The sequence below is a fragment of the Streptomyces sp. YKOK-I1 genome (assembly GCF_054660435.1).
Genome location: NZ_BAAGDR010000001.1, coordinates 1,546,054 through 1,603,724 on the forward strand (window position 1 = coordinate 1,546,054; position 57,671 = coordinate 1,603,724).

The 57,671-nt window shown below is 73.6% G+C and carries 42 protein-coding genes (2 of these 42 only partly in view); 19 read left to right on the forward strand and 23 right to left on the reverse strand.

Going from position 1 to position 57,671, the window contains the following annotated elements:
- A protein-coding gene (locus ACYQ8Q_RS06340; protein ID WP_460062671.1) for a protein kinase domain-containing protein crosses the window boundary here: on the reverse strand, positions 1-1,829 show its 5' portion. 682 nt of this gene lie to the left of the window's left edge; the window shows 1,829 of its 2,511 coding nt (coding positions 1-1,829); the start codon lies at positions 1,827-1,829; its stop codon lies off the left edge, out of view.
- 477 nt (positions 1,830-2,306) lie between these two features.
- On the opposite strand from ACYQ8Q_RS06340, the gene ACYQ8Q_RS06345 reads away from it, so the two are divergent.
- The gene (locus ACYQ8Q_RS06345) at positions 2,307-3,818 is read left to right on the forward strand and encodes an APC family permease (protein WP_460062673.1); all 1,512 of its coding nucleotides are present in this window, start codon (positions 2,307-2,309) and stop codon (positions 3,816-3,818) included.
- Between the two features lie 747 nt (positions 3,819-4,565).
- Here ACYQ8Q_RS06345 and ACYQ8Q_RS06350 read toward each other — a convergent pair.
- Complete coding sequence (locus ACYQ8Q_RS06350; protein ID WP_460062674.1) at positions 4,566-5,732, reverse strand: acyl-CoA dehydrogenase family protein; 1,167 nt, start codon at positions 5,730-5,732, stop codon at positions 4,566-4,568.
- On the reverse strand, positions 5,729-6,913 hold the full coding sequence (locus ACYQ8Q_RS06355; protein WP_460062676.1) for a CaiB/BaiF CoA transferase family protein: 1,185 nt from the start codon (positions 6,911-6,913) through the stop codon (positions 5,729-5,731). The genes ACYQ8Q_RS06350 and ACYQ8Q_RS06355 overlap by 4 nt, the downstream gene beginning before the upstream one ends.
- Before the next feature lie 138 nt (positions 6,914-7,051).
- Between ACYQ8Q_RS06355 and ACYQ8Q_RS06360 the strand changes: the two genes are divergently transcribed.
- The 4 genes from ACYQ8Q_RS06360 (at position 7,052) to ACYQ8Q_RS06375 (ending at position 10,127) form a co-directional block, all read left to right on the forward strand.
- Positions 7,052-7,987: a LysR family transcriptional regulator gene (locus ACYQ8Q_RS06360; RefSeq protein WP_460062677.1), complete on the forward strand. Its 936-nt coding sequence runs from the start codon at positions 7,052-7,054 to the stop codon at positions 7,985-7,987.
- Between the two features lie 88 nt (positions 7,988-8,075).
- The gene (locus ACYQ8Q_RS06365) at positions 8,076-8,615 is read left to right on the forward strand and encodes a phosphonopyruvate decarboxylase (RefSeq protein ID WP_460062678.1); all 540 of its coding nucleotides are present in this window, start codon (positions 8,076-8,078) and stop codon (positions 8,613-8,615) included.
- Entirely contained in the window at positions 8,615-9,208 is a 594-nt protein-coding gene (locus ACYQ8Q_RS06370) for a thiamine pyrophosphate-dependent enzyme (protein ID WP_460062679.1), read from the forward strand. Before ACYQ8Q_RS06365 ends, ACYQ8Q_RS06370 begins: the two co-directional genes overlap by 1 nt.
- 34 nt (positions 9,209-9,242) lie before the next feature.
- The gene (locus ACYQ8Q_RS06375; RefSeq protein ID WP_460062680.1) at positions 9,243-10,127 is read left to right on the forward strand and encodes an HTD2 family dehydratase; all 885 of its coding nucleotides are present in this window, start codon (positions 9,243-9,245) and stop codon (positions 10,125-10,127) included.
- Positions 10,128-10,132: 5 nt separating this feature from the next.
- Here the strand turns inward: ACYQ8Q_RS06375 and ACYQ8Q_RS06380 are convergent, their stop codons facing one another.
- From ACYQ8Q_RS06380 to ACYQ8Q_RS06400, 5 genes are all read right to left on the reverse strand, one after another.
- Entirely contained in the window at positions 10,133-10,336 is a 204-nt protein-coding gene (locus tag ACYQ8Q_RS06380; protein WP_460062681.1) for a hypothetical protein, read from the reverse strand.
- 67 nt (positions 10,337-10,403) lie between these two features.
- Complete coding sequence (locus ACYQ8Q_RS06385; RefSeq protein WP_460062683.1) at positions 10,404-11,315, reverse strand: YceI family protein; 912 nt, start codon at positions 11,313-11,315, stop codon at positions 10,404-10,406.
- Between the two features lie 24 nt (positions 11,316-11,339).
- Positions 11,340-12,410, reverse strand: coding sequence for a maleylacetate reductase (locus ACYQ8Q_RS06390; RefSeq protein WP_460062684.1), 1,071 nt, complete (start codon positions 12,408-12,410; stop codon positions 11,340-11,342).
- Positions 12,407-13,300: a dioxygenase family protein gene (locus tag ACYQ8Q_RS06395; RefSeq protein ID WP_460062685.1), complete on the reverse strand. Its 894-nt coding sequence runs from the start codon at positions 13,298-13,300 to the stop codon at positions 12,407-12,409. Before ACYQ8Q_RS06395 ends, ACYQ8Q_RS06390 begins: the two co-directional genes overlap by 4 nt.
- 18 nt (positions 13,301-13,318) lie before the next feature.
- Positions 13,319-15,082, reverse strand: a complete 1,764-nt coding sequence (locus ACYQ8Q_RS06400) for an FAD-dependent oxidoreductase (RefSeq protein WP_460062686.1) — start codon at positions 15,080-15,082, stop codon at positions 13,319-13,321.
- Positions 15,083-15,215: 133 nt separating this feature from the next.
- Here ACYQ8Q_RS06400 and ACYQ8Q_RS06405 point away from each other — a divergent pair, with 133 nt between their 5' ends.
- On the forward strand, positions 15,216-16,898 hold the full coding sequence (locus ACYQ8Q_RS06405) for a sigma-54-dependent Fis family transcriptional regulator (RefSeq protein WP_460062687.1): 1,683 nt from the start codon (positions 15,216-15,218) through the stop codon (positions 16,896-16,898).
- Positions 16,899-16,934: 36 nt separating this feature from the next.
- Here the strand turns inward: ACYQ8Q_RS06405 and ACYQ8Q_RS06410 are convergent, their stop codons facing one another.
- The 5 genes from ACYQ8Q_RS06410 to ACYQ8Q_RS06430 all read right to left on the reverse strand — a co-directional run bounded on the left by ACYQ8Q_RS06410 (position 16,935) and on the right by ACYQ8Q_RS06430 (position 24,611).
- Positions 16,935-18,302 (reverse strand): alpha/beta fold hydrolase, encoded by a 1,368-nt coding sequence (locus ACYQ8Q_RS06410; RefSeq protein ID WP_460062688.1) that lies wholly within the window; start codon positions 18,300-18,302, stop codon positions 16,935-16,937.
- Positions 18,299-19,078, reverse strand: coding sequence for a hypothetical protein (locus ACYQ8Q_RS06415; RefSeq protein WP_460062689.1), 780 nt, complete (start codon positions 19,076-19,078; stop codon positions 18,299-18,301). The genes ACYQ8Q_RS06410 and ACYQ8Q_RS06415 overlap by 4 nt, the downstream gene beginning before the upstream one ends.
- 54 nt (positions 19,079-19,132) lie before the next feature.
- Positions 19,133-20,281 carry a PP2C family protein-serine/threonine phosphatase gene (locus tag ACYQ8Q_RS06420; RefSeq protein ID WP_460062690.1) on the reverse strand — a complete coding sequence of 383 codons (1,149 nt, stop codon included), beginning with the start codon at positions 20,279-20,281 and terminating at the stop codon, positions 19,133-19,135.
- Between the two features lie 107 nt (positions 20,282-20,388).
- Positions 20,389-21,147, reverse strand: coding sequence for an IclR family transcriptional regulator (locus tag ACYQ8Q_RS06425; protein ID WP_460062691.1), 759 nt, complete (start codon positions 21,145-21,147; stop codon positions 20,389-20,391).
- A 53-nt stretch (positions 21,148-21,200) separates the two neighbouring features.
- A complete protein-coding gene (locus ACYQ8Q_RS06430; protein WP_460062693.1) occupies positions 21,201-24,611 on the reverse strand; it encodes a BTAD domain-containing putative transcriptional regulator in 3,411 nt (1,136 codons plus the stop codon).
- A 138-nt stretch (positions 24,612-24,749) separates the two neighbouring features.
- Here ACYQ8Q_RS06430 and ACYQ8Q_RS06435 point away from each other — a divergent pair, with 138 nt between their 5' ends.
- Positions 24,750-25,442: a hemerythrin domain-containing protein gene (locus ACYQ8Q_RS06435; protein ID WP_460062695.1), complete on the forward strand. Its 693-nt coding sequence runs from the start codon at positions 24,750-24,752 to the stop codon at positions 25,440-25,442.
- 4 nt (positions 25,443-25,446) lie between these two features.
- Positions 25,447-26,364: a pyridoxamine 5'-phosphate oxidase family protein gene (locus ACYQ8Q_RS06440; protein WP_460062696.1), complete on the forward strand. Its 918-nt coding sequence runs from the start codon at positions 25,447-25,449 to the stop codon at positions 26,362-26,364.
- Here the strand turns inward: ACYQ8Q_RS06440 and ACYQ8Q_RS06445 are convergent.
- Both ACYQ8Q_RS06445 and ACYQ8Q_RS06450 read right to left on the reverse strand, forming a co-directional pair.
- The gene (locus ACYQ8Q_RS06445; protein ID WP_460062698.1) at positions 26,351-26,953 is read right to left on the reverse strand and encodes a TetR/AcrR family transcriptional regulator; all 603 of its coding nucleotides are present in this window, start codon (positions 26,951-26,953) and stop codon (positions 26,351-26,353) included. The genes ACYQ8Q_RS06440 and ACYQ8Q_RS06445 overlap by 14 nt on opposite strands.
- Positions 26,954-26,975: 22 nt before the next feature.
- Positions 26,976-29,030: a galactose-binding domain-containing protein gene (locus ACYQ8Q_RS06450; protein ID WP_460062699.1), complete on the reverse strand. Its 2,055-nt coding sequence runs from the start codon at positions 29,028-29,030 to the stop codon at positions 26,976-26,978.
- A gap of 263 nt (positions 29,031-29,293) precedes the next feature.
- Between ACYQ8Q_RS06450 and ACYQ8Q_RS06455 the strand changes: the two genes are divergently transcribed.
- Together ACYQ8Q_RS06455 and ACYQ8Q_RS06460 are read left to right on the forward strand one after the other, a co-directional pair.
- The gene (locus ACYQ8Q_RS06455; protein WP_460062700.1) at positions 29,294-29,671 is read left to right on the forward strand and encodes a peptidase inhibitor family I36 protein; all 378 of its coding nucleotides are present in this window, start codon (positions 29,294-29,296) and stop codon (positions 29,669-29,671) included.
- 73 nt (positions 29,672-29,744) lie between these two features.
- Positions 29,745-30,698, forward strand: coding sequence for a DUF1731 domain-containing protein (locus ACYQ8Q_RS06460; protein ID WP_460062701.1), 954 nt, complete (start codon positions 29,745-29,747; stop codon positions 30,696-30,698).
- Positions 30,699-30,972: 274 nt separating this feature from the next.
- On the opposite strand, the gene ACYQ8Q_RS06465 is transcribed toward ACYQ8Q_RS06460, so the two are convergent.
- The 5 genes from ACYQ8Q_RS06465 to ACYQ8Q_RS06485 all read right to left on the reverse strand — a co-directional run bounded on the left by ACYQ8Q_RS06465 (position 30,973) and on the right by ACYQ8Q_RS06485 (position 38,299).
- Positions 30,973-31,689, reverse strand: a complete 717-nt coding sequence (locus ACYQ8Q_RS06465; RefSeq protein ID WP_460062702.1) for an alpha/beta fold hydrolase — start codon at positions 31,687-31,689, stop codon at positions 30,973-30,975.
- An 18-nt stretch (positions 31,690-31,707) separates the two neighbouring features.
- Entirely contained in the window at positions 31,708-32,676 is a 969-nt protein-coding gene (locus tag ACYQ8Q_RS06470) for an alpha/beta hydrolase (protein ID WP_460062703.1), read from the reverse strand.
- A 97-nt stretch (positions 32,677-32,773) separates the two neighbouring features.
- Positions 32,774-33,655 (reverse strand): helix-turn-helix domain-containing protein, encoded by an 882-nt coding sequence (locus tag ACYQ8Q_RS06475; RefSeq protein ID WP_460062704.1) that lies wholly within the window; start codon positions 33,653-33,655, stop codon positions 32,774-32,776.
- 59 nt (positions 33,656-33,714) lie between these two features.
- A complete protein-coding gene (locus tag ACYQ8Q_RS06480; RefSeq protein ID WP_460062705.1) occupies positions 33,715-35,484 on the reverse strand; it encodes an AfsR/SARP family transcriptional regulator in 1,770 nt (589 codons plus the stop codon).
- The gene (locus ACYQ8Q_RS06485; protein ID WP_460062707.1) at positions 35,474-38,299 is read right to left on the reverse strand and encodes an AfsR/SARP family transcriptional regulator; all 2,826 of its coding nucleotides are present in this window, start codon (positions 38,297-38,299) and stop codon (positions 35,474-35,476) included. Before ACYQ8Q_RS06485 ends, ACYQ8Q_RS06480 begins: the two co-directional genes overlap by 11 nt.
- 243 nt (positions 38,300-38,542) lie before the next feature.
- Between ACYQ8Q_RS06485 and ACYQ8Q_RS06490 the strand changes: the two genes are divergently transcribed.
- Complete coding sequence (locus tag ACYQ8Q_RS06490) at positions 38,543-40,699, forward strand: GH92 family glycosyl hydrolase (protein WP_460062708.1); 2,157 nt, start codon at positions 38,543-38,545, stop codon at positions 40,697-40,699.
- 8 nt (positions 40,700-40,707) lie between these two features.
- On the opposite strand, the gene ACYQ8Q_RS06495 is transcribed toward ACYQ8Q_RS06490, so the two are convergent.
- Positions 40,708-41,673: an alpha/beta hydrolase gene (locus ACYQ8Q_RS06495; RefSeq protein ID WP_460062709.1), complete on the reverse strand. Its 966-nt coding sequence runs from the start codon at positions 41,671-41,673 to the stop codon at positions 40,708-40,710.
- Positions 41,674-41,850: 177 nt separating this feature from the next.
- On the opposite strand from ACYQ8Q_RS06495, the gene ACYQ8Q_RS06500 reads away from it, so the two are divergent.
- The 4 genes from ACYQ8Q_RS06500 to ACYQ8Q_RS06515 all read left to right on the forward strand — a co-directional run bounded on the left by ACYQ8Q_RS06500 (position 41,851) and on the right by ACYQ8Q_RS06515 (position 48,128).
- A complete protein-coding gene (locus tag ACYQ8Q_RS06500) occupies positions 41,851-42,270 on the forward strand; it encodes a MarR family winged helix-turn-helix transcriptional regulator (protein ID WP_460073196.1) in 420 nt (139 codons plus the stop codon).
- An 88-nt stretch (positions 42,271-42,358) separates the two neighbouring features.
- Positions 42,359-43,915, forward strand: coding sequence for an outer membrane protein assembly factor BamD (locus ACYQ8Q_RS06505; protein ID WP_460062710.1), 1,557 nt, complete (start codon positions 42,359-42,361; stop codon positions 43,913-43,915).
- Between the two features lie 105 nt (positions 43,916-44,020).
- Positions 44,021-44,593, forward strand: coding sequence for an AMIN-like domain-containing (lipo)protein (locus ACYQ8Q_RS06510; RefSeq protein WP_460062711.1), 573 nt, complete (start codon positions 44,021-44,023; stop codon positions 44,591-44,593).
- A gap of 55 nt (positions 44,594-44,648) precedes the next feature.
- Positions 44,649-48,128 (forward strand): substrate-binding domain-containing protein, encoded by a 3,480-nt coding sequence (locus ACYQ8Q_RS06515; protein ID WP_460062712.1) that lies wholly within the window; start codon positions 44,649-44,651, stop codon positions 48,126-48,128.
- Positions 48,129-48,158: 30 nt separating this feature from the next.
- Here ACYQ8Q_RS06515 and ACYQ8Q_RS06520 read toward each other — a convergent pair whose 3' ends face one another.
- Together ACYQ8Q_RS06520 and ACYQ8Q_RS06525 are read right to left on the reverse strand one after the other, a co-directional pair.
- On the reverse strand, positions 48,159-49,202 hold the full coding sequence (locus tag ACYQ8Q_RS06520) for a threonine aldolase family protein (protein WP_460062713.1): 1,044 nt from the start codon (positions 49,200-49,202) through the stop codon (positions 48,159-48,161).
- 8 nt (positions 49,203-49,210) lie between these two features.
- Complete coding sequence (locus ACYQ8Q_RS06525; RefSeq protein WP_460062714.1) at positions 49,211-49,870, reverse strand: TetR/AcrR family transcriptional regulator; 660 nt, start codon at positions 49,868-49,870, stop codon at positions 49,211-49,213.
- A 191-nt stretch (positions 49,871-50,061) separates the two neighbouring features.
- On the opposite strand from ACYQ8Q_RS06525, the gene dacB reads away from it, so the two are divergent.
- The 4 genes from dacB to ACYQ8Q_RS06545 form a co-directional block, all read left to right on the forward strand.
- Positions 50,062-51,423: a D-alanyl-D-alanine carboxypeptidase/D-alanyl-D-alanine endopeptidase gene (dacB, locus tag ACYQ8Q_RS06530; protein WP_460062715.1), complete on the forward strand. Its 1,362-nt coding sequence runs from the start codon at positions 50,062-50,064 to the stop codon at positions 51,421-51,423.
- 225 nt (positions 51,424-51,648) lie between these two features.
- Positions 51,649-53,358 carry a SulP family inorganic anion transporter gene (locus ACYQ8Q_RS06535; RefSeq protein WP_460062716.1) on the forward strand — a complete coding sequence of 570 codons (1,710 nt, stop codon included), beginning with the start codon at positions 51,649-51,651 and terminating at the stop codon, positions 53,356-53,358.
- Positions 53,359-53,562: 204 nt separating this feature from the next.
- Positions 53,563-54,867, forward strand: a complete 1,305-nt coding sequence (locus tag ACYQ8Q_RS06540; RefSeq protein ID WP_460062717.1) for a PP2C family protein-serine/threonine phosphatase — start codon at positions 53,563-53,565, stop codon at positions 54,865-54,867.
- Positions 54,868-54,991: 124 nt separating this feature from the next.
- Positions 54,992-57,671, forward strand: the 5' portion of a protein-coding gene (locus ACYQ8Q_RS06545; protein ID WP_460073198.1) for a glycoside hydrolase. It continues 497 nt past the right edge of the window; the window shows 2,680 of its 3,177 coding nt (coding positions 1-2,680); the start codon lies at positions 54,992-54,994; the stop codon falls past the right edge of the window.

Genomic DNA, 57,671 nt, shown 5'->3' on the forward strand with positions numbered 1-57,671 from the left:
CGGCGGTGCAGACTGGCGCCGAGGACCGAGACGGCGTAGTCGTCGTAGCTGCCCAGCAGCTGGTCGAACTGGTAGTCCTCGCCGAAGTCGAGGGTGAACTTCTCGGTGCCGCTGGCCGGGTCGACGCCGATCAGGGTCGACCCCGTCCCGCCGAGCGCGACCGCGGCGTCGTACGTCAGCATGACGGGCGTGGGCGAGAGGCTGATGCCCTGGTAGACCCACTTGGGCCGGGCGCCGTTCGTCACGTCGAGGCAGATCATCGTGCCGGGACGGGTCTTGAGCAGGGCCAGGCCGTTCTGGAAGACGGCCGGCGCCTGGAGCAGCGGGCCGCCCCGGAAGACCCAGGCCGGTTCGGGGGCCGGGCCGGCCGGACCCACCACCGGTCCGTCCGGCTCTCTTCGCGCGGCCACGACGGCGGCGCCCCCGATGAGGGCCGTGCCGACCGTCGCCGCCGCGGCGAGGAGGGTGCGCCGGGAGACCCGGGAGCGGGTGCGGGCGCGGTGCGGGGTGGGGGTGGCGGAACGTTCCGGCGCGGGGGTGTCCGCCCCTCCCCGTGATCCTGCCCGCACCGGGTCGAACGCCGTCGTCCGGCCCGGCCGCTCCTGCGGTCGCCGTCCGGGGCCGCGGGGTTCCGCCTCCCGCGGCTCGGTGGCGAGGGCTCCGGCGCCGTCCGCGCGGTCGGCCCCGTCGCGCGGCTCCCCCAGGCCGGCGGGACCGGGTGTGCCGCTCCCGCCGTGGCCGGCACCGGCGGCAGCGCCGCCCTGCTCACCGGCGACGGCGGTGTCGTACGCCGACCAGCCCACCGTCGCATAGGCCGATCCGCGCCGGCCGGACGCGTAGGACTCCGGCTCGGGCACGTCGGCGGAGGCGGCCGGTTCCGCGGCCCCCGCTCCGTCGGGCTCGCCCGCACCACGGGCCAGGTCCGTCGCGATCGCCCGGCGCTCCGCGAGTGCCGCGGCCGCCCGGCGTGCGGCGATCATGTCGGCCACCGACCGCGGCAACCACCCCTCGGTCAGCACCTGCTCGGCGCCGCCGGGCGCGCAGGCGGCGGAGAGCCGGTCGGGGTCGATCCGCAGGGCCGGGTCCTTGGCGTGACAGAGGCTGATGATCTTGTCGAGCGGCTCGGGCACCTGGGTCAGATCGGCCGAGCTGTGCACCACCTGGTAGAGCAGCGCGGCTCCGGCGGCCCCACCGAAGGGCGGGTGGCCGGACGCGGCGAACGCGAGCACCGAGCCGAGACAGAAGACGTCCCCCTCCGGTCCCATCTGCTCCCCGGTGGCCTGCTCGGGGCACATGTAGTCGAGCGAGCCGAACAGGGAGCCGTCGCCGGTGAGTTCATAGCCGTCCCGGGCGCGGACGATGCCGAAGTCGATGACGCGCGGGCCGTCGGCGGCCAGCAGCACGTTGGACGGTTTGAGGTCGCGGTGCACCAGCCCCTCGGCGTGCACCGCGATGAGCGCCTCGGCGATCCCGGCGCCCAGCGCGAGGACCGTCTCCACCGGCAGCGGCCCGTGTTCGGCGACCGCCTCGGCGACGGTGGGGCCGGCCACGTAGGCGGTGGCGAGCCAGGGCGTCTCGGCGTCCGGCGCGGCGTCCAGCACCGGTGCCGTGTAGACACCGCCGACCGCCGCCGCGGCGGCCACCTCACGGCGGAAGCGGATGCGGAAGTTCCTGTCCTCGGCCATCTCGGGCCGGATGACCTTGACCGCGACGGTACGGCCGTCCGCGGATCGCGCCAGATAGACCCGGCCCATGCCGCCCGAGCCCAGCCGCGCCAAAAGGCGGTAGGGCCCTAGCTGCTCGGGGTCTTCTGGGCGCAGTGATCTCATGCCCTCGGCCGCCTGTTCTGATGATGGCGGGCGGGTGTCCCGCCCACGCTGCGGGGGAAGGCCCTGTGGGGGGTCTGGCACCAGACTAGAGGCAGGAGAGGCGGACGGGAGCGACTCGTTCCGCTGTCCGCCGCCTGCCCGGAGGCAGGAGCGAGCCCGGTCCGCCGCTTCCCGAAAGCAATATGACGCAACGTCAGAGGTCGGGTGACACGTGCTTGCGCTGCGGGAACAGTGCGCGATGAGCAACAAGTGCAGCATGAAGCCACTTGCTCCGGCATAGACGTCGGATGTGTTGAAGGTCACCTTGGCGCAGACTCACCCACCGGGCCGCCGCACGGAAGGGCGCCGCCGTCATCCGCGGGGCCAGAAATCCCGCCGCACCCCCTTGCCAAACGGATAGCAGCCGCCCACGATGGGGCAACTCGTTTGACCCAAAACGAACTCCCATCCCTCCCCGTCCCCCGACAGGTGATCCGAGTGGACAGTCAGACGGCGGTCGCCCCGCACTCCGCGCACGATTCCTCCACCGCAGGCAGGCTCAAGCCCGACTCGCTCGGCGTCCTGGGCATCCTGTTCTTCGTCCTCTCCGCCCAGGCACCGCTGACCGGCATCGCCGGCGCGGTCCCCATCGCCATCGCCATCGGCAACGGGGCCGGCGCCCCCGCCGCGTATGTCGCGGCCGGTGTCGTGGTCCTGCTCTTCTCCATCGGCTTCGTCGCCATGGGCCGCCATGTCGTGGACGCCGGCGCCTTCTACACCTACATCGGCAGGGGCCTCGGCCGCACGACCGGCTCCGGCAGCGCCGGGGTGGCCCTCTTCGCCTACTGCGCGGTCCAGGCCGCCATGTACGGGCTCTACGGCGCCACCGTGAGCGCCCTGGTCGACCACTACGCCGACGTCCACGTCGACTGGTGGGTGTGGACGCTGGTCACCATGGTGATCGTCCAGTTCCTCGGCGCCTGCGGCATCGAGATGGGCGCCAAGGTGCTCACCGTGTTCGTCCTCGCCGAGTTCAGCATCCTCATCGCCTTCGCGCTGGTCACCCTGTTCAAGGGCGGCGGCCCCGAGGGGCTCGGCATCGGCGACAGCTTCTCCGCGCACGCCGCGCTCCAGGGCGCTCCCGGCGTGGCGCTGATGTTCGCCGTGGCGTCGATGTTCGGTTTCGAGGCCACCGCCATCTACGGCGAGGAGGCGCGGGAGCCGAAGAAGACCGTCCCGCGCGCCACCTATCTCTCGGTCGCCGTGGTCACCGGCTTCTTCGCCTTCACCTCGTGGATGCTGGTCTCCGCGCACGGCGCGTCCAAGGTCACCGACGAGGCGGGCAAGGCGCTGTCTTCCGGCGACGCCACCTCCTTCGTCTTCGCCCCCATCACCGCCCAGTTCGGGTCCTGGGTCGGCGACGTGCTGCCCGTCCTGCTGGCGACCTCGCTGTTCGCGGGCATCCTCGCCTTCCACAACTCCGCCAACCGCTATCTGTTCTCGCTGGGCCGCGAGGGTCTGCTGCCGCACGGGCTGACCGCGCTCAACCGGCGCCACTCCCCTTGGGCGGCCGGCATCGTCCAGACGGTGATCGCGGCGGCGCTGGTGATGCCGTTCGCGGTCCTCGGCAAGGACCCGGTGCTGACGCTCTTCTCCTGGTTCAGCGGGGTCGCCGTGCTGGCCGCGATGCTGCTGTACTTCCTGACCTCGGTCGCCGTGATCGTCTTCTTCCGCCGCTCGGGTGCCGACACCCGGCTCTGGAACACGGTGATCGCCCCGGTGCTGGGCGCGCTCGGCGTCGCCGGGACGATCTGGCTGATCGTCCAGAACTTCAGCACGCTCATCGGCGGCGACCCGGCCACGGCCCTCTGGCTCCAGCTCACCGTCCCGGCCGTGCTCGTCCTGGGCGTGCTCCTGGCCCGGCTGACCCGGCGTCCGCCCGCCGCGGCAACCGCGCCCGTGACCGGTCCGGGCACCCCCGATTCCGGCGACCAGGAGGAGAACGGCTGATGACGGCCCCGCCCACGACGAGTTGCCACGTCGCCCCAAGGACCTGACCCCGTTCCCCCGGCACCACGTCGACGGGCGGGTAGGAGCCGGGCGGCGGGTCCACGTTCACCGCCGTCCCGCCCCGCGACGGCCAAGTACCGGCCGAGGTCGCGAACGCCCAACAGACCAAGCTGGACCTGACCGTAGCCGCGACCCGCCCCGCGACGGCCAAGTACCTACCAAGGTCGCGGACGCCCAGCAGACCAAGGTGGGCTTGGCCGTGGCCACGGCCCGCCCCGCGACGGCCCACTGCCGACCAAGGTCGCGAACGCCCACCAGACCAAGCTGGACCTGGCCGTGGCCACGGCCCGCCCCGCGACGGCCCACTGCCGACCAAGGTCGCGAACGCCCACCAGACCAAGCTGGACCTGGCCGTGGCCACGGCCCGCCCCGCGACGGCCCACTGCCGACCAAGGTCGCGAACGCCCCGCAGAACAAGCTGGACCTGACCGTAGCCACAACCCGCCCCGCGACGGCCCACTGCCGACCAAGGTCGCGGACGCCCCGCAGGCCGAGGTGGACCTGGCCGTGGCCGTGGCCCGCCGCGCCTCGCGCCTGTCGGCCGCGGCCGGATCCTGCCGCGCATCGTCGGCGCTCGCCGCGGAGAAGGCCGAGGCGTCCTGCCACCACCAGCGGGTGGACGGCACCGTTGCGGGACTCACGGTCGCCCCAGGACACCGCCCACCAGAACGCACCCGGGACGACCGGTCAGCCGTCGAGTCCCCCGCGGCTCACCAGCTGGCTCGTGATGACATTGCGCTGGATCTCGTTGGTGCCCTCACCGACGATCATCAACGGCGCGTCACGGAAGTAGCGTTCGACGTCGAACTCGGTCGAGTAGCCGTAACCCCCGTGGATACGGACGGCGTTGAGAGCGATCTGCATCGCCGTCTCGGAGGCGAACAGCTTGGCCATGCCCGCCTCCATGTCGACCCGTCGGCCGGCCTCGGCCTCCCGGGCCGCGTACAGGGTGAGCTGACGGGCGGCGGTGAGGGAAGTGGCCATGTCGGCCAGGTAGTTGCCGATCGACTGGTGCCGCCAGATCGGCTTGCCGAACGACTCGCGTTCCCGGGCGTAGGCGAGCGCGTCCTCCAGAGCCGCCCGGCCGACGCCCAGGGCGCGGGCGGCGACCTGGAGACGGCCGGTCTCCAGGCCCTTCATCATCTGGGCGAATCCCTGGCCCTCGACGCCGCCGAGCAGGGCGTCGGCCGGGGTCCGGTAGTCCTCGAAGGACAGCTCGCAGCTCTCCACGCCCTTGTAGCCGAGCTTGGGCAGGTCGCGGGAGACGGTCAGGCCGGGGCCGTGCTCGGCGAGCAGGACGGAGATGCCCCGGTGCGCGGGGGTGGCATCGGGGTCGGTCTTGCACAGCAGGGCGATCAGGCCCGAGCGCCGGGAGTTGGTGATCCAGGTCTTCGCCCCGTTGACCACGTACCCGTCCGCGTCCCGGCGGGCCACGGTGGTCATCGCCTGGAGGTCGGAGCCTCCGCCCGGTTCGGTCAGCGCCATCGTCGCGCGCAGCTCGCCGGTGGCCATCCTCGGCAGATACCGCCGCCGCTGCTCCTCGGTGCCGAACCGCAGCAGCAGCTTGGCGACCACCGTGTGACCGCCCATCGCCCCGGCCAGGCTCATCCAGCCGCGCGCCAGCTCCTCGGTGACCAGTACATAGCAGGGGACGGAGACGGGTGTGCCGCCGTACTCCTCGGGCACCGCGAGACCGAAGACGCCGAGGTGTTTCATCCGCTCGATCAGGGCCTCGGGGTAGGTGTTCGTGTGCTCCAGCTCCCGGACGACCGGTTTCACGTCCTTGTCCACGAAGTCGCGCACGGTGCGGACGACGAACCGCTCGTCCTCGGACAGGATGTCCAGGGTGCTCATACGGTGCCGCTCCTTGCCGGGGGGAGGCCGAGTTCGGCCAGGATGGCGTCGGTGTGCTCGCCCGCGGCCGGGACCGCGTCCATCCGGGGGGCCACCCCGGTCAGGTCCACGGGCGGGACGAGGGAGGGGATCTCGGCTCCGCCGGGGAGCCTCACCGGCCGCCAGCGGTCCCGGTCGGCGAGCACGGGGTGGGCGAGGAAGGCGTGGACGTCGTTGACGTCGGCGTTGGCGATGCCCGCCGCGTCCAGCAGGTCCCGCACCTCCCGGCTGTCCGACACGGCGAACCGCTCGGCGACGATGGTGTTCAGTTCGTCGCGGTGGGCGACCCGGTCCGGACCGGTGGCGAAGCGGGGGTCGTCGGTGAGAGAGGGGTCCCCGAGGAACCGCTCGCACAGGGCGGCCCATTCGCGTTCGTTCTGGATGGAGAACAGGACGTCCTTGCCGTCGGCGGCCGTGTAGGCGCCGTAGGGGGCGATGGTGGCGTGCTGCGTGCCGACGCGCGGGGGCTGGGTGCCGCCGAAGCGGGTGTAGTGGGCGGGCTGGCCCATCCACTCGGCGAGCGCCTCGAACAGCGAGACCTCGACGGCCCGGGCGACACCGGTGGTGGCCCGGGTGAACAGGGCGGTGAGGATGCCCGAGTAGGCGTACATGCCGGCGGCGATGTCGGCGACGGAGATGCCGACCCGGGCGGGTTCCGCGGGGCCCCCGGTGAGCGAGACCAGACCGGTCTGGCACTGCACCAGCAGGTCGTACGCCTTGCGGTCGGCCCAGGGGCCGTCGGAGCCGTAGCCCGTGATGGAGCAGGGGATGAGTGAGGGGAAGCGGGCGCGCAGCGCGTCCGCCCCGAGGCCCATCCGGGCGGCCGCCCCCGGGGCCAGGTTCTGGACGAACACGTCGGCCCGGCCCAGGAGCCGCTCCAGCGCCTCCCGGCCGTCCGCCGTCTTGAGGTCGAGGGTCAGGGACTCCTTGGACCGGTTGAGCCACACGAAATAGCTGGACTCCCCGTGCACGGTCGTGTCGTAGCGACGGGCGAAGTCACCGCCCCCGGGGCGCTCCACCTTGATCACACGGGCGCCCAGGTCGGCCAGCTGACGGGTGGCGTAAGGGGCGGCGACGGCCTGTTCGACGCTGACGACGGTGATACCGGCGAGCGGCAGCGGGGCTTCGGACGGCTCGGTCATGCGCTGACCTCCGGGCTTCTTCGATGCTTCCGACATCATGAGCGGTCATGGCACGTGCGGTGAAATAGTAGTTCCTGATGACACCATGCCGGGTGGGGATGACCGGGTGGGATGACCGGCGGGGACGACGGGAGAACGATGGACCTCAAACAGCTCAAGGCGCTCGTCACGGTCGCCGAGGTGGGCAGCGTCACCCGCGCCGCCGAGCTGCTGCATCTGGTGCAGCCGGCCGTGACCCGGCAGATCCGCACCCTGGAGGAGGAACTCGGCGTCCCGCTCTTCGAGCGGACCCGGCAGGGCATGCGGCCCACCGAGGCCGGGACGGTGATGGTGGAGCGCGCCCGGCGGGCACTGCACGAGCTGGAGCGGGCCCGCGCCGAGGTGCAGCCCGCACCGGGCGCGGTGACCGGGATCGTCACCGCCGGTCTGCTGGAGAGCACGGCGGACCTGCTCGCCGAACCCCTGGTGTCGGCGCTGGCCCAGGAGCATCCGGGCGTCGAACTGCGGCTGATGACCGGCTACTCCGGGCATCTCCAGCGCTGGCTGGACGACGGCGACCTGGATCTGACGCTGCTCTACAACCTGGACAGCACGCCCTCGCTCAACGCCCGTCCGCTGGTGCGGGAGCGGCTGTGGGTGGTCGCTCCCCCGGCGGCCGGGCTGCGGGCCGACCGTCCGGTGCCGTTCGCCGAGGTGGCGGCCCGTCCGCTGGTCATGCCCGCGTCCGGTCATGCGCTGCGGGCGCTGATCGACGGCGCGGCGGGGCGGGCCCGGACCGCCATGGACGTGGCCGTGCAGACCAACTCGATGCGGGTGCAGAAGCAGCTGGTCCTCGCGGGACACGGCTGGACGGTGCTGCCGGGTGTCGGTATCGCCGAGGACGTGGCGCGCGGCACGCTGAGCGCCGCGCCGCTGTGCGAGCCCGAGGTCTGGCGCTCGATCGTGCTCGCCACTCCCCGGGCGGGCCGGACCCCGCCCGCGGTCCGGGTCGTCGCCCGGGAGCTGGTCCGGCAGATCGAGGCGGCGGTCGGGCGCGGCAGCTGGCCGTCCGCCCGGCCGGCCCATGCGGGCTGAACATACGGGCTGAACATACGGGCTGAGCATGACGGGATCAGGATTTTCTATTGTTCACGCCTTGTCATCACCGCCCATGATGAGGGGCATGAGCCAGATCCACTCCCCCGCACCGCCCTCCTGGCAGGAGGACGTCTTCACCGCGCTGAAGAAGTACGACGTCCGGCAGATCGCCCACGTCCCCGACGCCGGACACTCCCACACCCTCCGCGAGGCCCGGCGCGATCCGGCGATCCACGATGTGGTGCTGACCACCGAGGAGGAGGGCGTCGCGGTGACCGCCGGCGCCTGGCTGGGCGGGCAGCGGGCCGTGCTGCTGATGCAGAGCAGCGGTGTCGGCAACTGCGTCAACATGCTGTCCCTGCCGGCGATGTGCCGGTTCCCCTTCCTGACACTGGTGACGATGCGGGGCGAGTACGCCGAGTTCAACCCCTGGCAGGGCCCCATGGGCCGCACCACCCGGCAGGCGCTGGAGCTGATGGGCGTCAGCGTGCTGCGGGCCGACCGCCCCGAGGAGGTCGCGGAGACCGTCGAGGCGGCGCTGGAATCGGTGTTCGGGGCGGGCGAGCGGGTCGCCGTCCTGCTCGGACAGAAGCTGATCGGCCGCAAGAAGTGGGAGCGCGACTGATGACCACCGCCCTGCCGCGGCTCGACCGCCGCCGTTTCGTGGCCGACCTGGTCGGCCGGCTGCCCGAGGACACCCTCGTCGTCACCGGCCTCGGATCCCCCGGCTACGACGTGTTCGCCGCCGGGGACCGGCCCGGGACCTTCTATCTGTGGGGCGCGATGGGCGCCGCCGCCCCGGTCGCCCTCGGACTCGCCCTCGCCCGGCCCGACCGCCCGGTCGTGGCGGTCACCGGGGACGGCGAACACCTCATGGGCATCGGCACCCTCGCCACCATCGGCGCTCTGCTCCCGCCGAACCTCACGCTCGTCGTCCTCGACAACGCCCACTTCGGCGAGACCGGGATGCAGCCCAGCCACACCGGTCTGGGCACCGACCTGGTCGCCGTGGCGCGCGGCTTCGGCATCCGGGACGCCGTACGGATCAGCGACCCCGCACAGGCCGAGGACCTCGCCGGCCGGATCGCGGCGCGCTCCGGGACGACGTACGCCCAGGTCCTCATCACCGCCGACGCACCGCCGCGCGCCCTGCCGCCCCGTGACGGTGTCGCCAACAAGAACTCCTTCCGCGCCGCACTCGGCCTGCCCACCTTCTGAGAGGGCCGGCCCTCCGACAGGAAAGGCACACCGCATGTCCCTCGCCTCCCATGTGGAGTCCTGGCGTCCCGGGCCGGTCACGGACGAGGACGCCCTGCCGCCCGGTCCGGCCGCCGCGCTGTCGGCCCTGCTGGACCTGCCCGGACCCGCCGCGGCCCTGGGCGAGCCGCTGCCGCCGCTGTGGCAGTGGCTGTACTTCCTGCACTGGCCGCCGCAGCGGGCCCTCGGCCCGGACGGGCATCTGCGCGACGCCCGCTTCCTGCCGCCGATCCCGGGCCGGCGACGGATGTTCGCGGGGGGCCGCTGCGAGATCCACGAGCCGCTGCGGCTCGGTGAACCGGCCGAACGCGTCAGCAGCCTGGCCGCGGTGACGCCCAAGCGGGGCCGCAGCGGCGAACTGCTGTTCGTCACCGAACGCCAGGAGTTCCGCCAGCGCGGACGGCTCCGCCTGGTCGAGGAACAGGACATCGTCTACCGGTCGGGGGACGGCCCGCCGCCGAGCCTCCTGGCCGGCGTCGACGGCACGGCCGTACCGGAGCCGGAGGGACCGTGGCGGGCACGGCTGCGCCCGGAGGAGACCCTGCTGTTCCGGTTCAGCGCGCTGACCGCCAACGCCCATCGCATCCATTACGACACCCCGTACTGCCGTGATGTCGAGGGTTACCCCGCTCCGGTCGTGCACGGGCCGCTGCTGGCGCTGCTCATGCTGGAACTGGTGCGCCGCGAGGCCCCCGAGCGGCCGGTGCGGTCGCTGTCGTACCGGCTGCACCGGCCGGCGTTCGCGGGCGAGCACCTGCTCGCCGACGGCACCCCGGGCGACGAAGGTGCCCGGCTGCGCCTCGCGACCCACCGTGAGGCCCGTCATGCCACGGCCGAGGTGACCTTCGACCGGGGAAGCCCGTCCTCGCCGCCCTCGTGATCCGGTCAAGGGGCGGCGGGCGGCGAGGTGGGCGTCACGATGAGCGAGTCGCTGTCGCGGAGGCCCGGGCCCGTGGCCTGGGCGGTGCGGACCGCGGCCGGGGCCGCCGAGAAGTCCGCGCGGCACTCTCCCGAGGCCGCCGAGGGCCCCTCGGCGCTGCGCACGGCCAGCCGCTCGGCGGAGGCGTGCCGTGCCGCGAGCTGGTGCACCGGGGGGGGTGGCCCTGGACGGTGTCCTGCGGGCCGTGTGGACCTCCCACGTCCACACGTACGAACGTCACTCCGGCGGGGTGGGCGTGTCGTGCGTGCGGTACATCGCCTGGACGTCCAGCTCCAGTTGGACGGTCGGGCCGACGACCGCGATGCCCCGGGCCAGCATGGAACGCCAGTTGAGGGTGTAGTCCTCGCGGTGCAGCTCCGCCTTGGCCAGGGCGGCGCAGCGCAGCTCCTCGCCGTAGCCGCCGTTGACCATGCCCAGGTAGGTGGTGTCCAGGGCCACGGACCGGCTCACACCGTGCATGGTCAGGGTGCCCTGGAGCGTCCACTTGCTGCCGCCCTTGTAGGCGAAGCGGGTGCTGCGGAAGTCGATGTACGGGAAGTGGTCGACGTCGAGGAAGTCGGCCGAGCGCAGATGGGTGTCGCGGGTGTGGTTGCCGGTGGTGATGCTGGACGCGTCGATCCGGACGTGGACGCGGGAGTCGGAGACGTCCTGGGCGACCTGGATACCGCCCTCGAAGCGTTCGAAGCGGCCGTGCACATGGGCCATGCCGACATGCTTGGCGATGAAGCGGATCGCGGTGTGCGGCGGGTCGAAGAGCCAGGTGCCGGGGACCGGGAGTTCGGCCTGCCGGGCCGGCTGGAGCCACACGCGCCGGGTGGCCAGTCCGGCCTCGGCGACGACCTCGACGGTCTCCCGGTGCGGTTCGAGCCCCTCGGCGACGATCAGCACGCTGTAGCCGCCGGGCGGCAGGACGGCCGTGAACAGGCCGTACGGGTCGGTGGTGCCACGGGCGACGACCTGGTGGCCGCGGAGTTCGGTGACGGTCACCTCGGCGGCGCCCAGGGGCTGGTTCACCGGGTCCAGGACCTCGCGGACGACGGCGCCCGCTCCGGCCGGGAGCGGGAACAGGCGGGCCGGAGCGTCCCCGGCGGCTTTCTTCGGGCGCCGCCGGAGCAGTCCGAGGGGCATGGGTTCACCTTTCGGTCTCGTGGGTCAGGATGCGCTGTCCGGCGCGTCGCCGACGAGGGCCGCGCGCAGGACGCCGAGGACGCCCGCCTCGGTGACGGGCCGCGGGTTGGGGTACGTCCCCGAGGCCGCCGCGGCCGCCGCACCGGGCAGGTCGGCCTCGGTGAGGCCGAGCGCGGCCAGGGAGCGGGGTGCGCCGAGCCGTCCGGAGAGGTCCCGCAGGGCGTTCGGGACGTCGTCGGTGTCCAGGGCGCGGCCGAGCGCGGTCATGGCCTCGGGTGCGGCGGGCGCGTTGTGGGCGAGGACGTACGGCAGGAGCACGGTGTGGGTCTCGGCGTGCGGCAGGCCGAAGGTGCCGCCGAGGACGTGGCACAGCTTGTGGTGCAGGCCCATGGTGGTGGCGCCGAGGACGGCGCCGCAGAGCCAGGCCCCGTAGAGGGCGCGGCCCCGGGCGTCGGGGTCCCGGGGGTCCGCCGCGAGGTCGGGCAGGGCGCCGGTCATGGCCCGGGCGCCCTCCTCGGCGGTCAGCGCCACCAGGGGTGAGGTGTCCGGCGCGTACAGGGCCTCGGCGGCGTGGGCGACGGCGTTGACACCGCTGGTCACGGTGAGGGGCAGCGGGAGGGACAGGGTGAGTTCGGGGTCGTAGACGACGGCGCGCGGCAGGACGGCCGGGTCGCGGCCGGTGCGCTTGGCGCCGTGCTCGGTCAGGCCCCAGACGGGGGTCATCTCGGATCCGGAGTAGGTGGAGGGCACGGCGATCAGGGGCAGGTGGGTGCGCAGGGCGATCACCTTGCCGAGGCCGATGGCGGAACCGCCGCCGACGGCGACGCAGCCGTCGGCGCCGGCCGCGCGGGCCGCCTCGACGGCCCGGTCGGCGACCTCGGCCGGGACGTGCATCCGGGCCTCGGCGTGCAGTCCGGCGCAGGCGGCGCCCAGGGCGTCGGCGACCGCCCGGGCCGTCTGCGCCCCCCGGGGTCCGCAGACCACCAGCAGCCTGCGCAGGCCGAGCCGCTCGGCCTCGCCGGGGGTCGCGGTGAGCGCGGCCCCGGAGCGCAGCACGACCCGCATGGGCGGGGTCTCGTGGGTGAACTCCTTCATGACCGGGCCGGGTTCAGCACGAGGTCGAAGCGGGCGTGCCGGAACGGGTTCGGGACGCCGAACTCCCGGGCCAGGGCCGGGTCGTCGGTCTCGGCGAAGTCCTGGACGAGGCTCTCCTTCACGGCGAACACGGCGTCGGAGTCGAGATGGTCGCCGCCCGCGACGAAGAGGTGCGTGGTGACCGGGGTGTGCCCCTCGGCGGAGGCGATGAAGTGGATGTGGGCCGGGCGGTAGGGGTGGCGTCCGGTGGCCTTCAGCAGCGCGCCCACGGGGCCGTCGGTGGGGATCGGGTAGGGGCTCGGCACACAGGTGCGGAACCAGAAGCGGCCCTCGTCGTCCGCCGTGAACAGTCCGCGCCCGTTGCCGGCCGGCTGGACGCCGGGCTGCTGGACGTCGTAGTAGCCCTCGGGGTTCGCCTGCCAGACGTCCAGGACCGCGCCGGGCAGCGGGGCGCCGTCCGGGGCCAGCACCCGCCCGCTGACCACGCAGGGTTCGCCGCCGCCGACCAGGTCGATGTCGGCGCCGAGCGCGCGGACGGGGGACTCGGTCATGTGGAAGGGGCCGAGGACCGTCGACTCGGTGACGTCCTCCTGGCCGCCGCTGTTGAGGGTCTCGACGAGCATGGACACGCCGAGCACATCCGACAGCAGGACGAACTCCTGCCGGGTGTCGGTGCAGGTCTGCCCGGTCGCCGTGAGGAAGCCGATCGCCTTCTCCCACTCCGTCATGGTCGGCCGTGTCTCGCGGACGAAGGCGTGCAGATGGCGGGTGAGGGCGGCGAGCAGGTCCCGCAGCCGCGGGTCGGCGGTGCCGTCGAGGCTGTCGACGACGGCCTCGGTGAGATGGGTGGCGTAGGCCGTGGTGGAGGGGGTGGTGGAGGGGGTGGTCATGTCCGGGGTCCTTCCCGCTCAGGCATGCCCGAGGATGCGCCGCACCGCGGCCGTGAGCAACCGCTCGGCGTCCTCGGCCGCGTCGGCGTGGCGGAAGGCCACGTACCCGTCGGGGCGCACCAGCAGCGCTCCCCCGTCGGCGATCCCGCTGAGCCGCGCCCAGTCCCCGTAGGGGTCCTCGTACTCCTGGCCGGGCCCGATCACGACGGTGGCGATCTCCAGGTCCTGCGCGGCGGCCGCGCGCAGCCAGCCGGTGCCGCCGATACCGGTGAGCAGGGTGAAGCGGCCCTGTCCGACCGTGTCGAGGGTGGAGAGAGTGCGGGTGCCCGCGGTGATCCAGGCGTGCGGGAGCTTGGCGCCGGGGCGGGTGGTGGGCTGGTGGTACAGCTCGGGGTCGCGGTCGAAGCCGGGGTCGGGGGTGCCGTCGGAGACGATCGCGGTGGAGTCGTCGGGGCTGTAGCGCTGGTTGAGGTCGACGCCGTGGGCGTTGAACTCGTACACCTTGTGGGCGATCGCCTCGCGCAGTCGTGCCCGCTGCTGCCGGGCCGCCTCGGTGTCGTCCTTGCGGGCGGCGATGTTGGCCCAGAGCTGCTCGGGGGTCTGCGGGGAGAGACCGTCGAGGGCCTCGAAGACGGGGGCGGTCTCGCCGATGGACTTGTTGGCGCGGGTGACGATCTGGCGGCCGATCGGGGCGCGCTCGGCGGTGTAGGTGTCCAGGAGTCCCGGGGAGGCGGTGCCGTCGAGGACGAGCTTGAGCTTCCAGGCCAGGTTGTAGGCGTCCTGGACGGAGGTGTTGGAGCCGAGGCCGTTGGACGGCGGGTGGCGGTGCGTGGCGTCCCCGGCGCAGAAGACACGGCCGTGGGAGTAGGTCTCGGCATACATCTCGTTGACGGTCCAGGCCGAGGACGACTTGACGGTGACCGGGATCTCGTCGTCGCCGACCAGCTTGCGGACGATGCTCTCGGCGTACTCGGTGGTCAGGTCGGGGGCGCCGGCCGTGACGTCGTACCCCCAGACGATCAGCCACTCGTTCCAGGGGCGGACGCAGCGCACCAGGCCGGCGCCGATGCCGCCGACGGTCGCGCCGGGCGCCAGCACCCAGTAGAGGGTGGAGGGGCGGTGCGCGGTGTACTTCGTGAGGTCGGCGTCGAAGACGATGTTGATGCTGCCGGCCACGCCCATCTGGCCGCCCATCGGCAGTCCGGCGTCCTCGGCGACCTGGGAGCGGCCGCCGTCGGCGCCGATGAGGTAGCGGGCGCGGATGGTGTACTCGTCGCCGCGCAGCCGGTCCTCGACGGTGACCGTCACCCCGTCGGCGTCCTGGACGAAGGACCTGTAGACGGTGCTGAAGCGCAGGTTCGTGCCGCGGGCCACCGCCGCGTCGACGAGGACGGGCTCCATGAGGTGCTGAGGCATGTCGCACATCCGGGTGGGGCTGGCCAGCTCGTGCGCGGCCTGGACCAGCGGGTCGTTGCCCCAGGAGCGGACCCGGCCCAGTTCTTCGCCGGCGAGGGCGGTGCAGAAGGTCGTGTCGCCCATCAGGTGCTGCGGGGTGGCCTTGGCGACGACCTCGCGCTCCACGCCGAGGTCGCGCAGGACCTCCATGGTGCGCTGGTTGGTGATGTGCGCCCGAGGAGTGTCGGCGAGGCTCGCGTGGCGGGTGACGACGATGTTCGGTACGCCGTAGGTGCTCAGCGCGAGCGCGGCGGACGCGCCCGCGGGTCCGCTGCCGACGATCAGTACGTCGGTCACGACATCGGGCTCGGCGGTGTGCACGGGCATGCTCCAGACAGTGAGGACAGCTACCGACCGTCCAAGATCATGTAGCGGGGAGCAGGGGTGCGGGTGTCTCAATACGAGACAGCACCGCAGAGTTGTTGCGTGTTCAACCGTTCCGGGTAGGGTGATCGCCGCCGTGACCACCACAGAGCACCCTCCCGCGGACCCTGCCCGCACCTCGCTGCGCAGGGCCCGCGAGCTGTTCCTGAGGGGACGTCAACTCCCGGACGGAGTACCGGAGGAGGTCCTCGCCGGATGGAAGCGCGCCCGGTTCCACGGGGTACGGCACGACGCGGCCGGCCCCTCGCTTCCCGTACGGCCGTCCGACTCCCCCTTGCTGACCGCCGCCCGGCCGGTCCTGGAGCGCGTCGCCGCGGCACTGGACGCCGACCGGACGGCCCTGCTGCTCACCGACGAGCGGCCGCGGGTGCTGTGGGAACACGGCTGCGCGCCGGAGCTGCTCCGCCCCGACCTCTCCGAGCAGCTCGTCGGCCACAACAGCGCGGCTCTCGCCCTGCGCACCGGCCGCCGGTCCGAGGTGCACGGACCGGAGCACTTCCTGGACGTCTGGCAGGAGGTGTCCGCGGTCAGCGTGCCGGTCCGGGCGCCCGGGACGGGGCGCCCCCTGGGCACGGTCACCGTGACCGCGCGGCTGTGCGCGGAGTGCGCCCCGCATCCCGGAGCCCCGCTGGCCGAGGCGGCCGCGAGCGCCGTCGAGGCCGGGCTGCTCGCCCAGGCGCGGGCGCCGGAACGGGTGCTGCTGGACGCCTATCTGCGGGCCCTGCGGGAGCGGGGCGGCGCCGTCGTCGCCCTCGACGGACGCAACCGGCTCATGAGCGAGGCGGCGGAACGGCTGCTGTCGCCCGAAGGACTGGCGGCGCTGGAACGGGACGCGGTCACGCTGATCCGGCGGGCGGACGGCACGACCGCTCCCGGTGCGGACCTCACCCCCGTGACCCACCTGGGCGAGGTCGTCGGGGCGGTGGCCGTGCTGCGGCCGACCGGAAGCGCCCCGGCACCCGCCCCGGCCGTGCGGGCCGCCGTCGGGCTGGCCGGGCGGTCGGTGCCCTGGCGGCACGCGGTGGGGCGGGCGTCGGAGCTCACCAGGTATCCCGAGCCGCTGCTGCTGGTCGGCGAGCGAGGCACCGGGAAGACCTCCCTCGCCCGGCGACTGATGCCGGCCCCGGCGACGACCCTGGACGCGGCGGAGGACGAACTCGGCTCGGACGTGGGCGAGTTGCTGACCGGGCGCCCGCTTCTCATCCGGCATGTCGAGCGGCTGGCGCAGTCGGGCACCGCGGCGCTCAACTCACTGCTCGAGGACCGGCCCGGCGTCCCCCTGCTGATCACCTACACCCCGGGCGCGCCCCCGGGGCCCTGTCTCCAGCGGCTCCTGGACACCCTGGCCGCCCGCTCGGTCACACTCCCGGCGCTGCGCGAACGCCCGGAGGACATCCGGGAGTTGGTCACCGCCCTGGCGCCCCGGCCCACGCCGGGGCAGCCCCCGCTGACCTGGACGCTGGACGCCCTGCACGCCCTGGAGCGGCACCCGTGGCCCGGGAACGTCACCGAACTCGCCCATCTGGTGCGGGCGTTGGCCGAGCACCGGCGGGCGACCGGTCCGGTCCGGCGGGCCGAGCTGCCGGACCCCGTACGGGAGGGTCCGGCGGACCGGCCGCTCAGCCCGATGGAGCACGCGGAGCGCGCCGCCATCCTGGAGGCCCTGCACACCCACGGCGGCAACAAGGCCCGGACGGCGGCGGCCCTGGGCATCGCCCGCGCCACGCTGTACCGGAAGCTGCGGGGCTACCGGGTCTGAGGAACCCGGTGGCGCACGCCCGCCCGGCGCGGCTGCTCAGCCCAGTCCGGCGAGGAACGGCGCGAGGGTGCGGGTGAGCGTGTTGTGCGGCGGTGCGGCGAACAGCGGATCGAGGTGGTTCATCCCTTCGTCGCTCGCGTAGGCGGCGTACGGGACCCGGGAGTCGGCCACCACCCGGCGGGCGGACGACACGATCGTGCCCCGGGCGTAGCTCGTCTCGAAGGCGTACAGCGGGACGTCCAGACCCGTGCCGTGCCGCAGCCGCAGTCCGAGCGAGCGGGCCAGGTCGGTCTCGGCGTAGACGTCGCTGACGTCGAGGTCCACCGACAGCCGGGCCGGCCAGTACCACTCCCACACGCCCGGCGCGGGCCCGCCCGCGTAGGCCTCCGCGACCCGGGCGAGCGGTGTGATGCCCTCGTCGGCCCAGCCGCGCACCGCACCGCTGCCGGTGAGGTGGCCGGAGTGCACACTGATGTCGTTCGGCCAGCCGAAGCCCGCGTCCACCAGGGTGCCCAGCAGGGCGGCGTTGGTGACCGGGACCGAGGGGCGCAGGGCCTCGGGCATCCGGGGCTGCAGGACCGAGCGCCCTTCGGGGTCGTGGTGCGCGTACCAGCCGGCGAGCTGGTACCAGATCTGGGTGGACTCGGCGCGGGCGCCCAGTCCGACCCCGCTGAGGGTCAGGTCGAAGACGGCGCCGCCGTCGATCGCCGCGAGCCGCCGGGACACCTCGTCGGGCGAGTCGGCCACGGGAGCCCCCGTGCCGTCGAACGCGCCGCGCACCCCGCCGTCGGCCAGCACCAGGCCCGCGAGGCCCCGGTGCCCCGGGCGGCCGTCGAAGTCCCAGGCCGCGTACGCCATCGCCGTCGTCGCGCCCCAGGAGTGACCGCCCAGCACCACCCGGCGCCGGCCGCCGCGGGCGGCGGCCCGGACGACGGTGTCCAGATCCTCCAGGGTGCGGGCCAGACCCCAGTGCGCGGCGAAGGCGGAGGTGGCGGGGTCCTGCGCGCGGTAGCGGCCGTCCAGGTAGTACGCGGCCGGGTCCGCGCCCGTGAACCCGGAGCGGTCGGCCAGGTTCTCCTCGCGCCGGTCGAACGCCCACACCTGGACCCCGGGCACGGCGGTGACGAGATCGCGGGCGAGCAGCCGGAAGTCGTTCGCCGCGCCGAACATGCCCGGGACCATGACCAGCACCAGGGGCGCGGTGTCGGAGCCGACCTTGAGCACCCGCACCCGGTCCGTCCCGGCCGGGCCGCCCCCGGCGCCGACGGCGAACGGGACGTACGGCTCCCGGGCGCCGGGCGGGACGTACGGCTGGGCGGCGGCCCGACCGGCGACGACCGGTGCCAGGGCGAGCCCGCCGGCCGCCCCGCCCAGCAGCGCCCTGCGCGAGATGCCCCGGCTCATGCGGCACACCCGCCCACGCGCCGGGTGCTCAGCGCCACGTCGTCCATGCGGAGGTCGTACGACGTGGGGGTGGGGTCGGCCTGGTAGAGCTGCCAGCCCAGCTCGAGCCGGTCGAAGGAGGGGAAGACGAAGTCGTCGGCCGTGCCGCCGTGCTCGTCGGTCGAGACGGTCAGCTCGGGCCGTTCGACGCCGTCCAGGTAGACGGTGACGCGGTTGTCGGTGGCGTCGAGATGGAATTCCACGCAACTCCAGCGGCCGGCGGCGGCCGGGGCGGAGGTCTGCCAGGCGGTCCAGTCCCCGGTCGGTCCGAGGTCGGAGCCGACCCCCCAGAAATTGGCCTTCTCGGTGGGGACGTACTGGCCGCCCAGGGGGCGTACGAGGGTGGGGGCGTCGGAGCCGGAGGCCTCCGCGAGGGTCCAGTGGGCCCAGTCGGGGGCGGTGGGGAAGGAGTCCACGCGCAGCCGCAGTCTGGCCCAGAAGCTGTTGCCGGCGGGGGCGAGGTCGTCCACGACGAGGAAGGCGCGGCCGTTGCCCTCCGTGTGGAGCCGCAGTTCGCGGCCGGGTCCGGTGGCGCTCGGTTCGACGGTGAGCGAGCCGTGGGAGGTGTCGGTGGTCCAGCCCCGGCCGGCGGTGACCGGGCCGAGGGGGAGGCGGTCGAAGCTCTCCCGGAAGAGGGGGCGGTGGGGGGTGGGGGTGGCCGAGGCGGTGGGGGGTGTCGCAAGCAGCGCGGCCGCTGTCGCTAACAGCGCGGCTGCAAACTTCCTCATGCGTATCATGCGCCCAGTCTGCAACACCCGTCACAGCGGTCACACAGCGGGGACCCTCGCTGGTCACACCGGACGGTCGCCCAACACCAGCCCTCCGCAGGCGGGTTGGGGAACAACCGGAGCCTCGGCGGCCGGTTTGCGGAGGAGCAGCAGCGCCGCGTCGTCGTGCAGCCGGCCGCCCACGTGCGCGAGCAGTTCGTCCTGGAGGGCGTCGAGGGTGCGGGCGGGCTCGTCGGTGACATGGCGGCCCAGCCCCTCGACGAGCGGATAGAACTCCCGCCCGTGGTCGCGGGCCTCGGTCACCCCGTCGGTGTAGAGCAGCAACTGGTCGCCGTCGCCGAAGGGGAGCACCTGGAGGGCGGGGGTCTCGCCGGCGAGGGCGCGCAGCCCCAGCGGCGGTGCGGGATGCGTGGGCTCGACCGGGGTGACGGTCCCGGCGGCGCCGACCAGCAGCGGCGGGGCGTGTCCGCAGTTCACCACCTCCAGCTCGCCGTCGCGCGGATGGCCGGCGACCACGGCGGTCACGAAGTCGTCGGGGCCGAGGTTGCGCGCGAGGCTCCGCTCGATCCGGTCGACGACGGCGAGGAGGTCGGGCTCGTCGTGGGCGGCCTCGCGGAAGACGCCGAGCACCAGCGCGGCCGTCCCCACGGCCGGCAGCCCCTTGCCGCGCACGTCACCGACGAGCAGCCGGACCCCGTACGGCGTGGAGACCAGGGCGTACAGGTCCCCGCCGATCCGGGCCTCCGCGGCGGCGGCGCTGTAGCGGACGGCCACCTGGAACGGGCCGACGATCTCCGGCACGGGCAGCAGCAGCGCGTGCTGGGCGGCCTCCGCGACCGAGCGGACGGCCGCGAGGACGCGCTCCCGGCGCCCGCGCAGGGCACTGGCCAGCCCACTCGCCAGGGTGACGGCCGCGAGGGCGGACAGGACGGCGACGAGTTCCCGGGCCGGGACGGCGTTGCGGACGCCGAGCACCGCGCCGAGCACACCGGCGAGCAGTCCGACGTACAGGACACCGCGCGGGCCGTTGGTGGTGGCGGCCAGCGCGGGGCCGGCCGCGAGCAGGGGCAGCCAGGTCAGCCCGGCACCGCCGACGAGGTCGACCAGGATCACGCCGAGAACGATCAGCACGGGCAGGACGGGTCCCGCCACCACGTGCCTGAACAGGTGCGTCGGCTCGTGGCCGGCGCCACGGTGTCGGGCCTGGTTCATGTCGCGTCCGCAGTCCTCGTCTGTAGTCGGCGTCGTGGTCTGTGTTCCGGAATGTCCGTTTGATATAGGAAAACGGGTTCGACACCGGTGTCACAAGGTGCGGGATTTCAGATAGTGAGCGACAGGCCCCTGGTCACGCGGTTCGCCGTGGGGATCAGCCGGTCGCGGATCTCCCGGAGCCGCGGCAGCCGGTCGGCGGGCAGGGACACGCCGAGCGAGCCGAGGACGTCGCCGCTGTAGACGGGGACGGCGACGCAGACGGTGCCGAGGGCGTACTCCTCCAGGTCCGTGACCGCCGGGGCCACGGGTGAGGCGTCGAGCCGGCGCAGCAGCTCCGGGGTGCTGGTGATCGTCCGCGGGGTGAGATCGGCGAGGTGGTGGCGGGAGAGGTAGTCGTTGCGGGCCTCCTCGTCCATCTCCCGCAGCACGGACTTGCCCAGCGCCGTCGCGTGTCCGGCGTCCTCGAAGCCCACCCAGAGGTCGACGCGGGGGGTCCGGGGGCCGTCGACGATCTCGGCGACGCGGATCTCGCCCTCCTCGTAGAAGGTGAGGTAGGCGGCGCCGGCGAGCTCGTCCCGCAGCGCGGCGAGGGTGGGCCGGACCCGGCTGAGCAGGGCCTGTCCCCGGCCCGAGGTGTGCAGCGTGCGCAGCTTTTCGCCCAGGACGAAGCCGCCGTCCTGAAGTTTGCGCACGTATCCGTCGTGGACCAGCGTGCGCAGCAGGTGGTAGGCGGTGGCCAGGGGCAGCCCCGTCTCCCGCGCCAGCTGTTTCGCCGGCGCGCCGTTCTCGTGCGCGCCCACCGCCTCCAGCAGCCGGAAGGCCCGCTGCACGGACGTGATGAGCGTGGGCCCGTCCTGCCCAGCCATAGGACCAGCGTGCGCCGGGCACGGGCGACAGGCAAGGCGTGCGCCCCGCGCCGCTACGGCACGACGGTGGGCCGTCCGGTGCGGGCCGCCTCCAGCGCGGCCGCCGCCCGGCGGGCGTCCGCGGCGAGGTGGGGGGAGCGCCAGGCCTCGGCGGTACGGGCGGCGAGGGCGTAGTGCTCGGCGGCCGACCGGTCCTCGCCGAGCAGCCGGTGGAGATCGCCGAGGGCGTGGGCGACGGGACGGCTCGCGTACGCCGTGCCGGCCGCGCCCGCGAGCTGGTCCCGGAAGGGCAGCATCCGTTCGATCAGCGCGGCCGCGGTGGTGTGGTCGGCCCGCAGGACGGCGAGCTGGGCGCGGAAGTCCAGCTCGATGCCGTAGAGGTGGTCGGCCACCGGTTCCGCCGGGAAGCGCACCTCGCTCGCCTCGTCGGCCCTGCCGAGGCGGGTCAGGACGAGGGCGAGCAGAACCCCCACGGACGGGCCCGCGAAGTCGTACACCGAGCGGATCATCCGCTCGACCTCGGTGAACCGGCCCTGTGCGCACCGGACGGTGATCAGGCCGAGCGTGCGCAGTCCCGTGGCGTGGTGTGCGCCGACCCGCTGGAGCAGGCCGTCGGCCTCGGCGTAGCCCGCCTCGGCGGCGTCGAAGCGACCGGCGACGTTCGCCAGCATCGCCGAGGCCGCGGCGCCCAGGCCCTGGGCCCAGAGCATGCCGTAGCGGCGGGCGAGGGCCAGCCCGTCGGCGGTGCGGCGGCGGACCGTCTCGGGATCGTTGAGGGCGGCGGCGGTCATACCGTCGAGATGCTCGCAGATCCAGCGGTAGGCGGGCAGGTCGTGGGCGCGGGCCAGCTCGCGCAGCTCGGCGACGAGCGGGCCGCGGGCGGCGCCCTGGAGCTCGTTCGGCAGCAGCCGGGCGGAGGTCATCAGCGCGGCGGCGAGGAGCCGGGGGTCGTCTCCCTCGCGGGCGAGCCGGAGCTGGGTGCGGGCCGCCTCCAGGGCCCGCGGCGGGTCCTCGGCGGCCACCGCGTCGACCAGGACGTGCAGGACACGGCCCCGGGTCGCGTCGTCCAGACCGGGGTCGGCCGCGAGCCGCTCCAGCCGGGCCAGCGAGGTGCGGTCGTACGGGCCCTCCAGCCTGCTGCGCCACCCGGAGGGCTCGGTCCAGGCGCCGTAGACCGCGGCGACCAGGTCGCCCCGGTCGGCCTGCTCGGCCAGCTCGACGGCCCGCTGCCGGGTGCGCCGGGCCGCGTCCGTGGAACCGGCCCGGATCTGCGCCCCGAGCAGCCGCACCAGCAGTCCCACGGTGCGTTCGAGCCGCCCGTGCGGGTCGCGTACGGCGGTGGTGTGCACGTCGATCGCCTGCTGGAGCAGGTCGACGGCGATGTCATGGGCGTAGCGCCGCTCGGCGACCTCGGCGGCGCGCAGGGCGTAGTCGACGGCGAGGGGAGCGTCGGCGGGGCTGCCGGAGCGGGCGAAGTGGTGGGCGAGGGCGGCGAGGTCGTCGGGGCGGTGCCGGCGCAGGACGCGGGCGATACGGCCGTGCAGCCGGGCGCGCCGGACCCCGGACAGGTCGGTGTAGACGGTGTCGCGGACCAGCGCGTGCACGAACCGCACCCGGCCGGGTCCCGGCTCGGTGAGCAGGTCGGCGGCGAGGGCGGCGTCGAGCCCCTCCAGCACCGCGTCCTCGTCGGCGTCGGCCGCGTCGAGCAGCAGCGCCAGCTCGGCCTCCAGGCCGACGGCCGCGGTGAGCCGTACGGCGGCGCGGGCGCCCTCGGGCAGCAGGGCCAGCCGTCGGCGCAGCACGTCGCGGACGCCCTGCGGCACCTCCGACACGGCGACCAGTGCGCCCTCGTCGGCGAGCAGCCGGGCGCTCTCCAGGACGTAGAAGGGGTTGCCGCCGGTGCGCTCGGCGAGGGCGGCCACCGTCCTCGCGTCGACGGGTTCGCCGCAGACGGCGTGGACCACGGTGGCGACGTCCGCCGGGGGCAGCCCGCGCAGCACGACCCGGTGCGGGGCGCCCGGGGCGAGCTGGGCGAGGGTCTTGACCAGGTGTTCCCCCACCTCGGCGGGGCGGTAGCTGGCGACGGTCAGCAGCGGGACGCCGGTGACGGCGGCCGCGGCTTCGAGCAGGGCGAGGGTCTCGCCGTCGGCGCGGTGCAGGTCCTCCAGGACGACGGCGAGCGGGGCGGCCCCGGCGGCGGCCCGCAGCCAGGCGGCGAACGCGCGGTGCATACGGAAGCGTCCGGCGGTCGCCTCGTCGCGGGTCGCGGCGGCGGTGCGGGCCGGCTCGCGCAGCAGCACGTCGAGCTCGGCGGGCCGGGCCGGGGGCAGGTCCCGGGCCAGCGCGCCCAGCGCCTCGACCCAGGCCCAGGCGGGCGGCGCGCCCTCGTACTCGGGGCACCGCCCGACGACGACCGCCCACCCGCCGGCCCGCAACCCCCGGACGAACCGCTCCAGCAACGCCGACTTCCCGGCCCCGGCCTCCCCACTCACCAGCACCACCCCTCCCCCGTACCGGGCACTCCCCGCCGCCGCGTCCAGGGCGAGCAGTTCCCGGGTACGACCGACGAAGGGGGCGCTTCCGGGGCGGAGGTCGGGGGAGTTCGGGGGCGGGGCGGGAACGGGGGCGGACTGGGTTCGTCTCGTCGTCGTGTGGCCGACCGGCGCCGCGCCGGGCGTGGGTGGTGTCATCGGTGGCGGTGCCGCCTCGTGGAGGAGGTCCAAGCGCTGGGCCAGGACGGCCCGTTCCAGTCGGGTGAGGGCCGGGCCCGGGTCGCAGCCCAGTTCCTCGCGGAGGACGTGGGACGCGCGGCGCAGGGTGGCGAGGGCGTCGGCCTGGCGGCCCAGGGCCCAGTGGGCGAGGGCGAGCAGCCGCCAGCCCTCCTCGCGCAACGGGTTCTCGCGGACGAGGACTTCGGCCGCCGGAACCGTCTCGGGGGCCCGGCCGGTGCGCAGGTCGGCCGCGGCGGCGAGCTCGCGGGCCTCGGTGCGCAGTTCCGTCAGGCGCGCGACCTCCGCCGCGGCCCAGCTCTCGTCCGCGTGCTCGGCGTAGGCGGGCCCCTGCCACCAGCCGAGGGCCTCGGCGAGCAGCGCGCGGGCCTCCTCGGCCGGCGCCCGCCGGGCCCGGCGCACCGAGGCCTCGAAGTGCCAGGCGTCCACGGCGTCCTGGGGCAGCCGCAGGGCGTAGCCGGGCGGGGCGGTGACGAGGACGGTCGCCCGGGTGCGGGGCGGCCGCCCGGGCTCCAGGGTGCGCCGCAGATGGGAGACGTAGGTGTGCAGGGACACGATGGCCTTGGCGGGCGGTTCGCCGCGCCACAGGGCGTCGGTCATGCGGTCCACCGGTACGACGCTGCCCCGGGCCGCCGTCAGCAGCGCCAGCACGGCCCGCTGCCGGGGCGCGCCCAGCCCGACCGGTGTGCCCCCGACCTCGGCACCCAGCGAACCCAGGACTCGAATACGCAGCACGCCGCGGGAATCTACCCGAGCCGCCGCGCGATCCGGTCAACGGACGATAAACGCGCCAAGCGGACGCCAAGCAGACGCCAAGCGGCGGCGGGAGCCTGGGAGGCCGTTGCCGGTACCTGAGCGTTGGAGCCCCCGAGCGTGTCCCCCAGCAGTACGACTGACGAACTTCCCACGGCCGAGCGGCCGTACACCCACGAGATGGTCGTGGTCCACCGTGTCTTCCGCCGCGAGTCGGCGCTGCTGCCCCGGCTGGTGCGGGCGGTGCCGGACGGCGGCACGGCCCGCGCGGCACAGGTCGCCGGGCATCTGCGCGAGTACGTGGACGGCCTGCACCACCATCACGCGCTGGAGGACGAGCTGGTCTGGCCGTTGCTGCAGGCCCGCGCCGCGCACGACGCCGAGCTGGTCGACCGGATGGAGGAGCAGCACCGGCGGATCGACCACACGCTCGAGGCGGTGGCCCAGTGGGCGCCCCTCTGGGAGCGGGCGGCGGACCCCATCGCGGGTGAGGAACTCGCCCTGGCGCTCGACGCACACCGCACGGCCCTGCTCGAACACCTCGACGACGAGGAGCAGTTGGTGCTCCCGCTGATCGCCGAGCACCTGACCGTCCCGGAGTGGGATCTGGTCGGCACGCGCGGTCTGGAGCGCATACCGAAGAACAAGCTGTTCATCGCCCTCGGCGCGCTGCTGGAGGAGGCGACGCCCGAGGAGCGGCGGTTCTTCCTCGGCAAGGCCCCGCTGCTCGGCCGGCTGCTGTGGGCGGCGGTCGGCAGACGCCAGTACGCCGCCGCCGTCCGCGCGATCCGCGGTCCGCTGGAAGGGCGGTAGGGACATGGCCGTACTCGACTCCGCCCCGCTCGACGTCCTGGACGCCTACCGCACCTGCGAGTTCGTCACGCTCGGCAAGGACGGCACGCCGCTGGTCTGGCCGACGGCGGTCCAGCGGCGCCCGGACGGGACGCTGCTGCTGTCCACGTCCCTGGCGTTCGCGCAGAAGGCGCTGAACATCCGACGTGACGGGCGGGTGGCGCTGCTCTTCTCCGACCCGACCGGCAGCGGACTGGACGTCGCCCCGGAGGTGTTCGTCGGGGGCCGGGCCGAGTGCCCGGACGAGATCAGGACGGGTCCGCAGGGCGCCGAGGACTACTGGCGGATGCTCTTCGAACGGCAGCCGCACAGCCGCGCGTACGTGTCGGTGCCGTTGCGCCGGATGATGGCCTGGTACTACCTGCGGCTGCTGATCACGGTCACGCCGGACCAGGTGGTCGTACGGGAGCCGTTCGTGCCACCGCCGGCGGCGGGCGCGCCGGCGCCCGGCGCTCTGCCGGGCGCCGATCGGCTCGCCCGGTACGCGAGCGCGGTACTGGCCGCGCGGGACGCCTCGGGGGCGCCGGTGCTGGCGCGGACCCGGCCCGTCCCGGCGGACGGCGGTTTCGCCGTCGCGGTCCCCGCCGACTGCGCCGCCGCCCCCGGTCCGGCCTCGCTGCTGGTGCACCGGCACGACGAGAAGATCAACCACATGCAGAACGCCTTGGTGCGGGGCGAGTTGAGGAGGGCCGGGGAGTCCTGGCTGCTGGTGCCGGAGCGGGTGGTGGAGCCGATGGGTTCGGGGCGGCCCACCGACGCGTTCAAGGTCCTCGGCCACACCCGGCGGGCCACCGCCCGCTATCTGGAGCGCCGCGGGCTGGCGCAACCGCCCGTCCAATGGGCGGAGTTCAAGGCGCTGGTGGCGCAGGTCAAGGCCCGCTGACCCGCACCAGCCCGGCGACATGGGCGGTGACCATGTCGAGGACGTCCGTCCCGGCGGCCGCCTCACCGAGGACCAGGTAGTTGAGGGTCAGCCCGTCGGTCATCGCGGCCAGATAGCGGGCCAGGACCGGCACGGGGACGCCGAGTTCGAGGTCCATGCCCCGGCACAGCTCCCCGATGAGCTCGGCGTAGGCCTCCTCGTAGAGCTCGTACTGCCGGCGTGCCAGGTGGGCGAAGCCGGGCTCGCGCAGGGCGTACTGGGTGAGTTCGTAGGTCAGCATGTGCTCGTCGGGGTGGGCGCGGACGTGGTCCCAGTACGCCTGGAACCCGGCCCGGACCGTCTCCCCGAGGCCGGCCCTGGGCAGGAGCGCCTCCTTCACGACGCTCACCGAGTGGGCGGTGAGCGTCGTGATGACGGACTCGACGAGGGCCTGCTTGGAGTCGAAGCAGTAGTGGAAGACGCTGAGGGACACCCCGGCCTCGGCGGCGATGGACCGGGTGGTCGTCCTCGGGACGCCGTCCCGGGCCATCGCTCTGATCGCCGCTTCCGTCAGCTGTCTGCGCCGCTGCGCCGACGGCATCCGTGCCATGCGTGTCCCCCGTTGTCGTACGTCAGGCGCTGTGGACGCCCACCTCGTACAGCGAGTATCCCCAGTCGGTGCCGCGGTCCAGGCCGTGGACCCGGACGTAGCGGGCGGGGGTGCCGGTGAACTTGGCCGTGTCCAGGCCTCCGTCGCCGGAGGTGGTGGACCAGGCGGTCGTCCAGGTGGTGCCGTCCGTGGAGAGCTCGATGCGGTACGACTTTCCGTAGGCGCGCTCCCAGTCGAGGGTGACGCGGGAGACCAGGTTGGTGGAGCCCAGGTCGACCTGCCAGTACTGGTCGTCGCTCCAGTCGCTGGCCCAGCGGGTGGAGTCGTCGCCGTCCACGGCCCGGCCCGGCTGGTAGCTGGTGAGCGGGTTGGACTCGGACGAACTGGCCGTGGCCGTCTGCCCCTTGGCGAGGTTGACGGAGGCCTGGTGCTGCTCGGTGGCCCCCCAGGTGTCGAGGTAGGTCTCGGTGCCCCGGAAGAGGTCGTCGACCACGTCCTGTCCGCCGACCTTGCGGATGTCCTCGATCCAGTCGGGGATCATGCCGACCTGGGCGGCGCCGTCGGTGTTGAAGTCGAAGGTGCGGGAGCCGGTGGTCTGCTTGTCGATGACCGAGCCGCCGTCGACGCTCTTGAAGGGGTACGTCACCTTGTTGGCGGCGTCGGCGCCGCGCGGGGCGGGGTGGTCGCCGATGCCGTTGAAGTCGGTGCCGAAGCCGTACCCGACGCCGTACTCGTCGCGCAGCGCCTCGGTGCGCTTGGCCTCGGTGACGAAGTCCGTGGAGCCGTGCATGTACTGGGCGACGAAACCGCCGAGGGAGTAGACCCGCTCGGTCCAGTTGAGGTCCATCCAGCTGTGCGAGGAGAGGACGCCCGGGTAGCCGGCGGCCTCGAAGATGTCCAGGGCCTGGCCGGTGGCCTTGACGCTCATGTGGTCGATCTCGAGCATCATCTTGCGCTTCATCATCCCGCGCACGGCGTACTCGCCGAGGGAGGTGAGTCCGCGGGTGTTGCACTGGGCGTTCTCGTCGTACTCGGGGACCTCGGTGCCCGCCGGCAGGTCGGCCTCGGCGTCGGAGGAGGCGGTGCCGATGGGGTTGTCGTGCATGGCGGTGGTGCACTTCTCGGTCTGCCAGAAGGTGCCGGTCGACAGGAACTGCCCGACGTTGATGGCCGTACCGAGGCCGCCCTCGTCGAAGCGGACGCCGCACAGCGCGTTGTCGAACTTGTGGCACAGGAACATGCTGCGCACGCCGAGGGAGTACAGCTCGTCGAGGCCCTTGTCGATGTCGGCCTTGCTGCACTGGGCGATGTCGAAGATCTGCTTGCAGCCGAACGGCTCGGAGGTCTCCACGCCCAGGATCACGGCCAGCTTGCCCGCCTTGATGACCTCACGGGCCTGCGCGCTGTCGGTGACGATCCGGAACCAGCCCTTGCCGGTGCCGCCGTACATCGTGTCGATGTAGGCCTGGAGGTCGTACGTCAGCTTCGCCTGGAGCCGGATCGAGGTCATCTCGTCGCAGCTGCGGTCCTTGAAGGGGTAGACGGAGCAGATCATGCCGTTGGTGACGAGGTCGTTGACCAGCACCCGCTGTCCGCCGCGCCAGGCGCGCTCCACCCAGGCGTAGTAGTTCGCCTGGTGGGTCATGGAGTCGTACGCCGGCCAGTCCGCGAAGGTCGGCCAGCCGACCGGGTCGTGCTTGCCGTCACCGCCGTGGGTGATGTAGTCGAAGAGCGCGAGGGTGCCGTCGGGGTAGTGCTCGGGACAGTCCTTGAGCGCGTCGGCGACACCGGACGCGGAGAACACCTTGCCGCAGATCAGCCGGCCGCCGAAGGCCTCGTTGGAGAACAGGTGGTTGTGCGCGTCGACGAACCCGCGCACCTCCCCGGCGGAGTTGGTGCCGGTGAAGGGCTCACCGGTCACGTTGATCTGGGAGTCGGGGGACGGCCGGGAGGTGGGCGTCCACCAGTCGGTCCCGGCCGCAGAACTCTGCGCGGGGCCGAGGATCGAGGCCAGTACGAGAAGGAGCAGCGAGACGACGGTGACGTCGCGGCGTCTGCGGTACGGGCGTCCGGTCATGGTCACAGCCCACGTCCCTCGGTCGGCGGGTCGCGCGGTCGACGAGGACGCTTTGAACGCCCTTGGGGTTGTCATGACCGACGCAAGATAGTGGGTCGAGAATGCGGACTGACGCCTTTCCGAGTCAAGAGTCCGGGACGCTTGACCTGATGCGCGGGGAGAAGTGGCGGCAGAGAGGAACTCCGCGACGATGGACAACAGTTGAACAATCGGACGGTGATTCCCTTCCTTCCGGAACATTCCTGAACGAAGGACGGAAACCCATGACGCTCAAGCGAATCGTCCGACGAGCCGCCGTACCCGCGGCGATGACGGCCGCCCTGGTCGGTGCCACGCTGGCCGCGGCCCCCTCGGCGAGCGCCGCCGAGAGCGACTGCCCCGCGGCGATGGTGTGCGTCTTCCAGGACATCTACTTCCAGGGACGCATGGTCGGCCAGACCGATCCGTACCGGTCGAACATCGGCGACTACATGAACGACCGGACCAGCTCCATCGTCAACCGGACCGACCGGGACATCTGCTTCTACCAGAACATCGACTACCAGGGGGACATGCTGATGTGGGTCCCCGCCCGCTCCGCCGCCGGTGTCCTGGTGGAGGGCGCCAACGACCGCATCAGCTCCTTCAAGCCCTGCTGGTAGCCCATCCGGCAGCGATTTTGAACGCGTTCAAAACAGAGTAGGCTCCCTGGCACACGGTGAGGGGAGTCCGCTCGTGAAGTTCGTGGTGCCCGGAGGGACCGGGCAGGTCGGAAAGGTGGTGCGGCGGGCCCTGACGGCGGCCGGGCACGAGGTCGTCGTGCTGAGCCGGCGGCCGTCCGGGCCGGGCGAGGTCGCGTGGGACGGGCGGACCCCGGGGGCCTGGTTCGAGGAGGTCGACGGCAGTGACGTCGTGATCGGTCTGGCCGGGCGAAGCGTGAGCTGCCGCTACACCCCGGAGAACCTGAAAGCCATGATGGATTCCCGGGTGGACTCGGCACGCGTCGTGGGCGAGGCGATCGCCGCCGCCGCGCGGCCGCCGGGGGTGTGGCTCCAGATGAGCACCGCGACGATCTACGCCCACCGCTACGACGCGGCCAACGACGAGGACACCGGGGTGCTCGGCGGCCACGAGAGCGGTGTGCCGGGGTACTGGGGCTACAGCGTCGACATCGCCACCGCCTGGGAGCGGGAGCTGGCGGCGGCCGGCACCCCGCACACCCGTAAGGTCGCGCTGCGCTCCGCCATGGTCATGAGCCCGGACCGGGGTGGGGTGTTCGACGTCATGTCCTGGCTGGCCCGGCTGGGTCTGGGCGGACCGGTGGCGGGCGGCGCGCAGTACGTGTCCTGGATCCACGACCGGGACTTCGTGCGCGCGGTGGAGTTCCTCGTCCAGCGCGACGACCTCGCCGGACCGGTGAACCTGGCCGCCCCCGCGCCCCTGCCGCAGCGCGCCTTCATGCGGGAGCTGCGCTCCGCGTGGGGCGTCCCGGTGGGGCTGCCGGCGACGAAGTGGATGGCGGAGCTGGGCGCTGTCGCCCTGCGCTCGGACACCGAACTGCTCCTGAAGAGCCGGCGTGTCGTCCCCGGCCGTCTGCAGGCCGCGGGCTTCACCTTCGACCACCCGCACTGGCCGGGGGCCGCCGAGGATCTCGTACGACGTCGCAGACACCGCCCGCCAACGCCATGACGCGGGTCACGTACCGGCGAACGTCAGTGTTCTGACGGGGAGTCGTCAGGTCGCTGCGGTTGCATGACCGGGGACGTTCCCGTACGGCACGATGTTCCGCCGCGTGCCCGGCCTGCGGGTCGCGGCGAAGCCGGCGGAGATCCCCTTCAAGGACGACGGGATCGTGTACGGCGTCCATCAGCTGCCGGTGCGCTGGTGGCGCACCGGGTCCGGCAGCCCGGGACCGCGCGGACGTGCACAGGGGGCGTCGTCCGCGCGGTGTTTCGGGAGAGCGTCAGCTCGTGGCGCGCACCGCGTCACGGATCAGCTCGGCGACCTCCTTGGGGCGCGAGACGGCGACCGCGTGCGAGGCGCCCTCCAGCTCCACCACGGTCGCCCCGGCCCGCTGGGCGCCGAACCGCTCCACCTCGGGGTTGATGGCCTCGTCGGCGGCGGCGATCAGCGCCCAGGACGGCTTGGTGTGCCAGGCTGCCGCGGCGGCCTTCTCCTCGAACACGGCGGCGGCCAGCGGGCGCTGGGCCGCGGCGAGCACCTTGGTGACGTCCGCGGGGACGTCGGCGGCGAACACACCGGGGAAGGCGTCCTCGGCGATGGTGACCTCGACGGCGGTCTCCCCGCTCGGAGTGGGGTACGTCCACTCCTTGAGGTTGCTGACCAGCGGGGCCAGCGGGAAGCGGCCCTGGAGCTCCCCGAGGCTCTCGCCCTCCTCCAGGACGTAGGCGGCGACGTAGACGAGCCCGACGACGTTCTCCGTGACACCGGCGACCGTGATCAGGGCGCCGCCGTAGGAGTGGCCGACGAGCACGACGGGGCCGTCGATCTGGGCGGCGACGGAGGCGACGTAGGCCGCGTCGGAGGCGAGGCCGCGCAGGGGGTTGGGCGGGGCGATCACGGGGATCCCGTGGCCCTGGAGTTCGGTGATGACGCCGGACCAGCTGGTGGCGTCGGCGAACGCGCCGTGGACGAGGACGACGGTGGGGGTGGTGGACATGGTGATGCTCTCCTGGGATCAGACGTGCAGCGCGTCGCGCAGGGTGCCGACGGCGAGGGTGATGGCCGCCTCGGCGGCGTGGGTCGGGCGCAGGGCGTTGAGCATCACGAAGTCGTGGATGATGCCCTGGAAGCGGACGGCGGTGACGGGGACACCGGCCTCGCGCAGCTTGTTCGCGTACGCCTCACCCTCGTCCCGCAGGACATCCGCCTCACCCGTGATGACCAGCGCCGGAGGCAGGTCCTTCAGCTGCTCCACCGTCGCCCGCAGCGGGGACGCGGTGATCTGCGCCCGCTCACCCGCATCGGTCGTGTACTGGTCCCAGAACCACTGCATCCCGTCCCGCCGCAGGAAGTACCCCTCCGCGAACTGGCGGTAGGACGCGGTGTCGAAGGAGGCGTCGGTCACCGGGTAGAACAGCACCTGCCGCACCAGCGGGACACCGCCCCGCTCCTTCGCCATCAACGTCAGCGCCGCCGCCATGTTCCCGCCGACGGAGTCACCCGCCACCGCGATCCGCGCACCGTCCAGGCCCTTCGACGCACCCTCCTGCACCACCCACCGCGCCACCGCGAAGTTCTGCTCGATCGCCACCGGATACCGCACCTCCGGCGACAGGTCGTACTCCGGGAACACCACCGCGGCCTCGGCGCCGACGGCCAGCTCGCGTACCAGCCGGTCATGGGTGTGCGCGTCACCGAACACCCAGCCCGCACCATGGATGTAGAAGATCACCGGCAGCGCACCCCCGGCACCGGCCGGGCGCACGATCCGCGCCCGCACACTCCCCGTCGGACCACCCTCGACGGTGATCCACTCCTCGTCCACCGCCGGCTTGGCGATATCACCGGACTGCACCTCGTCGACCGCCTTCCGGCCCTCCGCCGGAGGCAGGTCGAACAGGTACGGCGGGTTCGCGGTCGCCTCGGCGAACGCCGCGGCCTCGGGCTCGAGCACCGGCACGACCGGCTCTACGACGTCGGACATGGCATCTCCTGCTGTGTCTAGATGTGCGTTGTTCTCCTCACGGACGCTAGTTCCGCCGGGTCGCCGCGCCTTGCCCGCGAGTGCACCGGCGTTGTCCTCACCGTGCACGGCGGCGGTCGGCGCGGCCCGCGGTGTCGCGCCATTCGCTGGGGGACATGCCGTAGGCGGCCCGGAAGACGCGGCTGAAGTGGGGGGCGCTCAGAAAGCCCCACCGGGCGGCCACCGCCGCGATGGTACGGCTGCCGCGGCCGTGGCGCATCAGGTCGCGCCGGCATTCGTCGAGCCGGCGGCGCAGGATCCAGCGGCCCACCGAGGTGCCCTCGTCCTTGAACAGCTTGTGCAGATGGCGCACGGAGACGTGGTGCGCCCGGGCGATCACCTCCGGTGACAACTCCGGTTCGGTCAGGTGCAGTTCGACGTACTCCAGGACCCGGGTCAGCACCGGTGAACGGGGGGATGCCGGGTCGGGGGTGCGGGCGCCGAGCTGCTCGACGGCCAGGGTCGACAGGAGGTTCACCGCGTTCCAGGCGAGCATCTCGCCGACCTGAGGGCGTGCCTCGGCCGCCGCGCGGGCGAGGTCGGACAGGAGCGGGGAGAGCAGAGTGCCGAGGCGCGAGGCGCGGGCGACCGGGGTGCGCGTGACGCGCCCGGCGTCGGCCTCGGTGAGCCCCAGCAGGTCGGTCGGCACGAGGAACACGGTGGCCCGGAACCGCTCGGGGAAGTCCAGGACGGGGGCGTGGCGGATGTCGTAGAAGCAGATGTCCCCGGGGGTGAGAGGGAGGGTGAGGGGCTGGGGGGCGGGCTCCGCCGTGCCGCCCCGCAGGCCCACGAAGAGGTATTCGCCGGTGGTCCGGGCCCGGAGCCGGTGCGCGGGGTGCGGGCGGCCCTCGGCGGGCAGCGGCCTGCGGGGCTGCTCCCCGTGTTCCTGGGTGAGGATCTCGACGCCCAGAGGCGTACGGACGGTGATGATGGTGGTCACGTGCCCGGACGGTAGGTCCGCGGTTGTGCAAAAAGAGTGACAGTGGAGTGCGGGCGCTGTCACGAACCGAGTTCGGTGGCCAGGGCCCGCAGCAGGTCGTGCAGGGTGTAGCGGCCGGGCGCGGGCTCGGCGAGGAGGTGGGCTTCGGCGAGGAGGCCGAGGAGGCGGCGGGTGGTGCGGGGCGGCAGCCCGGTGAGGGCGGCGGCCGTCGCCGGGGTGATGGGGGGTGCGGGGTGGCGGGACAGCGCCCGGAAGAGCCGCGCGCCGTCGTCCGGCAGCCGGTGGTGGGAGGCGAGGAGGGCGGGGCGCAGGGCGGACAGGGCGTCGAGGCCGCCGTGCGCGGCTCGCAGTTCGGCGGCGACGGCGGCGAGGGAGAGGTGCGGGTGGCCGGTGAGGCGGGCGGCGACGACCGTGAGGGCCAGCGGCAGCCGGCCGCAGTGGGCGAGGATCTCGGCGGCGGCCGCCGGTTCGGCGGCCGTCCGTGCGGGGCCGGCACGGCGGGCGAGGATCGCGTGGGCGTCCGCGGTGGACGGCGGTTCGAGCCGGAGCGGGCGGGCACCCGCGGCGACCAGGCCGGGCAGGGCGTTGCGGCTGGTGACGAGGGTGAGACACCCCGGTGCGGCGGGCAGCAGCGGGCGCAGCTGCTCGGTGCCGAGGGCGTCGTCGAGCACGACCAGGGCGCGGCGCTCCGCCAGCAGGGTGCGGTACAGCCCGGCCCGGGCGGCCGGACCGTCCGGCATGCGCCGCTCGGTCACCCCGAGGGCGGTCAGCAACTCCCGCAGCGCGTCGACCGGTTCGAGCGCGGGCCGGCCGGGGTCGGACCCGCGCAGGTTCACCTCCAGCCGGCCGTCCGGGTACCGGGCTGCCGCCCGGTGCGCCCAGTGCGCGGCGAGGGCGCTCTTGCCCACCCCGGGCATCCCCCCGACGAGCACCACGCCCGAGGCCCGCGCCAGTTCCGTCAGCCGCGCGGACTCGTCCTCCCGCCCCACGAAGAGGCCCGTGCGGGAGGGCGGCGCGGTTCCGCGCGGTGCTCCCCCGTGTCCCGCGGCTCCCGAGCGGCGCACCTCCTGCCGCAGGACCCGGGTGTGGGCGGCCGTCAGTTCCGGGCCGGGGGTGAGGGAGAGGTCGGTGGCGAGACGGCGGCGGATGTCGTCGTACGTTCCGAGCGCCTCCGCCTGGAGGCCGCAGGCGGCCAGGGCGAGCACGAGACGGGCGTGCAGGGGTTCGTCGAGGGGTTCCTGCGCGGCGGCCTCGCGCAGGGCGGGGAGGACCTGGTCGGCGTGGCCGGAGAGCAGGGCGGCGTCGGCCGCGAGACGGGCGGTGTCGAGGAGTTCACGGTGCACGGCCGTGAACCGGACGTGGGCACGGACGGGTTCGGGGATGCCCATCGCCAGCGGGCCGCGCCACTCCCCCAGCGCCCGGATGAAGCGGCGGGCCGCCGTCTCGGCCCGTCCGGTGGCCGCGGCCCGTTTGCCCTGCCGGGTGAGTTCACGGAACCGCAGGAGGTCGACCTCGTCCGGCTCCGCCACGAGGACGTAGCCGCCGGTGCGGCGCAGCAGACGGCTGCCGGGGGCGCGGGGCGGCAGTCCGGGTTCCAGGAGGCGGCGCAGGGCGGCGGCGTAGCGGCGTACGACGTTCGGCGCGCTGGCGGGCGGCCGTTCGGCCCACAGGGTGTCGAGGATCTCGGCGGTCGGCACGGTCCGGCCGGCGTGCAGCAGGAGCAGGGCGAGCAGGGCGCGCTGCTGGGGGAAGCCGAGGTCGAGTTCCTGAGCGCCGCGCCGGACCCGGACGGGCCCGAGGACCTGGAACCGGGTCGGTTCAGCAGGCACCGGCCCGCCCCTCCCCACCCCTCAGCCGCGTCTCGACCGCGTCCGCGTCGGGGTGGCCGAGCCCCCGGAGCAGGGCCAGTGCCCGGGTCCACGCCTCGTGGGCCGACGGCTCGTCGCCCATGGCGAGATGGGTGTCCCCGGCGCGGGTCAGGATGTCGGCCTCCAGGTACGGCACGCCGAGGTCCCGCAGCAGGGCGAGGGCGTTGCGGTAGCCGAGGAGGGCGTGCGGGTGGCGGCCGAGGTGGTGGTGGGCGTAGGCGATGCTGTCCCAGGTGGCGGCCTGGCCGTACCGGTCGCCGAGGTCCTGGAGCATGCGCAGCGCTTCGTGGCAGTGTGTCAGCGCCGGCCGGTACTCGCCGAGCAGGGCGTGGTACCAGCCCACCGAGTTCAGGACGCTCGCCTGGGCCGCGCGGTCGTCGAGGGCGCGGAACAGGGCGAGGGCGAGCCGGTTGTGGCGCAGGGCTCCGGGCAGGTCACCCAGCTGGTCGGACTCCCAGCCGAGGCTGCGGTGGGTGTGGGCGCGGCCGGTGTCGTCGCCCAGTTCGGTGAAGAGGTCCAGGGCCTGTTCGAGGCGGGGGACGGCTCGGGTGTGCAGGCCGAGGCGGCCCTCGATCCGGGCCAGTCCGCGCAGGCCGCGGGCGAGAAGGACGGGGTCGGCGAGCCGCCGGGCGGTGTCGAGTGCGGTGCGCTGTGCGCCGAGCGCGTCGTGCCAGTGGCCGCGTCGGTCGAAGAACGGCTCCAGGGACCAGGCCAGTTGGCAGGCGAGGCGTTCGCGCGCGGGCCGGCCGGAGGCGGCGGCCGTGGTGACGACGGCGAGCAGGACGGCGTGTTCGGCGGTGAGCCAGGCCAGGGCGCGGTGGTCGTCGGTGAGCGGTTGGGGCCGGGCGCCCTCGGGCGCGGGCGGTGGGGGCAGCGGGTCGGAGGTGGGGGCGAGGAGGCGGTCGGCGGTGTGCGCGGTGTGCAGATAGTGGTGGTGGAGCCGGTCGAGGGCGGTCTCCCGCGCGGTCGCGGTCTCCCGCTCGTGGAGGAGTTCGCCGGCGTGGGCGCGCAGCAGGTCGTGGAGGGAGTAGCGGGCAGGGCTGTGCTCGGCGACGAGATGCAGGCCGGTCAGCTCGGCGAGCAGTCGGCGGGTGCGGCGCTCCGGGAGGCCCGCGAGGGCGGTCGCGGCCGGAAGGGAGAGGTCGGGGCCGGGGTGCAGGGCCAGAAGCCGGAACAGGCGGGCGGCGTCGGGGGACACGGCGTCCGTGGACCAGGAGAAGACCGTGCTCACGTCGGCGGAGGCGTCGGCGCGGGCGAAGGCGTCGAGGCTGCCGTGGGCCTCGCGCAGTTCGCCGGCGATGTCGGCGAGCCGGAAGTGGGGGTGGGCGGCGGCGCGGGCGGCGACGCAGGCGAGGGCGAGGGGCAGCCCCGCGCACAGGGCGCCGATCTCGTCGGCGGCCCGTGGCTCACCGGCCACCCGTGCCGCGCCGAGCCGGCGGACGAGGAAGGCGCGGGTCCGGTCCGTGTCGAAGGGGTGCAGGACCAGGGAGCGGGCCCCGTGGGCGGCGACCAGGCCGGGCAGTTCGTCGCGACTGGTGACGAGCGTGAGACAGCCGGGCGAGCCGGGCAGCAGCGGTTGCACGTGCTCCGTGTCGCGGGCGTTGTCGAGCACGACGAGGACGCGCCGGCCCGCCAGGGTGCTGCGGTAGAGGGCGCTCTGCGCGGCCGTCCCGTGCGGGACGCGTTCGGGGGGTACGCCGAGGGCGTCCAGGAATCCGCGGACGGCCTCTCCCGGTTCCATGACCGCGCCGGACGGGTCGAAGCCGCGCAGGTTCACATAGAGCTGTCCGTCGGGGAACCGGTCGGCGATCCGGTGCGCCCAGTGCACGGCGAGGGTGGTCTTGCCGACGCCCGCCATACCGCCGACTGCGCCGATCACCACGGTGCCGGGACGGGGCTGCTCCGCGTCGAACAGGGCGAGCACCTCGTCCAGTTCGGCCTCGCGGCCGGCGAACAGGGGCTGGTCGTACGGCAGTTGCGACGGGGTGACGTGAGGGAGGGTGCCGGTCGCGGCGGGGGCGCCGGGAAGTGCGTCGTGGGCGTCCCTCAGTTCGGGGCCCGGGTCGATCCCCAGTTCCTCGGCGAGCCGGGTCCGTACCGTCTCGTACACGGTGAGCGCCTCGGCGCGGTGACCGGCCGCGGCGAGCAGCCGGAGCAGGCCGGCGTGGACGGGTTCGTCGAGCGGATGGTCGGCGGCGGCCCGGCGCAGGGGCGGCAGGGCCCGCTCCGGCAGTCCGGCGCGCAGGGCCGCGTCGGCCAGCTCCCGGGCGGCCGCCAGCCGTTCCTTCTCGATCGCGTCGAACAGAGGGTGGCTGCGGGCGGGCGCGGGGATGCCGTCGCCGATCGGGCCGTGCCACAACCCCAGGGCCTCGGTGAGGAGTTCGGCGGCCCGGGCGGGTGCGGTGTCCGTGTCGTGCCGGGCGATCTCGCGCAGTGCGCGGAACCGCGGGAGGTCGGCCTGGTCACCGTCGGTGACGAGCCGGTAGCCGCCGGCGTCGCGGACCAGCCGGCTGCCCTCGGCGCGGGCGGGGAGCCCGGGTTCCAGGAGGCGGCGCAGCGAACCCACGTGCCGCCGGACGACGTTGACCGCGCTGCGCGGCGGTTCGGCTCCCCACAGCACGTCCACGATCTCGCTCATGGCGACCGGTTGTCCCGGCTTGGCCAGCAGCAGCGCCAGGAAGGCGCGCTCCTGCGGCCCGCCCGCGTCCAGCTCCGTCTCCCCGCGGTACACCCGCACGGCGCCCAGCACCATGAACCGCACCGGCTCCGGCGGCACGCGATCCCCTCCCCTTCCTGTCCTGCCCCCGCTTCGACCTTACGTCACCGGCGGAGTCACCCAGAGTTACGAACCGGACGTCCGCCCTGTTCACCGGGGTCGCGGTCGGCCGGGACTGCGCCGTGTGCCTGACTTCCGGGTGTCGTCCGGCACGGCGCCTCGGTGTGCGCGGCCGGCGCGGTGACAGTGGGCGTCTCCCCCGCCGTGCGCTCCGCCGGCCTTCCGCGACGCAAGGAGATCTCATTGCGCCTGTCACCTCTCGGGGCCGCCGTGGCGGCGGTCGTGCTGCTGGCCCCGCCCGCGCGGGCCGGCGCCACGTCCCTGCCGCCCCTCGCCGACCCGGCCCGCTACGTCAACCCCTTCGTCGGCACGAAGCCGGGCGGGGCGGACTGGGGCCACGGAGGCGGCGGCGGAAACACCTTCCCCGGTGCGTCGGCGCCGCTGGGCGGCATCCAGTGGAGCCCGGACACGGTCACCCGCCAGTTCGGCGGCTATGCCTACACCGACGACCGCATCCGCGGCTTCAGCCTCACCCACCTGTCCGGCGCGGGCTGCGGCGACTACGGGAACGTACCGTTCATGCCGCTCACGGGCCGTCCCGCGGCCGACCCGGAGGCGCGGTACGCGACGTTCTCCCATGCCGCCGAGCAGGCGTCGCCCGGCAGTTACCGGGTCGACTTCGACAACGGGATCCGCACCGAGCTCGCCGCCACCCGGCGGTCCGGGGTCGCCCGGCTGACCTTCCCGGCGGACGCCCGGGAGCCGGCCGGGCTGACCGTCGACGCCGGGCGGGCCTGGAACAAGGCCACCGGCGCGGTCACCGTCGGCGCCCGGACCCTGTCCGGCTTCACGGACAGCGGCGGCTTCTGCGGTACGTCCGTGCGCTACCGCCTCTACTTCCACGCGGAGTTCGACCGGCCCTTCGCGTACAGCGAGCCGCTGGACGGGCGGACGTCCGGGGCGTACGTGTCGTTCGCGCCCGGCACCCGCGAGGTGACCGTGCGGGTCGGCATCTCGTTCGTCAGCGAGGACGCGGCCCGCCGCAACACCCTCGTGGAGCAGCGCGGCCGCTCGCTCGACAAGGTACGGCGGGCCGCCCGCCGGGAGTGGAACGGCTGGCTGGGCCGGATCACCGTGGCCGGTGGCAGCGAGGCGCGGCGCCGGATGTTCTACACCGCGCTGTACCACTCCCTGCTGCACCCCGGCGCCTTCAGCGACGCCGACGGCCGCTACCGGGGCTTCGACGGTCTGGTCCACCGCACCCGGCCCGGGCATGTGCAGTACGCGAACTTCTCCGGCTGGGACGTGTACCGCTCCCAGATCCAGCTGCTGGCGCTGCTCGCCCCGCGCGAGGCGTCGGACGTCGCCCAGTCCATCCTCGAACAGGGCCGTCAGGGAGGCTACTTCGACCGCTGGACGCTCGCCAACGGCGGCACCGGGGTGATGGTCGGCGACCCGTTGCCCGCGATGGCGGCCTCCGTCCACGCTTTCGGCGGCACCGACTTCGAGGCGGGCGAGCTGCTGCGCACGGCCGTCGCCGGCCGCCAGGACGACCGGCAGCGCCCCGGACACACGTACTACGACACGCTCGGCTACATCCCCGCCGGGACGAAGGGCGTCTGGGGCGCGGCGGCCACCACCCTGGAGTACGCGGTGTCCGACGCCGCCCTGGCCCGGCTGGCCGGCCGGCTCGGCGACACGGAGACCCGGGCGGTGCTGGAGCGCGCCTCGGGCAACTGGCGCAACCTGCTCCATCCCGACAGCCGTTACCTCCAGCCCCGCCGCGCCGACGGCACCTGGCCGGCGTTCAGGCCGACGCAGCGCCGGGACTACGTCGAGGGCAACGCGGCGCAGTACACCTGGATGGTGCCGCACGACCTGCCCGGCCTGTTCACGGCGATGGGCGGCGACGCGGCCGTCACCGCCCGCCTCGACACGTTCTTCACCGAGTACAACGCGGGCGCCGACCTGCCGTACGCCTACCTCGGCAACGAACCGTCCTTCAACACCCCCTGGGCCTACGACTACCTGGGCCGCCCCGACCGCACCCAGGACACCGTGCGGTCCATCCTCACCACGCTCTTCGGGGACGGTCCGGACGGCCTGGTCGGCAACGACGACCTCGGCGCCATGTCCTCCTGGGCCGTCTGGGCCGCCCTCGGTATGTACCCCCAGATCCCGGGCAGCTCCCAACTGGCCCTGGCCAGCCCGCTCTTCCCGCTCACCCAGATCCGCCGGGGCAACGGCGTGACCATCACCGTCGTCGCCCCGCAGGCCTCGGACACGCACTCCCGCGTCCGCGAGGTCCGTCTCGACGGGCGTCCCACGGACCCCCGTTGGCTGCCCGACTCCTTCCCCGCGAAGGGCGGAGCGCTGACCTTCGGCCTCTCGGCCCCGTGAGGGCCGGCTCACCGGTGCAGTGCGTCCCGCAGGGTGCCGACGGCGAGGGTGATGGCCGCCTCGGCGGCATGCGTCTCGCGCAGGGCGTTGAGCATCACGAAGTCGTGGATGATGCCCTGGAAGCGGACGGCGGTGACGGGGACACCGGCCTCGCGCAGCTTGTTCGCGTACGCCTCACCCTCGTCCCGCAGGACATCCGCCTCACCCGTGATGACCAGCGCCGGAGGCAGGTCCTTCAGCTGCTCCACCGTCGCCCGCAGCGGGGACGCGGTGATCTGCGCCCGCTCACCCGCATCGGTCGTGTACTGGTCCCAGAACCACTGCATCCCGTCCCGCCGCAGGAAGTACCCCTCCGCGAACTGGCGGTAGGACGCGGTGTCGAAGGACGCGTCCGTCACCGGGTAGAACAGCACCTGCCGCACCAGCGGGACACCGCCCCGCTCCTTCGCCATCAGGGTGAGCGCCGCCGCCATGTTCCCGCCGACGGAGTCACCCGCCACCGCGATCCGCGCACCGTCCAGGCCCTTCGACGCACCCTCCTGCACCACCCACCGCGCCACCGCGAAGTTCTGCTCGATCGCCACCGGATACCGCACCTCCGGCGACAGGTCGTACTCCGGGAACACCACCGCCGCCTCGGCACCCACCGCCAGCTCACGCACCAGCCGGTCATGCGTGTGCGCGTCACCGAACACCCACCCCGCACCATGAATGTAGAAGATCACCGGCAGCGCACCCCCGGCACCGGCCGGGCGCACGATCCGCGCCCGCACACTCCCCGTCGGACCACCCTCGACAGTGATCCACTCCTCGTCCACCGCCGGCTTGGCGATATCACCGGACTGCACCTCGTCGACCGCCTTCCGGCCCTCCGCCGGAGGCAGGTCGAACAGGTACGGCGGGTTCGCGGTCGCCGCGGCGAAGGACTGGGCGGCGGGTTCGAGAACGGGGCGCTGAGCGGCTGTGTCGGTCATGGCGACCTCCTCGGTCGGGGTGCCGCGGGCAGTTCCCGACGGTAGTCCCGGTCGGGAGAGGCGGCACATCCAGAACGGTAGCGCACGATTAAGTCGTGCACAACTAATGAGCCCTCGATCAATTGGTGGGAGATAGGATCGAGAGGACTTCAATGAGAGGGCGATGCCGCCATGACCATGCTCCTGGACGACCAGCTCTGCTTCGCCCTGTACGCCGCGTCCCGTGCCGTCACGGCCCGTTACCGTCCGCTCCTGGACGAGCTGGGCCTGACCTACCCGCAGTACCTCGTGATGCTGGCGCTGTGGGAGCGGGACGCGATCTCCGTCCGCGACCTGGGCGCCGCGCTCCAGCTGGAGTCCAGCACCCTCTCCCCCCTCCTCAAGCGCCTGGAGGCGCAGGGCCTGCTGCGGCGCGAGCGCCGCCCCGACGACGAGCGCTCGGTCGCCCTGCGGCTCACCGAGGCCGGCGCGAGCCTGCGCGAGCGCGCGACGGGCGTCCCGCTCGCCATCGGCGACGCCATGGGCCTCACCCCGGAACAGGACGCCCTCGCCAAGCAGCTCCTCCGCCTGGTGACGGCGAACGTCACGAACGGCTGAACCCGAAAACGGCCTGTCGGTGCCTCTTCCTCCCCCGATAGACTGACAAATCAGAGCTACGCGGGTGCAGTTGACGGGGGAGGCCGCCATGTCCGGGGACCAGTACGGCAGATACGACCAGGGGTTCGTCATGCCGCCGATGCCGGTGGCGCCGCCGCCCGCACCGGCGGACGGGGTGCGGGCGGTGGCCGTGGCGGTGCTCAACCTCAGCGGGCTCGGCCTCGGTTACGCGCTGGTGCGCCGCTGGGTGCTGATGCTGGCGTGTCTGGCCGCGACCGCCGTACTGCTGTTCGTGGCGCTGCCGGCCGACCCGGACGGGGTGCCGGTTTTCGCGCTGGTGCTGTACGTCCTGTTCCTCGTCGCGGTGGCGGCGCACGGCGCCGTCGTGGGCCTGCGGACCCGGCTCGCCTGGCCGCCGTCCGCGCCGCTGGCGCTCGCGCTGGGACTGGTGCTGCTGGTCGCACCGGCCGGGGGCGTCGTGGCGTACGACGGGGCGCGGGACGAGGCGACGCAGCAGATGCTCCTCGACCGGCTGGACGAGGCCGACCGGCAGGTGGAGGCGGCCGGCGAGCGGGCGTTCTCCTCGGCGCAGTCCGACTACCGCGAGGCGCTGCAGGTCTACGAGAGCCTGAGCGCCGACCACCCGGACTCCCGGGCGGCCGCGAAGGTGCCGGCGCGGATGAAGACGTACTACGCGACCGTCGGCGCGGTCTACGAGAAGGGCGACTACTGCGAGGCGATCGCCCCGCTCGACTATCTGCGGTCGGTTCCGAAGAAGATGCCCGAGACCGACCTGAGCGAGCTGAAGACCTGGCCCGACGAGCGGCTGGCCACCTCGCTCTACGAGTGCGCCTCGGACGGTCTCACGAGCGGGCAGTCCACCTGGGCCTCGCAGTTCGGCGAGCTGCTCACCACCTTCCCCGACTCGGCGCAGGCCGCGAAGGTCGAGCCGGCCGTGGGCTCGGCCGTCTCCGCGAAGGTCAAGGGGCTCAGCGGCAGCGACCCGTGCACGGCGGTCGAGCAGCTCAAGACGCTCAGCGGCCAGATCCAGACCATCTCGGCCGAGGACGGGAGCGTCACCGGGGCGCTGGCCAAGGACGCCGACCGGGCCTCCGGCAGCGCCGACTCGGGCACGTACAACTGCGGCGTCGACCAGTACAAGGACGGGGACTTCGACAAGGCGCAGACGACCATGGAGGAGTACGCCTCCGCCCACAAGAGCGCCAAGAACGCGGCCCTGGCGAAGAAGATCGCGATCGCCGCGGAGGTCGCCCAGACGGTTCCGGCGGCCGGCAAGAAGCTGCCCACGACCCGCTCGGGCGGCAGCATCTCGGTGACCGTCCAGAACGACAGCCCCGACGACATCACGGTCATGTACACGGGACCGGTGACCGGCAGCTTCAAGCTCAAGGGCTGCGGCAGCTGCAAGGCGTACACCTTCACCGACACGCTCTCGATCGGCTTCAAGCCCTGCAACGCGAACAAGAACTACCCGGAGCGCACCATCAGCCTGCCGGCCGGCACGACGTACTTCGTGCACAAGCCGAACGGCGACAGCCTCGCCTCGCCGGCCTCGGACACGGCCAAGCTGCAGCCCGGGTACATCTACACGGAGTGCGCCTACACCACCACGAGCCTGTCGTAGGACAGAAAGCGGAATTCCCCCACTTTCGGGTAAAGCGCGTGCAACCATCGGGCCAACCAGACTGTCTCCCCTGATACCAGACACTCACACTCTTGGGGGAACAAGATGGTACGAAGCAAGACCGTCTGGGCGACCGCTCTCCTGCTGACCGCCACGCTGGGCGCGGCCGCGGTTCCGGCCGTGGCCGCCCCGGCCGCCGCTCCCCGGGCGGCGGCCGCCTGCCCGACCGGCTGGGGCAGCCTCGACAAGACGAACTGGGCCGGCACGTCCGAGTCCATCACCGATGTCAGGACCGGCCGCCACGACTGCTACGACCGGTTCGTCGTGGACGTCCCGGGCGCCACCGCCGCCCACCTCGGATACACCGTGCACTACGTCGACCAGCTCATCGGGGACCCGTCGGGCGAGCCCATCCCGGTGGGCGGCGGCGCCATCCTGGAGGTCGTCGTGCGGGCGCCCGCCTACGACCCGGACACCGGTGCGTCCACCTACCCGGCCCGGACCGGGCAGCATCTGCCGGGTGTGGACCTCACCGGCTACCGCACCTTCCGGGACACCCGGTTCGGCGGCAGCTTCGAGGGGCAGACCCAGTTCGGCCTCGGCGTGCGGGCCCGGCTGCCCTTCCGGGTGCTCCAGCTCGACGGCCATCTCGTGGTGGACGTCGCGCACACCTGGTAGACCGAACGCCCGGACACCTCTTGACGGCCCCCATGTGACCGGTAACAATCCCGTCATGCATGTGACCGGTCACACCGGGCGGCCCGCCAGTATCCGGGATGTCGCCACCGCCGCCGGAGTCTCCTACCAGACGGTCTCCCGGGTGATCAACGATCACCCACGGGTGAGCCCGGACACCCGTGAGCGGGTGCTCGCCGCCGTCGAGGCGCTGGGCTTCCGCCGCAACCCCACCGCGTTCGCGCTGGCCAGCGGGCGGCGCAGAGCGGTCACCGTGCTGACCTCGAACACCACCCACTACGGATACGCCTCCGTGCTGCGGGGGGTCGAGGAGGCCGCCCGCGCCGCCTCCTACTCCGTCGGGATCGGGGTCCTGGAGTCGGCGGAGGAGACCGTCGTGGCCGCCGAGGTGCGGCGGGCGGCGGACAACGGCGGCGGACTGATCGTGATCGCCTACGACCCCGCCGGGGTACGGGCGCTGGACTGCCTCCCGCCCGGACTGCCGTTCGTCGCCGTGGTCGAGACACCCGCGAGCCCGCCCCGCGACGGCCGTCCCTGGGTGTGGACCGACGACCGCCGCGCGGCCTACGAGGCGACCCGCCATCTGCTCTCCCTCGGCCATGAGACCGTCCACTACGTCGCGCTCCCCTCCGGCGCCCGCCGCACCGGCCCGCGCACCAGCGGCTGGCGGCAGGCCCTGCGGGACGCGGGAGCGCCGCAGCCCCGTCCCCTGCACGGGGGGTGGGGGCCGGAGGCCGGGCATACGGCGGGTCTCCGGCTGGCGCGGGACCCGGCCGTCACCGCGGTCCTGTGCGGCAACGACGACCTCGCGCTCGGGGTGCTGCGCGCCCTGCACGAGAGCGGTCGCGCGGTACCCGGCGAGGTCAGCGTGGCCGGGTTCGACGACGCCCCGCACGCCGCGTTCCTGACCCCGGAACTGACCACCGTACGGCTGGACTTCGCCGGTCTGGGGCGGGCGGCCTTCGCCCGGCTGCACACGGCGCTGGAGGAGTCGGCGCCGACGCCCGGGGAGCCGGTGCCGCCGCACTCGTATCCCGTCCACGAGCCGCGGCTGCTGGTACGGGAGAGCTCCGGTCCCCCGCCCGCGCCCGCCGCCGTCCGGCACCGCCTGACCGTCGACCTGGCCGCGTCCGAGGGCCCGGTGCTGCACGGCGCGAACGGCGCGCTGTACGGGCTCAGCGACGACGGGGTCCCCGGCGACGCCGTGCTCGCCCCGCTCAGGATCAGCGGCGTCTCGCAGAAACCGGAAGGCGGCGCCCAGCACCCCAACGGGGACGCGCTCACCGTCGCGGAGTCCTTCTTCCGCAACGGCGGCGGCGAGATCACCGTGCTGCTCCAGGACTCCTATGCCCAGTGGCCGTACGAGGACCTGGGGATCGACGATCATCTGGCCCGGGTGGACGGGATCGTCCGGGAGATCGCGGCCCGCCCGGACCGGGACCGGTTCGTCTACGTCCCGTTCAACGAACCCGACCAGATCTGGTACCGCCTCGACGCCGCCGACCCGGCGGAGTACGAGGCCGGCCGGGACCGGTTCCTGCGGGACTGGCGGACGGTGTACCGGCGCATCCGGGCGCTCCACCCGGGAGCCCGGATCGCCGGGCCGAACGAAGCCGCCTACCACGCACGCCTGTTGACCGACTTCCTCGCCTTCGCACGGCGCGAGGACGTGCTGCCGCAGGTGATGACCTGGCACGAGCTGGACTCCTCCTCACTGCGGGACTTCCAGGCCCATTACGACGAGTACCGCGCGATCGAGCAGGAGTTGGGCATTCCTGCGCTGACCGTCAGCATCGACGAGTACGCCAACCGCCGCGACCTGTCCGTGCCGGGCCAGCTCGTGCAGTGGGTAGCGATGTTCGAGCGCAACAAGGTGTACGCCCAGCAGGCCTACTGGGACGCCGCGGGCGATCTCAGCGGCAACGTGGTGCGCATGAACATCCCGAACGGCGGCTGGTGGTTCTTCCGCTGGTACGCGGGGCTGACCGGTGACACCGTCCGGGTGACACCGCCCGAGCCGCACACCGTCGACACCCTCCAGGGTCTCGCCTCCCTCGACACCGGGCGCCGCCAGGCCCAGGTCCTGCTCGGCGGCTCGACGGGGGACGCCGACGTCGTCGTACAGAACGTCCCGGGGGCCGTCTTCGGCCGTACGCTCGTCGCGACCGTCGCCGAGGCCGGCTGGTCCGGGTACGAGGGACCGCACCCGGCGCCGCGCGTACTCGCGCGGACCAGGGTGCGGGTGGCCGCGGACGGCTCGGCGACCGTGCCGCTGCGCGGTCTGCGCCGGATGTCCGCCTACCGGATCGTCCTCACCCCGGCCGGCCGGGGCACCCCGGCCCCCGCCCACGTCCCCTGGTCTGCGTCGTACGAGGCCGAGGACGCGGCCGTCACCGGCGGGCGGGTCCGCACCCACGGCACGGTGAGCGACGCCAACGGCTACGCGGCCTCCGGGACCCGGAACGTCGAGTCGCTCGGCTCCCCCGGCGACAGGGTGGACTTCACGGTGACGGTCCCCGCCGACGGCGGCTACGACCTGGCGATCCTGTACGGCAACGGGTCCGGCGGCCCCGCCACCCAGCATCTGTCGGTCGACGGCGGCGCCCCGGTCACGGTGACGTACCCGTCCACCCAGAACGCGGCCCACGGCGGCCGCAGGGAGATCCGGGCGGAGCTGGCGGCGGGGACCCACGTCCTCACGCTGGCCGCGGGCGACGGCGAGGTGACCCTGGACCGCCTGGATCTGACCGCCCGCTCCGGTCCCCCGTCCACCGCGTACGAGGCGACGCTGGCGGAGGCCGTCGGCACGCCGTCGTACGACTGCTCCTCCTCGGCCGGGACCGGCACCGGCGCGCTCGTGCTGGGCGCGGGCGACGCGGCGGTCTTCGACGTGTACGCCCCGCGCGACGGCTACTTCACACTCGTCACACGGGCCTCGGCGGAGGTCGAACTCACCCTGCACGGCACGACGGTGACGGCGGCGCCCGACCGGCCGCTGCGGCTGTACCTCGCGGTCGGCAACAACCGTGTCACCGCCACGGGGCAGGCCGCGCTGCGCGCCCTGGAGGTCTCCGGCGACGGCGACGAGGCCGGAGTCCTGGTCCTCGGGGCCGACACCGCCGTCCTCGCGGGCGGGGCCCGGACGGTCGACTGCGCCCACGCCCCCGGCGGTCTGCGGATCACCGGGCTCGGCGGCGACGGCGCCGGGACGGCCCGGTTCCCCGTGGAGGTGTCCCGGCCGGGCCGTCATCTGCTGGTCGTGCACTACGCCCACGACGACCGGCGCGACAACGGCCACGCCTACAACACGGACATCGTCTCGCGGACGGCGGACCTCTCGGTGGGCGGCGGCGCCCCGGTCCGGGCGGCCTTCAAGAACACCTGGAGCGGGGACGACTTCTGGACGCTGGCCGTCCCCGTCGACCTGGTGGCGGGCGGGAACACCGTGACGTTCGCGGGCGCGGACGGGCCGGCCCCGGACATCGCGCGGATCGAACTGGGCCGGATCGTCGGCTGACGTCGTCGGCTGACGTCGTCGCCCGGTCCGTCAGCCCGCGTACCGGCGGACCGCCTCCAGCAGACCGTCCACGTCGGCCTCCGTCGTCGCGAAGGACGTGACGAAGCGGGCCACCCCCGGCTCCCAGCGGTCGTGGTAGAAGACGTACCCCTCGCCGAGGAGCCCCTCGGTGATCCGCCGGGACAGCCGGCAGAAGACGATGTTCGCGTCCGCGACCCCGAGCAGGCCCACCTCGGGCAACGCCTTGAACCCGTCCTGGAGGCGGGCCGCCATGGCGTTGGCGTGGCCCGCGTTGCGCAGCCACAGGCCGTCGGCGAGATAGGCGTCCACCTGGGCCGCCTGGAAACGCGTCTTGGCGGCGAGCTGGCCGGCACGCTTGGCGCGGAAGGAGAGTTCGGGGGTGAGGGAGCGGTCGAAGACGACGATCGCGTCGGCGGTCATCGTGCCGTTCTTGGTCGCGCCGAACGACAGCAGGTCCACGCCCGCCCGCCAGGTCAGCTCGGCGGGGGTGCGGCCGAGCGCGGCGACGGCTCCGGCGAACCGGGCCCCGTCCATGTGCAGCCGCAGACCGGCCTCCCGGGCGAGCGATCCCAGGGTGCCGATCTCGTCGAGGGTGTACACGGCGCCGGTCTCGGTGGCCTGGGTCAGGCTCACCACCGAGGGCTCCACGCTGTGCACGTCCCCGGCCTTGTGCCGGACGGCCGCCCGCAGCTCCCCGGCGTCGATCTTGGCGTCCTCGCCGCCGAGCGGGACCAGCTTCGCGCCCGCCGTGTAGAACTCGGGCGCCCCGCACTCGTCGTTGTTGATGTGGCTGTCGCGGTGGCAGAGCACGCTGCCCCAGGGCGGGGTGAGCGCGGCGAGGGAGAGGGCGTTGGCGGCGGTGCCGGAGGAGACGAGCAGCACGTCGACCTCGCGCTCGAATATCTCGCCCAGCCGGCGCCGGACGCCGACGGTGAGGTCGTCCGCGCCGTAGGGCCGGGCCTGGCCGGCGGCGGCCCGGGTCACGGCCTCGACGATCTCCGGGGAGGCGCCGGCGGTGTTGTCGCTGCTGAAGATGCGGGCGGGGGTGGTCATGGAGGTCCTCAGGGGGTGTCGGCGGCAGCCGGGGTCGGGTCGGCGGCCCTGATCAGCCGGCGCAGGGCGCCGTAGTAGACGTCGTGCCCGGTCACCGCGGGCACGATCGCGGTCAGATGGCCCGTCAGCGCCGGGAACTCCTCGGGGTCGAGGGCGGCGAGCGCACCGCGGGTGAGTGCCTGGGCGGAACGGGGGTCGCGGTGGTCGACGAAGCTCGCGCTGCCGAGGGTCAGCAGATACATCCCGCGGTAGGCGGCGATCGCCTCCTCGGCGGTCATCCCGGCGGCGAGGCTGTCGGCGAGCTGCGGCTCGACCAGCCGGGCCAGCAGGTTCTCACCGAGCCAGGGACGGGAGCCGCGCAGCACGAGCAGCCCCGGGTGGGCCACCAGCAGCCGGTACAGCGCGGTGAACCGGTCCTCGGTGGCCTTCGCCCAGTCGCCGCCGGGCGCGGGCTCCGGCAGCCGGGCGGCGAGGTGGTCGAGGCACAGGTCGAGCAGCCCGGACAGATCGGTGCAGCGGCGCTGGAGGGAGGCCAGCGAGATGTCGAGCCGGGCGGCGAGGGCGCGGAACGTCAGCGCCTCGGGGCCGTCCTCGTCCATCAGGAGGAGGGCGGTCCCGGCGATCCGGTCCGGTGTCGCCCGGTCCAGGGCGGGGGTACGACGAGGCATGCGAGTCACCGTACGGTACAACGTATCGAAAAGCCAGGGACGTCCCATCGGACCGCCTCCGATGGCCCCCGGGGCACGGGGGGACACACCTGCGGGCAGACCCGCGTCGGCCACCCGATCGGACGATCAATTCCGGTAAGGTGCGCCGAAGTTCACCGCACAGGGCCCCCACAAGAAAGACCTGCACCTTCATGAGTGACATGACCACGCAGACCGCCGCCGACCACTTCGAGCCCGGCGGCCGGCGCCGGCACCGCAAGCCCCGCCAGCACGGCACCGGCATGCGGCGGGCGCTCGTGCTCGCCATGGCCGTGCCCGTCGCCTCGGTGGCTCTGTCGGGGCCCTCGGCGTTCGCGGCCGGCAAGGACACCGGCGCCACGGCCAAGACCGCGACGCTGGACGCCGACGACCAGCAGATGGTCGCCAACCTCGAGACCCGAGTCGTCGACACGCGCCTGGGCTCCAACGTCAGCGGCGTGGTCCTGGACGCGGAGTCGGACGCCACCGTCTGGGACCACAACGGCGCCACCGCGCTGATGCCCGCGTCCAACGTCAAGCTCGCCACGGCGACCGGCGCCCTCACGATCCTCGGCCCGGACCACCGCTTCACCACGAACGTCGTCTACGGCGACGGCACGCTGACCCTCGTCGGCGGCGGCGACCGGACCCTGACCACCGCCGACCTCGCCGAGCTGGCGAAGACCGCGGTGGACGGGCTGAAGGCGGCGGGCCTGACCTCCGTGAAGGTCGCCGTGGACGACAGCCTCTTCCCCGAGCCGAGCCTGGCCAACGGCTGGAACACCGGCTACTACCCCGACTCGGTCGCCCCGGTGCGCGCGCTCGTGGTCGACGGGCACGGCGTGGACGACACCTCGCTGGACGCCGGACAGGTCTTCGCCCGGCAGCTCGCCGCGAACGGCGTCACCGTCGACGGGACCGTCACCCGCGCCACCGCGAGCGAGCACGACGTACCGGTGGCCCGGCACACGTCGGCTCCGCTGTCGGACATCGTCCACACGATGCTCAAGAAGAGCGACAACAACATCGCCGAGACGCTCCTGCGGATGACCGCGCTCGGCGCGGGCCGTTCGGCCACCTTCACGGACGGCGCCGAGGTGGTGCGCCAGGTCCTGAGCGAGCGGTACGGCGTGTCCCTCACCGGCTTCGAGATGTACGACGGCAGCGGCCTCTCCCGGGCCGACCGCATCCCCGCGGCCACCCTCGCGGAGATCCTGGAGCTGCTGACGCAGGACCGCTACACCCAGACCCTGGGCTCGATCCTGGACGGCCTGCCCGTGTCCGGCGAGGCCGGCAGCACCCTCGGCCCGGAGTGGGGCCGCTTCGACGACGTGAACTCCCAGTGCGCCGTCGGCAAGGTGCGCGCCAAGACCGGCACCCTGACCGGGGCGATCGCGCTGAGCGGCCTCACCCAGGGCAAGGACGGCAAGTGGAAGGTGTTCTCCTTCATCGAGAACGGCTCCACCGCCAACGCGAGCGACATCAAGGACGCCATGGACGGCCTCGCCGCGACCGTGAACGGCTGCTGGGCCTGAACGACCGGCACCCGCACATGATGCGGCCGGTCATCCGCTCCGGCCTGAACGGCCTCATCGTCGCCCTGGCATGCCGATCACGCCGCGTGGCATCCTCACCGGCACTCCGGCGGCCGGGGCGGCACGCGGGACCCCGTGCGTGCCGCCCCGGCCGCGACGCCCTGCGATGCTGTCGCGAGCACCCCACCCAGGGGTGATGCCGAAGGCGTCCGCAGAAGGAGTTCCATGTCGCACGCCCCGTCGAGGTTCCGCCCGCTGCCCGGCCTCGCGGTCCTGGCCGGATACCGCCGTGCGTGGCTGCGCGGCGACCTGATCGCCGGAGTGACGGTCGCGGCCTATCTGGTGCCACAGGTGATGGCGTACGCGGGCGTGGCCGGGCTGCCGCCGGTGGCCGGGCTGTGGGCGATCCTGCCGGCGCTCGGTCTGTACGCGCTGTTCGGCTCCTCGCGGCTGCTGTCGGTGGGCCCGGAGTCGACGACCGCGCTGATGACGGCCACGGTGGTGGCCCCGCTGGCCGCCGGCGATCCGGGGCGCTACGCCGTGCTGGCGGCCGCGCTGGCCGTCACGGTGGGCCTGCTGTGTCTGGCGGCGTGGGCGCTGCGGCTGGGCTTCGTCGCGGATCTGCTGTCCCGGCCGGTCCTGATCGGCTATCTGGCGGGCGTGGCGCTGATCATGATCGTGGACCAGCTGCCCAAGCTGACCGGGGTGGAGACCACGGGGTCGAGGTTCTTCCCGCAGATGTGGTCGTTCCTGACGAACCTGGGGGAGCTCCATCTCCCCACGCTGCTGTTCTCGGCCGGCATCCTCGCCCTGCTGTTCGCGGTGGCCCGCTGGTTCCCCAGGCTTCCGGGCCCGCTGCTGGCGGTGGTCCTGTCCACCTCGGCGGTGGCCCTGTTCGACCTGGACGGGCGCTACGACCTGAAGGTGATCGGCGAGATCCCCTCGGGTCTGCCGAGCCTGTCCTTCCCGGACCTGACGGACCTGCCGAAGCTCGTCCTGCCCGCGGTGGGCGTGCTGCTGGTGGCGTACACCGACTTCGTGCTCACGGCGCGTGCGTTCGCCGACCCCGGCACGGAGGGCCCGGAGCTCGACGCCGACCAGGAGTTCCTGGCGCTGGGCACGGCCAACCTGGGGGCGGGGGTGCTGCACGGCTTCCCGGTGAGCAGCAGCGCGAGCCGCACGGCGCTCGCCTCCTCGGCGGGCGCCCGCAGCCAGGCGTACTCCCTGTGCGCGGGGGCGGTGGTACTCGCGGTGCTGCTCTTCATGGGGCCGCTGCTGGCCGACACCCCGTCGGCGGTGCTCGGGGCGCTCGTGGTCTACGCCGCCCTGCGCATGATCGACCTGGCGGGCTTCCGCCGGCTGGCCTCCTTCCGCCGCCGTGAACTGCTGCTCGCCCTCGGCTGTCTGGCCGGAGTACTGCTTCTGGACATCCTCTACGGCGTGCTGGTCGCCGTCGGCCTGTCGGTGGCGGAGCTGCTGACCCGGGTGGCGCGTCCGCACGACGCGGTGGAGGGGCTGGTGCCCGGTCTGGCCGGGATGCACGACATCGACGACTATCCGCAGGCCACCACGGTGCCGGGGCTGCTGGTGTACCGCTACGACTCCCCGCTGTTCTTCGCCAACGCGGAGAACTTCCGGCACCGGGCCCTCGCCGCGGTGGACGAGCAGCGGGATCCGGTGCGGTGGTTCGTGCTGAACACCGAGGCCAATGTGGAGGTGGACATCACCGCGCTGGACGCGGTCGACGAGCTGCGCCGCGAACTCACCCGGCGTGACGTGGTGTTCGCGCTGGCGCGGGTGAAACAGGACCTGCGGAGCGATCTGGACGCGTACGGTCTGACGGAGTCCGTCGGCGAGGAGCTGATCTTCCCGACGCTGCCGACCGCGGTGACCGCCTACCGGCAGTGGCAGGCCGGCCGTCCGGAGCCGTCCTGAGATCGGCCGGAAGCAGCCCCCGGCCGCCGCCAACTCGGCACGGGACCTCGTAACTTGACGCTTCATCATATAGTGGCCGACTACGCGTGGTGATCCGTTGTCCCCGCCACGCGGCCGCCCCACCCGAAAGGCACGACCCTGCGGAACGACCCGCACAGCCGCGGCTCCGACTCGTTCGACCCCCTGTCCTCCCCCCGCCGGTCGGTGTTCTCCCCCGCGGCCGACGTCATCGGCTCCGAACTCGATCTGCGGCTGACCGGCAGCCATGTCGTGCACGCGCTGACACCCGGATTCTGCGAAGCGGCCTCACTGTTCGTGCTGGAGCGCTGGCGACGCGAGGAGGACGCGCCACCGGCCTCGGACACCGCGCGCGTCGAGGCGCGCCGGCTGGCGCTGCGGGTGGGACCCGGGGCCGCCGAGGACTGGGAGGGCGTGCTGCCGATCGGCGAGATGGTGTCCTTCCCGCGCGACACGCCGTACGGGCAGGCCCTCATGGCCGGGCACGCCCAGGTGCTGGAGCGGGTGGACCCGTACATGGCCGAGCGGCTGACGGCCGCCGGGGACGGCGAGGCGCGCCGCGGCGATCTGCTGCGGGTGGGGTCCTTCCTGGTCGTCCCGCTGCGGCTGCGGGGCGTCCCGATCGGCTTCATGACCTGCACGCGCGGTGCGGGGCGGGCGCCGTTCCGGCCCGCCGACGTGGCCGCCGTGGAGGCCCTGGCCGCCCGGGCCTGTGTGGCCCTGGACAACGCGCGCCGCTACGAGCGCGAGCGCCGTACCGCCCTGGCGATCCGGGACAGCCTGCCGCCGGGTCCGGCGCAGAAGCTGGAGGGGTGCCGGATAGCGCACGGCTGTCTGCCCGCCGGGAAGGGCAGTGTGGTCGGCGGCGACTGGTACGACGTGCTGCGGCGGCCGGGCGACCGGGTCGGGCTGATCGTCGGGGACGCCATGGGGCACGGTCCGGAGTCGGCCGTGGCGATGATCCAGCTGCGGACGGCCCTGCGCACGCTGGCGGGTCTGGACATCCCGGCCGCGGAGGTCATCCGCCGGCTCGACGCGCTCGCCAGCGAGACGCCCGGGGCCTCGTTCGCGACCTGTGTGTACGCCGAGTGGGACGCGCGGGAGCGCACCTGTTCCCTGGTGGGGGCGGGGCATCCCCCGCCGCTGCTGCGCGGTCCGGACGGGCGCACCTCCCCGGTGGCGCTGACCGGGGCGGGCCTGCCGCTCGGTCTCGGCTCGGGCAGCTACGAACCGACGGTGCTGACCGTGCCGGAGCCCGCCCTGCTCGCGCTCTACAGCGACGGTCTGGTCGAGTCCCGGGAGGCCGACATAGACCAGGAGATCGGCCGACTGGCACGCGCGCTGGACGAGGCCGTGGCCGAGCCCGCCGACACCGGTGACCCCGGCGCGCTGCCCGCCCTGTGCGAGCGGCTCCTTCAGCTGCCCTCGGGCACCCCTGGCGCCGACGACCGCACCCTGCTGCTGGCCGAACTGACCCCGGCCGCGGGCTGATTCCCGTCCCCGGACACCCTCCATCTTGACGTGTTCATTACTGTCGCTGAGCATACCTGAGACCGATCGCTTCTGGTCGATTCTGTCTCTCTCTGTAGGGAGTTCCGTGACCCGACGGCAGCGCATGATCCGGGCGACGGCGTCGGCCGTGCCCCTGGTGCTCGGCGCAGGTCTCCTCACCGTCTCCGCCCCCGCCGCCGTCGCGGACACTCCGGCGGCGGCGACGAGCGCGGTGACCGTGCGGATCGATCCGTCGTACCGGCAGCAGGAGTTCGAGGGCTGGGGGACGAGCCTCGTCTGGTTCGCCAACGCCACCGGCGGCTACCCGGAGCCCGTCCGGCGGCGTCTCGTCGACCTCCTCTTCGGCGAGGACGGGCTGCGTCTGAACATCGCGCGCTACAACATCGGCGGCGGCAACGCCCCCGACGTCCGCACGGACTACATGAAGACCGGCGCGACCATGGAGGGCTTCTGGAAGGCCCCCGCGGGGACCACCCGGCAGGACGTCGACTGGTGGGACCCGAACGACCCGGACGACTGGAACTGGGACGCCGACGCGGGCCAGCGCTGGTGGGTGGACCAGATCAGGGACAAGGTCACCCGGTGGGAGGCGTTCAGCAACTCCCCGCCCTGGTTCCAGACGGTCAGCGGCTATGTCTCCGGGGGCTTCGACGCGAGCACCGACCAGATCCGCGCGGACCGCGTCGACGACTTCGCCGCCTACCTGGTCCGGGTGACCGAGCGGCTGGAGCAGGAGCACGGCATCCGCTTCGACACGATCGACCCGCTCAACGAACCCAACACCTCTTACTGGGGAACCCAGCTGGGCTCCGACGGCCGGCCGACCGGCGGCCGCCAGGAAGGCGCCCACGCCGGTCCCGCCCTCCAGCAGAAGGTGGTGCTCGCCCTCGACGAGGCCCTGCGCGGCGCCTCGACCGACGCCCGGGTCTCGGCGATGGACGAGACCAACCCCACGCTCTTCACCCAGAACTGGAACGCCTACGACTCCTCCGCCCGCGCCGCGGTCGGCCGGCTCAACGTCCACACCTACGGCACCGGTATGCGCACCAGCGCCCGCGACATCGCCAAGGGCGCCGGCAAGCCGCTGTGGATGAGCGAGGTCGAGGGCACCTGGGGTACCGGCACCGACTACACCGGTATGGATCCGGGGCTCGGCATCGCCACCCGGATGGTCGACGACATGCGTGAACTGGAGCCTTCCGCCTGGGTGTTCTGGCAGCCCATCGAGGACGCGATCCCGCAGGCCGCCGCCGGCAAGAACTGGGGCAGCATCCACGTCCCCTTCACGTGCACCGCCGCCGACACCCTGGAGACCTGCCCGGTCCGCACCAACTCCAAGTTCCACACCATCCGGAACTTCACCCACTACATCCGGCCCGGCGACCACTTCGTGAAGGTCGACGACACCTCCAGCGTGGCCGCGGTCGCCCGCTCGGGCCGCGCGGCGACCGTCGTGCACGTCAACGGCTCCACGACCGACCGCGCCGTGACCCTCGACCTGTCCCGCTTCGGACGGGTCGCACCGGGGGCCACCGTCACCCCGGTGGTGACGAGCGCGCAGGGCGCGCTGGTCCGGGGCGCCCCGGTGGCCGTCACCGGCCGGTCGGCCACCCTCACCGTCCCCGCGAGGTCCGTCACGACCTTCCTGGTCTCGGGTGTCGGCGGAGTGGCCGAGGACGCCGCACTCGTCCGGAAGGGGCACGTCTACCGCCTCCAGGGCACCCAGAGCGGGAGGTCGCTCACCCCGTCGGACGACGGCGACGCGCCCGTGATCCGTACGAACGACCCGGCCGCGGCCCGACAGCTGTGGTCCGTGGCGAAGGTGACGCGAGGCGTCGGCAACCGTGAGCGCTACACCGTCGCGAGCGCCGCCACCGGCAGGCGGCTCGCCGTGCGGGACGGCCGGGCCGTCCTGGAGGAGCCGGCCGACGGCACGCCCGACACCGCCGCGCAGTGGATCCTGTCCACCACCGGCGACGGCACCTGGACCCTCGTCAACGCCGCCACCGGCCGCCTCCTGGACGTCACCGGGCAGTCCACGGCGGACGGCGCCCCGGTGTCGGCGTACACCCCGACCTCGGCGGCGAACCAGCGCTGGACCGTGACGGACGAGACCGTGCTGCGCACCGAACGGGCCGAGGTGTTCACCACCCCCGGCCGGACACCGGAACTCCCCGCGACGGTCGTCCCGGTGTACCGGGACGGCGCCCGCGGCGCTCTCCCCGTGCAGTGGCGACTCCCGTCGGACCGGGCCTGGCGCGAGCCCGGCACGGTCCGGGTCACCGGGCGGGCCACCGATCCGCTCGGCCGGGAGATCCCCGCGCGGGCCGTCGTCACCGTGGACACCGTCGCCGCCACGCTCCCCGGCCGTGCCAAGACCTACGTCGGCGGCAGCCCGCGGCTGCCCGCCACGGTCGTCGGCGTGGGCACGCACGGCGGCCGGACCGAACTGCCGGTGACCTGGGACCCGGCGCCCGAGGACGCGTTCACGGCGACCGGGGTCGTGACCCTGCACGGCACCGCGCGGATCGTCGACGGCGGTACGGCGGCCGCGACCGTCCGGGTGCAGATCACCGAGCCGGCCGAGACCGATCTCGCACCCGACCCCGGGGTCTCCGTCGCCGCCACCTTCACCGAGACCGGCTACTCCGCCGAGCGCCTGCGCAACGGCGACACCTCCGAGAAGGCCTGGTCCAACTGGAAGCCGGGGACCACCAAGAACCCCTCCGACACGATCACCTTCACCCTGCCGGCGACCCGCGATCTCACCCGGCTCGTGGCGC

Excerpts from the sequence above, each read along its gene's own strand:
- ACYQ8Q_RS06350 (WP_460062674.1), bottom strand. The coding sequence starts at position 5,732 with ATGAGCACCCTGGACATCCTGTCCGAGGACGAGCGGTTCGTCGTCCGC.
- ACYQ8Q_RS06355 (WP_460062676.1), bottom strand. The coding sequence starts at position 6,913 with ATGACCGAGCCGTCCGAAGCCCCGCTGCCGCTCGCCGGTATCACCGTC.
- ACYQ8Q_RS06360 (WP_460062677.1), top strand. The coding sequence starts at position 7,052 with ATGGACCTCAAACAGCTCAAGGCGCTCGTCACGGTCGCCGAGGTGGGC.
- ACYQ8Q_RS06365 (WP_460062678.1), top strand. The coding sequence starts at position 8,076 with ATGAGCCAGATCCACTCCCCCGCACCGCCCTCCTGGCAGGAGGACGTC.
- ACYQ8Q_RS06370 (WP_460062679.1), top strand. The coding sequence starts at position 8,615 with ATGACCACCGCCCTGCCGCGGCTCGACCGCCGCCGTTTCGTGGCCGAC.
- ACYQ8Q_RS06375 (WP_460062680.1), top strand. The coding sequence starts at position 9,243 with ATGTCCCTCGCCTCCCATGTGGAGTCCTGGCGTCCCGGGCCGGTCACG.
- ACYQ8Q_RS06385 (WP_460062683.1), bottom strand. The coding sequence starts at position 11,315 with ATGCCCCTCGGACTGCTCCGGCGGCGCCCGAAGAAAGCCGCCGGGGAC.
- ACYQ8Q_RS06390 (WP_460062684.1), bottom strand. The coding sequence starts at position 12,410 with ATGAAGGAGTTCACCCACGAGACCCCGCCCATGCGGGTCGTGCTGCGC.
- ACYQ8Q_RS06395 (WP_460062685.1), bottom strand. The coding sequence starts at position 13,300 with ATGACCACCCCCTCCACCACCCCCTCCACCACGGCCTACGCCACCCAT.
- ACYQ8Q_RS06400 (WP_460062686.1), bottom strand. The coding sequence starts at position 15,082 with ATGCCCGTGCACACCGCCGAGCCCGATGTCGTGACCGACGTACTGATC.
- ACYQ8Q_RS06410 (WP_460062688.1), bottom strand. The coding sequence starts at position 18,302 with ATGAGCCGGGGCATCTCGCGCAGGGCGCTGCTGGGCGGGGCGGCCGGC.
- ACYQ8Q_RS06415 (WP_460062689.1), bottom strand. The coding sequence starts at position 19,078 with ATGATACGCATGAGGAAGTTTGCAGCCGCGCTGTTAGCGACAGCGGCC.
- ACYQ8Q_RS06420 (WP_460062690.1), bottom strand. The coding sequence starts at position 20,281 with ATGAACCAGGCCCGACACCGTGGCGCCGGCCACGAGCCGACGCACCTG.
- ACYQ8Q_RS06425 (WP_460062691.1), bottom strand. The coding sequence starts at position 21,147 with ATGGCTGGGCAGGACGGGCCCACGCTCATCACGTCCGTGCAGCGGGCC.
- ACYQ8Q_RS06440 (WP_460062696.1), top strand. The coding sequence starts at position 25,447 with ATGGCCGTACTCGACTCCGCCCCGCTCGACGTCCTGGACGCCTACCGC.
- ACYQ8Q_RS06445 (WP_460062698.1), bottom strand. The coding sequence starts at position 26,953 with ATGGCACGGATGCCGTCGGCGCAGCGGCGCAGACAGCTGACGGAAGCG.
- ACYQ8Q_RS06450 (WP_460062699.1), bottom strand. The coding sequence starts at position 29,030 with ATGACCGGACGCCCGTACCGCAGACGCCGCGACGTCACCGTCGTCTCG.
- ACYQ8Q_RS06455 (WP_460062700.1), top strand. The coding sequence starts at position 29,294 with ATGACGCTCAAGCGAATCGTCCGACGAGCCGCCGTACCCGCGGCGATG.
- ACYQ8Q_RS06465 (WP_460062702.1), bottom strand. The coding sequence starts at position 31,689 with ATGTCCACCACCCCCACCGTCGTCCTCGTCCACGGCGCGTTCGCCGAC.
- ACYQ8Q_RS06470 (WP_460062703.1), bottom strand. The coding sequence starts at position 32,676 with ATGTCCGACGTCGTAGAGCCGGTCGTGCCGGTGCTCGAGCCCGAGGCC.
- ACYQ8Q_RS06495 (WP_460062709.1), bottom strand. The coding sequence starts at position 41,673 with ATGACCGACACAGCCGCTCAGCGCCCCGTTCTCGAACCCGCCGCCCAG.
- ACYQ8Q_RS06500 (WP_460073196.1), top strand. The coding sequence starts at position 41,851 with ATGCTCCTGGACGACCAGCTCTGCTTCGCCCTGTACGCCGCGTCCCGT.
- ACYQ8Q_RS06505 (WP_460062710.1), top strand. The coding sequence starts at position 42,359 with ATGTCCGGGGACCAGTACGGCAGATACGACCAGGGGTTCGTCATGCCG.
- ACYQ8Q_RS06510 (WP_460062711.1), top strand. The coding sequence starts at position 44,021 with ATGGTACGAAGCAAGACCGTCTGGGCGACCGCTCTCCTGCTGACCGCC.
- ACYQ8Q_RS06515 (WP_460062712.1), top strand. The coding sequence starts at position 44,649 with ATGCATGTGACCGGTCACACCGGGCGGCCCGCCAGTATCCGGGATGTC.
- ACYQ8Q_RS06520 (WP_460062713.1), bottom strand. The coding sequence starts at position 49,202 with ATGACCACCCCCGCCCGCATCTTCAGCAGCGACAACACCGCCGGCGCC.
- ACYQ8Q_RS06525 (WP_460062714.1), bottom strand. The coding sequence starts at position 49,870 with ATGCCTCGTCGTACCCCCGCCCTGGACCGGGCGACACCGGACCGGATC.
- dacB (WP_460062715.1), top strand. The coding sequence starts at position 50,062 with ATGAGTGACATGACCACGCAGACCGCCGCCGACCACTTCGAGCCCGGC.
- ACYQ8Q_RS06535 (WP_460062716.1), top strand. The coding sequence starts at position 51,649 with ATGTCGCACGCCCCGTCGAGGTTCCGCCCGCTGCCCGGCCTCGCGGTC.